Origin of the sequence: Micromonospora salmantinae (assembly GCF_022230905.1) — a bacterium.
Classification (GTDB): domain Bacteria; phylum Actinomycetota; class Actinomycetes; order Mycobacteriales; family Micromonosporaceae; genus Micromonospora; species Micromonospora salmantinae.
In genome coordinates, this window is sequence record NZ_JAKKFG010000045.1 from 114,461 (window position 1) to 172,131 (window position 57,671).

53 protein-coding genes, 2 tRNA genes and 4 pseudogenes (2 of these 59 running past the window's edge) are annotated in these 57,671 nt (G+C 62.9%); 38 read left to right on the top strand and 21 right to left on the bottom strand.

Features of this window, described 5'->3' with window-relative positions; genetic code table 11:
- From PSH03_RS29425 to PSH03_RS29450, 6 genes are all read left to right on the top strand, one after another.
- On the top strand, nt 1–657 hold the 3' portion of the coding sequence (locus tag PSH03_RS29425; protein WP_372494913.1) for a DUF4129 domain-containing protein. Its footprint begins 129 nt before the window's first position; 657 of the gene's 786 nt are visible here — the last part of the coding sequence; the start codon falls outside the window, past its left edge; the stop codon is at nt 655–657.
- Nucleotides 654–1,238 (top strand): hypothetical protein, encoded by a 585-nt coding sequence (locus PSH03_RS29430; protein ID WP_238691022.1) that lies wholly within the window; start codon nt 654–656, stop codon nt 1,236–1,238. The genes PSH03_RS29425 and PSH03_RS29430 overlap by 4 nt, the downstream gene beginning before the upstream one ends.
- Entirely contained in the window at nt 1,238–2,245 is a 1,008-nt protein-coding gene (locus PSH03_RS29435) for an AAA family ATPase (RefSeq protein WP_091394243.1), read from the top strand. Before PSH03_RS29430 ends, PSH03_RS29435 begins: the two co-directional genes overlap by 1 nt.
- Nucleotides 2,245–3,687: a DUF58 domain-containing protein gene (locus PSH03_RS29440; protein ID WP_210785644.1), complete on the top strand. Its 1,443-nt coding sequence runs from the start codon at nt 2,245–2,247 to the stop codon at nt 3,685–3,687. Before PSH03_RS29435 ends, PSH03_RS29440 begins: the two co-directional genes overlap by 1 nt.
- A 52-nt stretch (nt 3,688–3,739) precedes the next feature.
- Nucleotides 3,740–4,300 carry a hypothetical protein gene (locus PSH03_RS29445; protein ID WP_238691023.1) on the top strand — a complete coding sequence of 187 codons (561 nt, stop codon included), beginning with the start codon at nt 3,740–3,742 and terminating at the stop codon, nt 4,298–4,300.
- 102 nt (nt 4,301–4,402) lie between these two features.
- Complete coding sequence (locus tag PSH03_RS29450; protein WP_210785642.1) at nt 4,403–5,734, top strand: NAD(P)/FAD-dependent oxidoreductase; 1,332 nt, start codon at nt 4,403–4,405, stop codon at nt 5,732–5,734.
- Between the two features lie 110 nt (nt 5,735–5,844).
- Here the strand turns inward: PSH03_RS29450 and PSH03_RS29455 are convergent, their stop codons facing one another.
- Nucleotides 5,845–7,704 carry a hypothetical protein gene (locus PSH03_RS29455; protein ID WP_238691024.1) on the bottom strand — a complete coding sequence of 620 codons (1,860 nt, stop codon included), beginning with the start codon at nt 7,702–7,704 and terminating at the stop codon, nt 5,845–5,847.
- A gap of 101 nt (nt 7,705–7,805) precedes the next feature.
- On the opposite strand from PSH03_RS29455, the gene PSH03_RS29460 reads away from it, so the two are divergent.
- The 4 genes from PSH03_RS29460 (at nt 7,806) to PSH03_RS29475 (ending at nt 10,070) form a co-directional block, all read left to right on the top strand.
- Nucleotides 7,806–7,886: transfer RNA gene (locus PSH03_RS29460), tRNA-Leu, on the top strand.
- 106 nt (nt 7,887–7,992) lie between these two features.
- Entirely contained in the window at nt 7,993–8,808 is an 816-nt protein-coding gene (locus tag PSH03_RS29465) for a Bax inhibitor-1/YccA family protein (protein ID WP_238691025.1), read from the top strand.
- Between the two features lie 136 nt (nt 8,809–8,944).
- Nucleotides 8,945–9,703, top strand: coding sequence for a Bax inhibitor-1/YccA family protein (locus PSH03_RS29470; protein ID WP_210785639.1), 759 nt, complete (start codon nt 8,945–8,947; stop codon nt 9,701–9,703).
- Nucleotides 9,704–9,749: 46 nt separating this feature from the next.
- Nucleotides 9,750–10,070 (top strand): hypothetical protein, encoded by a 321-nt coding sequence (locus tag PSH03_RS29475; RefSeq protein WP_238691026.1) that lies wholly within the window; start codon nt 9,750–9,752, stop codon nt 10,068–10,070.
- Between the two features lie 11 nt (nt 10,071–10,081).
- On the opposite strand, the gene PSH03_RS29480 is transcribed toward PSH03_RS29475, so the two are convergent.
- The 3 genes and pseudogenes from PSH03_RS29480 to PSH03_RS29490 form a co-directional block, all read right to left on the bottom strand.
- On the bottom strand, nt 10,082–11,344 hold the full coding sequence (locus PSH03_RS29480; protein WP_238691027.1) for an acetyl-CoA C-acetyltransferase: 1,263 nt from the start codon (nt 11,342–11,344) through the stop codon (nt 10,082–10,084).
- Between the two features lie 78 nt (nt 11,345–11,422).
- Nucleotides 11,423–12,235 carry an SGNH/GDSL hydrolase family protein gene (locus PSH03_RS29485; RefSeq protein ID WP_238691028.1) on the bottom strand — a complete coding sequence of 271 codons (813 nt, stop codon included), beginning with the start codon at nt 12,233–12,235 and terminating at the stop codon, nt 11,423–11,425.
- Nucleotides 12,221–13,284, bottom strand: a pseudogene (locus PSH03_RS29490) (SGNH/GDSL hydrolase family protein); the annotation flags it as partial. The pseudogene PSH03_RS29490 and the gene PSH03_RS29485, both read right to left, overlap by 15 nt.
- Before the next feature lie 150 nt (nt 13,285–13,434).
- On the opposite strand from PSH03_RS29490, the gene PSH03_RS29495 reads away from it, so the two are divergent.
- Both PSH03_RS29495 and PSH03_RS29500 read left to right on the top strand, forming a co-directional pair.
- Complete coding sequence (locus PSH03_RS29495) at nt 13,435–13,791, top strand: YkvA family protein (RefSeq protein ID WP_112582466.1); 357 nt, start codon at nt 13,435–13,437, stop codon at nt 13,789–13,791.
- 72 nt (nt 13,792–13,863) lie between these two features.
- Nucleotides 13,864–15,234 carry a cystathionine beta-synthase gene (locus PSH03_RS29500; protein WP_210787667.1) on the top strand — a complete coding sequence of 457 codons (1,371 nt, stop codon included), beginning with the start codon at nt 13,864–13,866 and terminating at the stop codon, nt 15,232–15,234.
- A 131-nt stretch (nt 15,235–15,365) separates the two neighbouring features.
- Here PSH03_RS29500 and PSH03_RS29505 read toward each other — a convergent pair whose 3' ends face one another.
- From PSH03_RS29505 to PSH03_RS29515, 3 genes and pseudogenes are all read right to left on the bottom strand, one after another.
- Nucleotides 15,366–15,875 (bottom strand): GNAT family N-acetyltransferase, encoded by a 510-nt coding sequence (locus PSH03_RS29505; protein ID WP_238691030.1) that lies wholly within the window; start codon nt 15,873–15,875, stop codon nt 15,366–15,368.
- Nucleotides 15,872–16,801, bottom strand: coding sequence for a ribonuclease Z (locus tag PSH03_RS29510; RefSeq protein ID WP_238691031.1), 930 nt, complete (start codon nt 16,799–16,801; stop codon nt 15,872–15,874). The genes PSH03_RS29505 and PSH03_RS29510 overlap by 4 nt, the downstream gene beginning before the upstream one ends.
- Nucleotides 16,802–17,167: 366 nt before the next feature.
- Nucleotides 17,168–17,284: pseudogene (locus PSH03_RS29515) on the bottom strand (peptide-methionine (S)-S-oxide reductase MsrA); the annotation flags it as partial.
- Between the two features lie 49 nt (nt 17,285–17,333).
- Here PSH03_RS29515 and PSH03_RS29520 point away from each other — a divergent pair.
- The 26 genes and pseudogenes from PSH03_RS29520 (at nt 17,334) to PSH03_RS29630 (ending at nt 40,722) form a co-directional block, all read left to right on the top strand.
- A complete protein-coding gene (locus PSH03_RS29520; RefSeq protein ID WP_238691032.1) occupies nt 17,334–18,875 on the top strand; it encodes a recombinase family protein in 1,542 nt (513 codons plus the stop codon).
- 1,105 nt (nt 18,876–19,980) lie between these two features.
- Nucleotides 19,981–20,376, top strand: coding sequence for a WhiB family transcriptional regulator (locus PSH03_RS29525; protein ID WP_255751224.1), 396 nt, complete (start codon nt 19,981–19,983; stop codon nt 20,374–20,376).
- A gap of 549 nt (nt 20,377–20,925) precedes the next feature.
- A pseudogene (locus PSH03_RS29530) lies at nt 20,926–21,723 on the top strand (PD-(D/E)XK nuclease family protein); the annotation flags it as partial.
- Nucleotides 21,716–22,777 carry a hypothetical protein gene (locus tag PSH03_RS29535; protein ID WP_238691033.1) on the top strand — a complete coding sequence of 354 codons (1,062 nt, stop codon included), beginning with the start codon at nt 21,716–21,718 and terminating at the stop codon, nt 22,775–22,777. The pseudogene PSH03_RS29530 and the gene PSH03_RS29535, both read left to right, overlap by 8 nt.
- Before the next feature lie 29 nt (nt 22,778–22,806).
- On the top strand, nt 22,807–23,232 hold the full coding sequence (locus tag PSH03_RS29540; protein ID WP_238691034.1) for a D29-gp49 family protein: 426 nt from the start codon (nt 22,807–22,809) through the stop codon (nt 23,230–23,232).
- A 29-nt stretch (nt 23,233–23,261) separates the two neighbouring features.
- Nucleotides 23,262–23,354, top strand: a tRNA-Cys gene (locus tag PSH03_RS29545).
- A gap of 48 nt (nt 23,355–23,402) precedes the next feature.
- Nucleotides 23,403–24,224 carry an AAA family ATPase gene (locus PSH03_RS29550; RefSeq protein WP_238691325.1) on the top strand — a complete coding sequence of 274 codons (822 nt, stop codon included), beginning with the start codon at nt 23,403–23,405 and terminating at the stop codon, nt 24,222–24,224.
- Between the two features lie 57 nt (nt 24,225–24,281).
- Complete coding sequence (locus PSH03_RS33090; RefSeq protein ID WP_372494945.1) at nt 24,282–24,674, top strand: endonuclease domain-containing protein; 393 nt, start codon at nt 24,282–24,284, stop codon at nt 24,672–24,674.
- 100 nt (nt 24,675–24,774) lie between these two features.
- Nucleotides 24,775–24,870, top strand: a pseudogene (locus tag PSH03_RS33095) (CHC2 zinc finger domain-containing protein); the annotation flags it as partial.
- A 31-nt stretch (nt 24,871–24,901) separates the two neighbouring features.
- Complete coding sequence (locus PSH03_RS29555) at nt 24,902–25,705, top strand: toprim domain-containing protein (protein WP_238691035.1); 804 nt, start codon at nt 24,902–24,904, stop codon at nt 25,703–25,705.
- A gap of 20 nt (nt 25,706–25,725) precedes the next feature.
- Entirely contained in the window at nt 25,726–26,349 is a 624-nt protein-coding gene (locus PSH03_RS29560; protein WP_238691036.1) for a hypothetical protein, read from the top strand.
- A 105-nt stretch (nt 26,350–26,454) separates the two neighbouring features.
- The gene (locus PSH03_RS29565; protein WP_238691037.1) at nt 26,455–26,727 is read left to right on the top strand and encodes a hypothetical protein; all 273 of its coding nucleotides are present in this window, start codon (nt 26,455–26,457) and stop codon (nt 26,725–26,727) included.
- Nucleotides 26,728–27,423, top strand: coding sequence for an RNA ligase family protein (locus PSH03_RS29570; protein WP_238691038.1), 696 nt, complete (start codon nt 26,728–26,730; stop codon nt 27,421–27,423).
- Nucleotides 27,420–28,175, top strand: coding sequence for a hypothetical protein (locus tag PSH03_RS29575; RefSeq protein WP_238691039.1), 756 nt, complete (start codon nt 27,420–27,422; stop codon nt 28,173–28,175). Before PSH03_RS29570 ends, PSH03_RS29575 begins: the two co-directional genes overlap by 4 nt.
- Before the next feature lie 71 nt (nt 28,176–28,246).
- Nucleotides 28,247–28,837 (top strand): hypothetical protein, encoded by a 591-nt coding sequence (locus tag PSH03_RS29580; RefSeq protein ID WP_238691040.1) that lies wholly within the window; start codon nt 28,247–28,249, stop codon nt 28,835–28,837.
- Between the two features lie 21 nt (nt 28,838–28,858).
- Nucleotides 28,859–31,039: a ribonucleoside-triphosphate reductase, adenosylcobalamin-dependent gene (nrdJ, locus tag PSH03_RS29585; RefSeq protein ID WP_238691041.1), complete on the top strand. Its 2,181-nt coding sequence runs from the start codon at nt 28,859–28,861 to the stop codon at nt 31,037–31,039.
- 147 nt (nt 31,040–31,186) lie between these two features.
- A complete protein-coding gene (thyX, locus tag PSH03_RS29590; protein ID WP_238691042.1) occupies nt 31,187–31,882 on the top strand; it encodes an FAD-dependent thymidylate synthase in 696 nt (231 codons plus the stop codon).
- Between the two features lie 743 nt (nt 31,883–32,625).
- The gene (locus tag PSH03_RS33100) at nt 32,626–33,060 is read left to right on the top strand and encodes an SLOG family protein (protein ID WP_372494947.1); all 435 of its coding nucleotides are present in this window, start codon (nt 32,626–32,628) and stop codon (nt 33,058–33,060) included.
- A 196-nt stretch (nt 33,061–33,256) separates the two neighbouring features.
- Nucleotides 33,257–33,826, top strand: a complete 570-nt coding sequence (locus PSH03_RS29595) for a deoxycytidylate deaminase (RefSeq protein ID WP_372494916.1) — start codon at nt 33,257–33,259, stop codon at nt 33,824–33,826.
- An 842-nt stretch (nt 33,827–34,668) separates the two neighbouring features.
- Nucleotides 34,669–34,974 carry a recombinase family protein gene (locus tag PSH03_RS33105; RefSeq protein WP_372494917.1) on the top strand — a complete coding sequence of 102 codons (306 nt, stop codon included), beginning with the start codon at nt 34,669–34,671 and terminating at the stop codon, nt 34,972–34,974.
- A gap of 479 nt (nt 34,975–35,453) precedes the next feature.
- A complete protein-coding gene (locus tag PSH03_RS29600; RefSeq protein ID WP_238691044.1) occupies nt 35,454–35,696 on the top strand; it encodes a hypothetical protein in 243 nt (80 codons plus the stop codon).
- A 73-nt stretch (nt 35,697–35,769) separates the two neighbouring features.
- The gene (locus PSH03_RS29605; protein ID WP_238691045.1) at nt 35,770–36,099 is read left to right on the top strand and encodes a hypothetical protein; all 330 of its coding nucleotides are present in this window, start codon (nt 35,770–35,772) and stop codon (nt 36,097–36,099) included.
- Between the two features lie 917 nt (nt 36,100–37,016).
- Nucleotides 37,017–37,709 carry a DUF2637 domain-containing protein gene (locus PSH03_RS29610; protein WP_238691046.1) on the top strand — a complete coding sequence of 231 codons (693 nt, stop codon included), beginning with the start codon at nt 37,017–37,019 and terminating at the stop codon, nt 37,707–37,709.
- A gap of 42 nt (nt 37,710–37,751) precedes the next feature.
- Nucleotides 37,752–38,270: a histone-like nucleoid-structuring protein Lsr2 gene (locus PSH03_RS32965; protein WP_308194404.1), complete on the top strand. Its 519-nt coding sequence runs from the start codon at nt 37,752–37,754 to the stop codon at nt 38,268–38,270.
- 1,445 nt (nt 38,271–39,715) lie between these two features.
- Entirely contained in the window at nt 39,716–40,531 is an 816-nt protein-coding gene (locus tag PSH03_RS29625) for a helix-turn-helix domain-containing protein (RefSeq protein ID WP_308194414.1), read from the top strand.
- Nucleotides 40,528–40,722, top strand: coding sequence for a DUF397 domain-containing protein (locus tag PSH03_RS29630; protein ID WP_238691047.1), 195 nt, complete (start codon nt 40,528–40,530; stop codon nt 40,720–40,722). The genes PSH03_RS29625 and PSH03_RS29630 overlap by 4 nt, the downstream gene beginning before the upstream one ends.
- A 63-nt stretch (nt 40,723–40,785) precedes the next feature.
- On the opposite strand, the gene PSH03_RS33110 is transcribed toward PSH03_RS29630, so the two are convergent.
- From PSH03_RS33110 to PSH03_RS29695, 14 genes are all read right to left on the bottom strand, one after another.
- Complete coding sequence (locus PSH03_RS33110) at nt 40,786–41,037, bottom strand: thioredoxin family protein (RefSeq protein WP_372494920.1); 252 nt, start codon at nt 41,035–41,037, stop codon at nt 40,786–40,788.
- The gene (locus PSH03_RS29635; RefSeq protein ID WP_238691048.1) at nt 41,034–41,321 is read right to left on the bottom strand and encodes a hypothetical protein; all 288 of its coding nucleotides are present in this window, start codon (nt 41,319–41,321) and stop codon (nt 41,034–41,036) included. The genes PSH03_RS33110 and PSH03_RS29635 overlap by 4 nt, the downstream gene beginning before the upstream one ends.
- 9 nt (nt 41,322–41,330) lie before the next feature.
- Entirely contained in the window at nt 41,331–42,152 is an 822-nt protein-coding gene (locus PSH03_RS29640; protein WP_308194405.1) for a peptidoglycan recognition protein family protein, read from the bottom strand.
- A 315-nt stretch (nt 42,153–42,467) separates the two neighbouring features.
- Complete coding sequence (locus PSH03_RS29645; protein ID WP_238691049.1) at nt 42,468–42,986, bottom strand: hypothetical protein; 519 nt, start codon at nt 42,984–42,986, stop codon at nt 42,468–42,470.
- A gap of 66 nt (nt 42,987–43,052) precedes the next feature.
- Nucleotides 43,053–46,112: a hypothetical protein gene (locus PSH03_RS29650; RefSeq protein ID WP_238691050.1), complete on the bottom strand. Its 3,060-nt coding sequence runs from the start codon at nt 46,110–46,112 to the stop codon at nt 43,053–43,055.
- Nucleotides 46,109–48,253 carry an RNA-binding protein gene (locus PSH03_RS29655; RefSeq protein ID WP_238691051.1) on the bottom strand — a complete coding sequence of 715 codons (2,145 nt, stop codon included), beginning with the start codon at nt 48,251–48,253 and terminating at the stop codon, nt 46,109–46,111. Before PSH03_RS29655 ends, PSH03_RS29650 begins: the two co-directional genes overlap by 4 nt.
- 126 nt (nt 48,254–48,379) lie before the next feature.
- Nucleotides 48,380–48,700 carry a hypothetical protein gene (locus PSH03_RS29660; protein WP_238691052.1) on the bottom strand — a complete coding sequence of 107 codons (321 nt, stop codon included), beginning with the start codon at nt 48,698–48,700 and terminating at the stop codon, nt 48,380–48,382.
- 442 nt (nt 48,701–49,142) lie between these two features.
- Nucleotides 49,143–50,111: a phage tail tube protein gene (locus tag PSH03_RS29665; RefSeq protein ID WP_308194406.1), complete on the bottom strand. Its 969-nt coding sequence runs from the start codon at nt 50,109–50,111 to the stop codon at nt 49,143–49,145.
- A 142-nt stretch (nt 50,112–50,253) separates the two neighbouring features.
- Nucleotides 50,254–50,679 (bottom strand): hypothetical protein, encoded by a 426-nt coding sequence (locus PSH03_RS29670; RefSeq protein ID WP_238691054.1) that lies wholly within the window; start codon nt 50,677–50,679, stop codon nt 50,254–50,256.
- Nucleotides 50,676–51,476, bottom strand: a complete 801-nt coding sequence (locus PSH03_RS29675) for a hypothetical protein (protein ID WP_238691055.1) — start codon at nt 51,474–51,476, stop codon at nt 50,676–50,678. Before PSH03_RS29675 ends, PSH03_RS29670 begins: the two co-directional genes overlap by 4 nt.
- Before the next feature lie 319 nt (nt 51,477–51,795).
- Entirely contained in the window at nt 51,796–53,019 is a 1,224-nt protein-coding gene (locus PSH03_RS29680; protein ID WP_238691056.1) for a phage major capsid protein, read from the bottom strand.
- Between the two features lie 88 nt (nt 53,020–53,107).
- Nucleotides 53,108–53,791 (bottom strand): HK97 family phage prohead protease, encoded by a 684-nt coding sequence (locus tag PSH03_RS29685; RefSeq protein WP_238691057.1) that lies wholly within the window; start codon nt 53,789–53,791, stop codon nt 53,108–53,110.
- Between the two features lie 139 nt (nt 53,792–53,930).
- Nucleotides 53,931–55,859 carry a phage portal protein gene (locus PSH03_RS29690; protein WP_255751256.1) on the bottom strand — a complete coding sequence of 643 codons (1,929 nt, stop codon included), beginning with the start codon at nt 55,857–55,859 and terminating at the stop codon, nt 53,931–53,933.
- A 183-nt stretch (nt 55,860–56,042) separates the two neighbouring features.
- Nucleotides 56,043–57,671: the 3' portion of a terminase large subunit gene (locus PSH03_RS29695; protein ID WP_238691059.1), read on the bottom strand. 108 nt of this gene lie beyond the right edge of the window; the window shows 1,629 of its 1,737 coding nt (coding positions 109–1,737); its start codon lies off the right edge, out of view; the stop codon is at nt 56,043–56,045.

A 57,671-nucleotide genomic window follows, 5' to 3' on the forward strand; every position in this document is an offset into this window, starting at 1 on the left:
CTGGCGTCCGCTCACTCGTCGATCGGGGCCAGTCGCATCCCGCCGGCCGCGGACAACGTTCCCTGGGTTCCCGAGTACCCCACCTTCGAGCCGTCGCCGTCCATCCCGATCGAGCCCCGCGACGCCGGCGAGGCCACCCAGGCGCACATCCCGCAGTGGGTCGGCACCGTGGCGGTGGTCCTGCTCGGGCTGGCCATCCTCGCCGCGCTCGGCTACCTCAGCTGGGTCCTCATCCGGGGCGCGCTGCGCCGTACCACCCGGGCACTACCAGCGCAACGGGCCCGCCGTACCGCCGAGGGCACCGCCCGCGAGGTGGTCGCCGCCCTCGACGCCGGCCTGGTGGAACTCGACGACCGGGACACCGACCCCCGGGTGGCGGTGATCGCCTGCTGGGTGCGCCTGGAGGAGACCGCCGCAGCGGCCGGCGTGCCGAGGCTCGCCGGAGACACCCCCACCGACCTGGTCAGCCGACTGTTGCAGGGAGACCCGGCCACGGGCGTGCCGGCCATCGCCAGCACCGACGTGCTGGCCGAGTTCGCGCACGTCTACCGGGAGGCCCGGTACGCCACCCACCCGGTCGGCGAACGCACCCGGGACCAGGCCCGCGCCGCGCTCGGCCGGCTGCGCGGAGAGCTCACCGCGGCGGTGACCTCATGAGCAGCACCAGCATCGACGATCTGCTCGCGTTCGAGGAGGAGGCCGCGCCGGCCGGTCCGCAGGCGCGCCCGTCCCGATGGCGTCCGGTGCTGCGCTCGCTCGCGTGGGCCGCCGCGTTGGTAGCGGTCCTGCTGGTCGGCCTCCGCGCGGTGGGCCTCCAGGTCTCGCTGCCCGTACTGATCGCCGGGGTGCTCGCCGTGCTGGCGGTCCGCCGGGTCACCGCCCTGCTGGCGCCGCCACCCGCGCAGCCGCCGGCTCGCCAGGCCGGCGCGGGCGAAGAGGACGGCAGCTACAACTGGGGCGCCCGGGACGCGCTGCGTGGCGCGATCAACCAGTGGGAACGGCCCCTGGACTGGTCCTCGAACCGAACCGAACGTTTCACCGAGGTGGTCCTGCCCCGGATCGGTGAACTGGCCGACGAACGGATGCGGCTGAAACACGGCGTCACCCGTGAGTCGGATCCCGCCCGCGCTCGCGTCCTGCTGGGTGACCGCCTGTGGACGTTCCTGGAGACCCCGCCTCGCCGCACCCCGTCGCCACGCGACCTCGCGGTGATCGTCGCCGAACTGGAGAGTATTTGATGAACGACGTGGACCGGAGCATTGCCCCCGCCGAGGTCGGGCACCTGGCTCGGGCGGTCCTGGACGCGGTCGGCACCGTCGTGGTCGGCAAACGGGACGCGTTGGAGCTGGTCCTCGCCGGCATCCTCGCGGGCGGGCACGTGCTCCTGGAGGACCTGCCAGGGCTCGGTAAGACACTCACCGCCCGCTCGTTCGCCCAGGCCCTCGGGTTGGACTTCCGTCGGTTGCAGTTCACTCCCGACCTGCTCCCCGCCGACGTCACCGGCTCCTTCCTGTACGACCAGCGCAACGGTGACTTCACCTTCCGGGCCGGCCCGGTCTTCACCAACCTGCTCCTCGCCGACGAGATCAACCGGACGCCGCCGAAGACCCAGTCCGCGCTGCTGGAGGCCATGCAGGAGAAGCAGGTGTCGGTCGAGGGTGTGACCTACAAGCTCGACGAGCCGTTCCACGTGCTGGCCACCGCCAACCCCATCGAGTACGAGGGCACCTACCCGCTGCCGGAGGCGCAGCTGGACCGGTTCCTGCTGCGGGTCTCGTTCGGTTACCCGCAGCACGAAGAGGAGTGGGAGGTGCTGCGCCGTCGGATGAGCCGCCGCCGGGAGGAGGCGGACATCAAGGCGGTGGTCGACGCGGCGACGCTGCGGGCCATGCAGGCCGCCCTGGAGGACGTGGTGGTGGAGGACTCCATCGGCCGCTACATCGTGTCGCTCACCGCGGCCACCCGGGAGCACCCGTCGGTGCTGGTCGGCGCCTCACCTCGCGGTTCGCTGGCGCTGCTGCTGCTGGCCCGGGTCCGCGCGGTGTTCGGCGGACGGGACTACGTGGTGCCGGAGGACGTCAAGTCGGTGGCGGCGCCCGCCCTGGCCCACCGGATCACCCTGCGCCCGGAGATGTGGTTGCGCCGGGTCGACCCGGCGTTCGTGGTGGGCGAGGTGCTGGAGGCGACTCCCGCCCCGGCCAGTGGCGCGCTGCCGAGCTACGCCGCCGGCGGGCCCCGGCACTGATGACCGGACCGACAGTGCCGACGGCCACCGAAGCGGAACCGGCTGCCGGCTGGGCGCCCACCCCGGCGCTCGGCCGCGCGGTGCTGCTCGCCGGCCTGCTGCTGGTGGCCGGGGTGCTGCTGGGCCGGGTGGACCTCATCGTGCTCGCCGCCCCGTTCGCGTTGGGCACCGCGTACGCGCTGCGTCGACGCCCCACGGCGCTGCCACAGGTGTGGATCACCCAGGGTGACGGTGGGCCGCTGGTCGAGGGCGGTGACGTGGCGGCGGCGGTGAGCGTCGGCAACCCGGACACGATCGACTACGACCTGGTCGTGATGCGTACCCGCGTGTCGCCGTGGCTGCGGATCGTCCGGGCCGGCTTCGCCCGTGCCGAGGCCGTCGACGACGGGGAGCCGAGCGCCACCCCGGAAACCGGTGCGACGGCGCCGGGCAGCGGCGGGCGCCGTTCCGTCGCGGACCGGCCGTTCGTGACGTCGGTGCCGATCGGCGCCGCGGTGGATTTGGAGCTGGCCGGCAAGGCAGTGCGCTGGGGCCGGCACCCGGTCGGCCCCGCCGGTGCCCGGGTCGCCACGGCCGGGGGTCTGCTGGTCTCCCGGGCGGTGATCACCGAGCCGGTACGGGTGCGGGTGTACCCCCGTACCGAGCCGTTCGAGGCGGTCGAGGCGATGCCCCGCGCCGCCGGCCTGGTCGGGGCGCACCACTCTCGCCGACCCGGAGAGGGCGGCGAGCTTGCCGGCGTACGCGTCTTCGCCCCCGGGGACCGGCTGCGCCGGATCGACTGGCGGGTCTCGTTGCGGGCCCGGCAACTGCATGTGGCCGCCACCCTCTCCGACCGGGACGCGGAGGTGGTGGTGCTGCTCGACGTGCTCGCCGAGGCGGGCCGCTCCGGTGGGGTGGACGGCGCCGCCTCGGTGCTCGACACCACCGTCCGGGCCACCGCCGCGATCGCCGAGCACTACCTGCACCGCGGTGACCGGGTCTCGCTGCTGGAGTACGGACCGGCCGCCCGCCGGCTCCGGCCGGCCGCCGGACGGCGGCAGTACCTGACTGTCCTGGAGTGGCTGCTCGACGTCCGGGTCCACGCGTCCGCACACGAACCGTACGACCAGGTCTTCGGCCCGCAGTTGCTCTCCTCGGACGCGTTGGTGGTGGTGCTCACCCCACTGCTGGACGAACGGTCGGCGCAGATGCTCGCCCGGTTGGCCCGCGGTGGGCGGTTCGTGGTGGCGGTCGACACGTTGCCGACCGACCTGACATCGCCGAAGGACCGGGGGTGGGCCGAGGTGGCGTACCGGCTGTGGCGCCTGGATCGGGAGATCATGATCGGGCAACTCCGGGAGCACGGCGTACCGGTGGTGCGCTGGGCCGGCGCCGGCAGCCTGGACCAGGTGTTGCGGGACGTGGCCCGCTTGGCGACGGCACCAAGGGTGGGTGGCCGGTGAGCGCGAGGAGTGCGCTTGCGAGCCCCGCAGTCGCGAACGGAAGGCGAGTGCGGTGAACGTTCTGGTGGAGCGGGTTCGGGCGGCGCAGTACGCCGTCGCTCGCGTCAGCGTGGCCCCGCTGCTGGTCCGGGCCGGGATCTTCGTCATCGTGTTTGCCGGGTTCGCCCTGGCGTTTCCCGCGGAGGTGCTTTCCGGCCGGCCGATCTTCTTCCTTGCGGTGGCCGCCATGTTGCCCGCGTTCGGGCCGCGCAAGGTCTGGACGACCTTCACGGCGTTGGTCACTGTCGGCGGCTGGCTGCTCGCCACCGACGGGTACGGCCGTCCGGTCGCCCTCTGGCGGCTGCTCGCCGTCGCGGCGCTGCTCTACCTGGGGCACACCCTCTGCGCGCTGGCCGCGCTGTTGCCCTATGACGCGATGGTGGACCCCGAGTTGATCACCCGGTGGTTGGTGCGGTCGGCCGCCGTGCTGTTGGGTTCCGCCGTGCTCGGTGTGCTGTTGCTGCGGGCGACGGGGACGGGTGGGGGCGCCGGATACCAGTGGGTGACAGTGCTGGGGCTGCTGGTGGCGGTGGGGATGGCAGTGTTGCTGGGCTGGCTGCTGCGGCGTCGGTGACCACTGCGACCTGGGGGTTACGCAGGTCACATGGGTTGTGCTCCGTCACAGATGGGGGGCGCGAGCGGGATTACCTGAGCCGGCCGGGGAAAGATAGACAACGTGAATCCGAAGCGGATCCTTGTGGTTGGTGCCGGGCACGTCGGTCTGTACGCGGCCCTGCGCCTGTCGAAGAAGCTCAGCTCCCGTGAGGCTGAGGTCATGGTGGTTGACCCCCAACCCCACATGACCTATCAGCCGTTCCTGCCGGAGGCGGCGGCGGGCAACATCTCCCCGCGGCACTCCGTGGTGCCGCTGCGGCGGGAGTTGCGCCGGTGCAAGATGGTGGCCGGCACGGTCACGCGGATCGAGCACGACCGCAAGGTGGCCACCGTGCAGCCGATCAGCGGCCCGGCCCGCGAGATCACCTACGACCACGTGATCGTGGCTCCGGGTTCGGTCTCCCGCACCCTGCCGATCCCGGGTCTGCACGAGCAGGGCATCGGGTTCAAGACCATCGGTGAGGCGATCTACCTGCGCAACCACGTGCTGGATCGGCTCGACGTGGCGGCCGCCACGCCGGATCCGGACGTCCGCCGTTCGGCGCTGACCTTCACCTTCGTCGGCGGTGGGTACGCCGGCATCGAGGCGCTCGCCGAGATGGAGGACATGGCTCGCGACGCCCTGCGCTACTACCCGGAGCTCAAGCAGGACGAGGTCCGCTGGGTGCTGGTCGAGGCCACCCAGCGGGTGCTGCCCGAGGTCGATCGGGACATGGGCGCCTACACGGTGCAGCAGCTGATGAAGCGCAACATGGACATCCGACTGGACACCCGGCTCGAGTCCTGCGTCGACGGGGTGGTCAAGCTCTCCGACGGTGACAGCTTCCGCTCCGACACGATCGTCTGGACGGCCGGCGTGAAGCCGTCGCCGATGCTGGATTCGACCGACTTCCCGCGCGACGACCGTCGTCGGATCACCTGCCTGCCCACCCTCCAGGTGGTCGACGGTGACCAGGTGCTCGAGGGCGCCTGGAGCGCCGGGGACTGCGCCGCCGTGCCGGACCTGACCAAGGAGCCGGGCAACTTCTGTTCGCCGAGCGCTCAGCACGCGGTGCGCCAGGCCGCCCGGATGGCCGACAACATCACGGCCGTGATCCGGGGTCGCGAGCCGGTGAACTACAAGCACAAGCACGTCGGCAGTGTGGCGAGCCTCGGCCTGCACAAGGGTGTGGCCCAGGTGTACGGGATCAAGATGACCGGTTGGCCGGCGTGGGTGATGCACCGGACGTACCACATGAGCCGGATCCCGTCGTTCAACCGGAAGGTCCGCGTGGTGGTGGACTGGTCGTTGGCGTTCTTCCTCAAGCGTGAGGTGGTCGCCCTGGGTCAGCTGCACGACCCGCGCGAGGAGTTCGTCGAGGCATCCCAGCCGATCGGCGCGCCCCGCGTCTGATCAGAGAGCGACGCCGACCCCGTCGATCTTGCACTTCCGGATGCCGTAATGCGCCTTTTGGTGTATCTTGTCAGGGCAGAAAGTGCAAGATCGACGGGGTTCTTGGTGGTCTAGACCCGCCACGTCCAGGCGTCGGCGATGCGGGTGGGTGGGCCGTAGAGCTGCTCCAGGGTGGCGCGCAGGCTTTCCGCGTGAGGGGCGTCGTCGGTGAGCGCCACGCAGGAGGCGCCCCAGAAGTCGGCGTCGCGGACGGCCTGGCGGCGCTGCTCGTCGCCGATGGCCGGTTGGTCGCCGCGGCGGGCGACATCCGCCAGTAGCGCGGACGTGGGCTGCTTGAACGTGCCCATCGCCGCGGTGCCGCCCCTCCCGTACGGGCCGATGAAGAAGCCTTCCGGCAGCCCGAAGCCGGCGTCGGCGGCGGTCGCCCAGCGCATCGGCCAGGGTTCCTTCGGGGTGGGCAGCGGCACCGGGACCAGCACCCCGCCCGGCGGTACGCACTGCCGCCAGTGGCCGCCGGTGATGAATTCCGGCACGGCGGGTCGTCCGGCGGTCGGCAGGGGGGCCGGGAAGATCGGCAGCAGCGCCACGCCGACGGCCAGGGGCACCAGCCGCCGCGCCCGACCGGAGCTGCGCAGGGCCCGGTCGACCGCGAGCACCAGCAGCGTCGCGACGATCGGCAGCAACGCCAGCGCGAACCGCATCGGCAACGCCCCGTCCACCACCGGCAGCCCTCCGATCAGGGCGTACGGACCGGGCACCGCCGTCCTGGTGCCGCCGAGCACCACCTCCGGGCCGAGCGAGAGCGTCCCCATCACCAGGCCCGCCACGACGCAGGCGAAGACCAGCCGGCGTCGCCCGGCCCAGATCGCGCAGACCGCGGTGACCAGCAGCAGTGGCCAGCCGAGGAACGTGTTGTACTCGGCGGGGCCGGTGGTCAGCCGGGCGGATTCGTCGCTGCCGGCCACCGACAGCGGGGAGAGCGTCCACCAACTGCTCAGGTCGGCGGAGAAGTAGGCAGGGGTGAACATCCCGTCGGCGACTCCCTGCGGCCCGGCGAACTGGAACCACAGCGGATAGCCGAGCACCAGCAAGGCGAGCCCGGCGGCGATCGCCAACCCGCCGGCGAACCCGGGGAGCGCCCGACGGGCCAGGTCCCGGTCCGCCACGGCGTAGCTGATCGCCATCACCAGCAGCGTGATCGCGGCGAGGAAGAGCACCTCCTCGCCGATGAAGACCTGCGCGCTGATCGCGCCGGCCAGCCCCGCAGCGGAGGTGAACAGCCGACGACGGTCCGGTCCGGAGGCTCGGCTACGGCCGGTCTCGTCGGGGGTACCGGGCCCCGGGTCGGCCGCCCGCAGCAGCCGGACCACCAGCCAGACGATCACCGGCACCAGCCACTGGGCGGTCATGTGCAGGTGGCTGTTGGTCTGCGACACCATGCCGGGTCCGAATCCGCACAGCCCGCCGCCGAGTGCGGCGGCCACCCGGCGGACGCGCAACGTGCGGTGGAACAGCAGGTACCAGGCGAGTGCGGTGCCGGCGAGGTTGCCGGCGGCGAGCAGCGCGAAGGTGACCGGTGCGCCCAGCAGCAGGGTGACCGGCGCGAAGAGGACGCCGAGGGCGATCACCGTGGTGTTGGTCATCAGGTTCACGCCGTCGGGAGCGTTGAGCCGGTTGCTGAGCAGGTCGAAGTCGCCGAGCAACGCGCGGGCGTCCACCGCCAGGAACCACTCGTAGAGGGCCTGGTCCTCCGGGTTGAGCGCCAGGATGCGGCCGCCCGGGTCGGGCCACAGCCCGTGGGTGAGCCAGCCGGCCAGCACCGCGAAGATCAACGCGGCCAGCAGGTCCGCCTGGTGGCGGCGGACGGCGGCCAGCAGCCCGGTGGCCCGGGGTCGGCGGTTGACCTGATCGGCGAGGCGGAATGCCTGTTCAGGGGCGGCGTCGGGGGCCGTGGGGGCTGCGCTGCTCACGGCATCGACCCTAATGTGGCCGGGCCGGCGGGGTACGCCGGGTCGCCGCAGACCGGCTACGGTGACACTGCACCAGGCGTGTCGGCGCGCCGGTGCCACTCGCCCGGGTGGTGGAAAGGCAGACACGGCCGCCTTAAAAGCGGCTGCCGAAAGGCGTGCGGGTTCGACCCCCGCCCCGGGCACCGGTCGGCTCACCCATTCTCATTCGTGATCTCCAGGACTTGGCTCTGCCGTTTACTCTTGGAGGGCACGTTCACGTGCACACGACCCCCTGAGGGAGGCCAGACAGTGAAGACCTCGAACCCGGTGCTCGCCCGGCTCGGCCAAGCGGCCGAGCGGGAGCGGTCCGCCGGGTACGCCCCGGCCGGGCCGTACGGACAGCCCGGCATTCCCCAGCAGTACCCGTCCCAGGCCGATTACCCGGCCGCGCCGCCGACCGTGGCGCCCATGACGATCGACGACGTCGTCGTCAAGACCGTCACTCTGCTCGGCATCCTCGGCATCACCGCCGCGGCCGCCTGGGTGCTCGTGCCCGACGCGCTGGTCGGTACCGCGTGGATCGGCGCGGCGGTGGTCGGCCTGGTCCTCGGCTTGATCATTTCGTTCTCCCGGATGGCCAACCCGGCGCTCGTGATCGCGTACGCGGTCGTCGAGGGTGTCTTCGTCGGCATGGTCAGCAAGGCGTTCGAGACGCGCTTCGACGGCATCGTGCTCCAGGCCGCCGCAGCCAGCTTCGGCATCTTCTTCCTGATGGCGATGCTCTACCGGGCGAAGGTCATCCGGGCCACCCCGGCCTTCGTCAAGGGCATGATCGCGGTGATGGTCGGCCTCTTCGCCGTCATGATGATCAACCTGGTGCTGGCGCTGTTCGGCGTCAACACCGGCCTGCGCGACGGCAGCCCGCTCGCCATCGGGTTCAGCCTGGTCTGCATCGCGGTGGCCTCGCTGAGCTTCGTGCTCAGCTTCAAGGAGATCGAGGACGGCGTCCGGATGGGCCTGCCGCAGCGCTACTCCTGGGTGGCCGCGTTCGGCATCCTGGTCAGCCTGGTCTGGCTCTACATCGAGATCCTGCGCCTGCTGAGCTACTTCCAGGGCGACGACTGACCTCGTCCGCACTGCCGACCGGCGCCCGTCCCCACTCCGGTGGAGGCGGGCGCCGTCGTCCGCGCCGTTTGCCCGCCGCCGCCGGTCCGCCCGGGGCAGAGTGATTTCGGGGGGTACGCGGGCGAAGGAGGCGGCGGTGCGCAGCAACAACCCGGTGCTCAACCGGCTGGACGAAACCGGCCGGGTGGAGGCCCGGGTGCTCGGCGCCCGTGACGTCGAGCCGATGACCGTCGACGACGTGGTGGTCCGTACCGTCGGGTTGCTGCTGGTGACCGGCGCGGCCGCGGCGGTGTCCTGGGCGGTGATCCCCGACGCGGTGTGGCTGGGCGCCGCGCTGGCGGGCAGCGCGCTCGCCTCGATCGCGCTGGTCCTGGTCATCTCGTTGCGAGCGATCACCAACCCGGTGCCGATCGTCGGCTACGCCATCCTCCAGGGGCTGCTGCTGGGAGTGGCGAGCCGCACCTTCGAGCAGGTCTATCCGGGCATCGTGGTGCAGGCGGTGGCCGGCACCTTCGGCGTCTTCCTCGGCATGGCCGCGCTCTACCGGGCCCGGGTGATCCGGGCGACGCCCCGCCTCGCCCGCCTGGTGATCGGCACCCTGCTCGGCATCGCCGTGCTAAGCGTGGTCAACCTGGTGTCGTACCTGATCAGCGGGCGGCCGGGCCTGGCGGTCTACAGCGTCAGCGGTGAGGTCGGCTGGCTGCCGTACGCCTTCTCGGTGGTGGCCATCATCGCCGGTGCGTTCAGCTTCATCCTCGACTTCGATCTCGTCGAACGCTCGGTGCGGGACGGTCGAGCCCGTCGGTACGCGTGGCTGAGCGCGTTCGGCCTGCTCACCGGGTTGGTCTTCCTCTACTGGCAGTTGCTGCGGCTGCTCAGTTACCTGCGCCGCTGACCGGCCCGACCCGGCGCGGTCGGTGTCGGTCGTAGACTCGGCGGCGATGAGCGCAGCGGAGTTGGACAAGGCCGTGCAGTTGCTGGTCCGTCAGATCGCGCACTGGCAGCAGCCCAGGTGGGCGGCGGTCGCGACGGCCGGCAACGTGTCCCGCGCCGACCTGGTGCACCGCCTGGCGCAGGAGGTCGCCAACCTGGCGGCCGACGCCGAGGGGGAGCCCCGCCGGGTGGTGCCCCGGCTCGACAACGACCTGGCCCTACCCGATCAGTTGCGGGTGGTCACGGCGGACCTGCTGGCCGCCGACCCGGGGGCCGAGGCACTGGCCCGGGCCGCCGCCGAGGTGACGGCGACCCGCAGCGCGCTCTGAGGCCGCTCAGCTCAGCTGAGCCGTTCCAGCACCATGGCCATGCCCTGGCCACCACCCACGCACATGGTCTCCAGACCGATGGTCTTGTCGTGCCACTCCAGCGCGTTGAGCAGGGTGCCGGTGATCCGGGCGCCGGTCATGCCGAACGGGTGGCCGACCGCGATGGCGCCGCCCATCACGTTCAGCTTCTCCTCCGGGATGCCCAGCTCGCGGTAGGAGGGGATGACCTGCGCGGCGAACGCCTCGTTGATCTCGACGAGGTCGACGTCGTCGATGGTCATGCCGGCTCGGCGCAGCGCCTGCCGGGACGCCTCGACCGGCCCGAGACCCATGATCTCCGGCGACAGGGCGGTCACACCGGTCGAGACGATCCGGGCCAGCGGGGTGAGCCCCAGTTCCTCGGCCCGCTGGGCGCTCATCACCACCACGGCGGCGGCGCCGTCGTTGAGCGGGCAGCAGTTGCCGGCGGTGATTCGACCGTCCGGGCGGAACACCGGCTTCAGGCCGGAGACCGCGTCGAGGGTGACGCCGGCCCGGGGCCCGTCGTCGGTGCTCACCACGGTGCCGTCCGGCGTGGTGACCGGGGTGATCTCCCGGGCCCAGAAACCGTCGGTGATGGCCTTCTCGGCGAGGTTCTGACTGCGTACGCCGAACTCGTCCATGTCGGCGCGGGTGACGTCGTACACCTGGGCCAGGTTCTCCGCGGTCTGCCCCATGATCAGGTAGATGTCGGGCAGCTCGCCGGCCTCACGCGGGTCGGTCCACACCTCGGCGTCGCCCTGCGCGCGGCGCTTCGAGCGCTCACCGGCCGGCCCGAAGCGGGGGTTCTCCCAGCCGCCGCCGACCAGGGCCTGCGCCTCGGGCGGCAGCCCGTCGGAGCTGCCCCGGGCGTAGCGGGAGACCATCTCCACCCCGGCGGAGACGAACACGTCGCCCTCGCCGGCCCGGATCGCGTGCATCGCCATCCGGGTGGTCTGCAACGAGGAGGCGCAGTAGCGGGTCAGCGTGGCGCCGGGGACAGTGTCCAGACCGAGGAGGGTGGACACCACCCGGGCCATGTTGAAGCCCTGCTCGCCGCCGGGCAGGCCGCACCCGAGGTAGAGGTCGTCGATAGTGGTCGGATCGAGCGCGGGGACCTTGTCCAGCGCGGCCTGGACGATGGTCGCGGCGAGGTCGTCGGAGCGGACGTCGCGCAGGGACCCCTTGTGCGCCCGGCCGATGGGGGAGCGGGCGGTGGCGACGATGACGGCGTCGCGGGACGACTCAATCGGCATGGACCAACGTTAACCCGCCGGTAACATGGCGCGGAAGAAGCCGGTGCGGCGGGAAATGTCACCCTGGCCGGGGACGATCTAGCGCCGGGTCGTGGCCGCCGCCGCGGCGACGATGGCGGGCAGCAGCGCGTGCGCCCACAGCCGGTAGCCGTCGGCGGAGGGGTGGAAGCCGTCCTGGCAGAGCGTCCCGGCGTCGGCCCGGAACACCGGCCCGGTCTCGGTGGCCAGGTCGACCACCGAGCCGCCCGCCTCCAGCACGGCAGTGGTCTGCGCGCGGGCCACCCGACGCCCGGACCAGCCGACCACCTGGCGCAGCGGAGGCGCGATGGCGCGCACCGCCCCCAGGTCGGGGCAGGTGCCCACCACCACCTCGACACGCGCCTCGCGCAGGCGGTGCACCGCGGCGCCGAGATAGGCCGCCGCGTCGGAGGGCCGGCGCAGCCCGGTGGCGTCGTTCGCGCCGATCAGGATCAACGCCACGTCGGGCCGCTCACCGAGCAGGGCCCGGGCCACCTGGGTGGCGAGGTCCGTCGAGCGGGACCCGGAGACGCCGACGCTGGACAGGTGCACCCGGCGGCCGGTCGGGCCCTCGGCGAGCAGGTTGGCCAACTGCCCGCCGATGGTGTCCTCCAGACGGTCGACACCGACGCCCAGTGCCGACGAGTCGCCCAGCAACACCAGTCGCAGCGGCGAAGCGCCCGCCCGGCCGATCGTGGCGCGCAGGGCAAGGCCGAGCTCCGGTTCGGCGTAGCGTCGGTGCCGGGCGATGAACGCCTCACCTGCGAGGACGGCGGCGCCCCCGACGGTGCCGGCGAACAGCGAGATCGCCGCCGCCCGACCCAGTCGGCCGGCGAGCCCGGAGGTCGCGCTCCGCGCGCTGCGCTCGTTCATGCCAGTCCCTCCACTGTCGAGGTGTCCGAGGCGGGCCCGTGCTGCGGCACCGCGCCGACACCGAAGAACGCCCGTCGGCGCAGCTGCGCCCACCGGCCGGCCGGCCCTCGGTCGCGGCCCCGGACCTGGACGCCGCTGACCTCCGTGCCGGCGTGTCGAGCCGCCTCCTGCGCGGCCTTCGGCAGCGACCGTACGCCGTCGCCGCGCGTCGGTGTGGCCCGTCGTTCCGGGGTCGCGCCGAGGGCGGAGAGCATCGTCGGCAGGAGCGCGGCGGCGGCCATCGCGTACCCCTCGGCGGAGGGATGGAACCGGTCCCAGGCGAACATCCGGGTCGGCTCGGCCGCGAACCGGGGGCCGAGCAGGTCACCGAGGGAGACCGTCCACCCGCCCGCCTCGACCACGGCCACCGTCTGGGCGGTCGCGAGCTGGCGGCTCCAGCGGTGCGCCAGCCAGCGCAGAGGCGGCTGGATCGGGCGGATCGCGCCCAGGTCGGGGCAGGTGCCGACGACCACCTCGCACCCCGCGTCGCGCAGGGTGTGCACCGCCTCGACCAGGTAGCGCACCGCCAGGCCGCGCGGGGTGCGGTTGGTGATGTCGTTGCCGCCGATGAGGATCACCGCGATGTCGGGTCGGCACTCCAGCGCCGCCTCCACCTGGTGGCGCAGCGCCGCCGAGATGGCGCCGACCACCGCGAAGCGGTGCAGCTGCACCGGCCGGTGCAGTCGACGGGACAGGCCGGTGGCGAGCAGCGCCCCGGGTGTCTCCCGACGGCGGTGCACCCCGTAGCCGGCCGCCGACGAGTCACCGAGCACGACCATGGTGAGCGCCGGACCGGGGAATTTCGCGCCGTACATCCCATCGCAACGGGGCGGCGGCGCCTCGGCCATCGGGATGGTCCGTCGAGCCTGGCGGGCCTGGCCGACCAGCACCCCGCCGGTCGCCACCGCGGCCGCCGCGGTGGCGCCTGTGCCGATGGCGGCCAGCCGGACGAACCGCCGGGCCTGCCGCCAGCGCTCACCACCGGGTACGACGGAATGTGCCACCCCCATACCGCGACATTATCGCGCTGGCCCGACACACCGCTGTCGTCGTGACGGCACCCGGGTGCCTGGAAACCGACGCGACGGGGTACCTGGGTTCCAGAGGCCGGCCGACTTGCGCCGACCCGCCACGCTGATCCGGCGGAGAGGAGCGCGACGATGGGTAAGACACTGAAGCGCAGCGCGGCGTTCACGGCCCTGGCGCGGGCACTGGCGGCCGGGGCGCGCAACGGGCCGTCGATCGGCACGCGGTTGGCCGCGTTGCCCCGGATGATCCGAGCCACCACCAAGGGCGAGTACGACGGCGGCCTCCGGCTGGCCCTGATGACCGCGGCGACGGCGTACATCGTCTCGCCGATCGACCTGCTCCCGGAGATCCCACTGGCGATCTTCGGGCTGGCCGACGACGCGGTCATGGTCACCTGGTTGGCCGGCAGCGTGCTCGCCGAGACCGACCGGTTCCTGGAGTGGGAGGCCCGCCGCAGCTCGGTCATCCCCGGGGGGTTGGTGCCCTGACGACACGTACGCTGGCGGTGAGCAAACGTCTTCCCGGCCGCCCACCGCCGGCGCCGCAACGAAGGGCACACCGTGCAGTACTACGACAACGTCGTCGACATGATCGGAAACACCCCGCTGGTGCGTCTGCGTAACGTCACCGAGGGCATCCAGGCCACAGTGCTCGCCAAGGTGGAGTACGTCAATCCGGGCGGCTCGGTGAAGGACCGGATCGCGCTGCGGATGGTGGAGGACGCCGAGGCCGCCGGTCTGCTCAAGCCCGGCGGCACCATCGTCGAGCCGACCAGCGGCAACACCGGCGTCGGGCTGGCCCTGGTGGCCCAGCTCAAGGGCTACAAGTGCGTGTTCGTCTGCCCCGACAAGGTCAGCCAGGACAAGCAGGACGTGCTCCGGGCGTACGGCGCCGAGGTGGTGGTCTGCCCGACCGCCGTCGCGCCGGAGGACCCGCGCTCGTACTACAACGTCTCGGACCGGCTGACCCGGGAGATCCCCGGTGCCTGGAAGCCCAACCAGTACAGCAACCCGGCCAACCCGCGCTCGCACTACGAGACGACCGGCCCGGAGCTGTGGAAGCAGACCGACGGCGAGCTCACCCACTTCGTGACCGGCGTCGGCACCGGCGGCACCATCTCCGGCATCGGCCGGTACCTCAAGGAGGCGTCGGAGGGTCGGGTGCGGATCGTCGGGGCCGACCCGGAGGGCTCGGTCTACTCCGGCGGTACCGGCCGCCCGTACCTGGTGGAGGGCGTCGGCGAGGACTTCTGGCCGGAGACGTACGACAGGGGTGTCGCCGACGAGATCGTGGAGGTCTCCGACAAGGCGTCCTTCGAGATGACCCGGCGACTGGCCCGCGAGGAGGGGCTGCTGGTCGGCGGTTCCTGCGGAATGGCGGTGGTCGCCGCCCTGGAGGTCGCCCGCCGGGCCGGCCCGGACGACGTGGTGGTGGTGCTGCTGCCCGACGGCGGTCGGGGCTACCTCTCCAAGATCTTCAACGACTCGTGGATGGCCCGGTACGGCTTCCTCGACAACTCCGGCGCGGAGCCGACGGTGGCAGACGCGTTGGCCAGCAAGCCGGGTGGGCTGCCCGAGCTGGTGCACGTGCACCCCACCGAGACCGTCCGCGACGCGATCGACTACATGCGCGAGTACGGCGTCTCGCAGCTACCGGTGCTCAAGGCCGAGCCGCCAGTGGTGACCGGTGAGGTTGCCGGCTCGATCGCCGAGCGGGACCTGCTCGACGCGCTGTTCACCGGCCAGGCCCACCTGCACGACACGATCGAGCGGCACATGGGCGACCCGCTGCCGATGATCGGTGGTGGTCAGCCGGTGAGCGAGGCGGTGGGCATGCTGGAGAAGTCCGACGCCGCCCTGGTGCTGGTCGACGGCAAGCCCAAGGGCGTCCTAACCCGCCAGGACCTCCTGTCCCACCTAGGCGCCCACTAGTCCCCGCCCCGCCCCCGCCCCCGCCGATCTTGCACTTGCTGTCGCCTGAACGTCGTTATTGCGGCGTTATGTCCCGACAAAAAGTGCAAGATCGGCGAGGTGGGAGGCGCGGGGGCGGGGGGTGGGGGCGCTCAGAGGGGGCGGGTGTAGCGGAGCTGTCGGGCCGGGGACGACCCGACTGTCTCGTCCCGTTCGTCGCCGGTGGGGGTCCAGCCGCCGCGCTCGTAGAACGAGCGGGCGTGGGCGTTGTCCCGCAGCACCCAGAGCACGGCACGCCGCCAACCCTGCGCCCGCATGGCGTCCAGGGCGTCCACCATCAGGGTGCGGCCGACGCCCCGGCCCTGCTCGGCAGGGTCGAGGTGGATCGCGTTGAGCAGCCCGGTGGCGGGGTCGTCCTCGTCGTCCGGGCCCAGGTGGCTGAACCCGACCATCGCCCCGGCCCGCTCGGCCACTGTCATCCGGTGGGTGTCCCGCTCCCAGATCCACCGCTCGACCCAGTATCGCCCCATCGCCTCCGGTGTCGGGTCGGCCAGCGCCACGGCCGGCAGGAAGGCGGAGTACGCGGCGACCCGGGAGCGCTGGTGCAGGGCACCCACCGCCATCAGGTCGCCTTCGGTCGCGGGGCGGAGCGTGACGGTCACCCGGCCGAGGCTACCCGGCGCGGCGGAAGCTGCACCGTGGTCAGATCCTCGGCGATGACCAGTTCGCCGTCGAAGTGCGCGCGCGCCTCGTCGTGGAACCGGCGCGGGTCGGGGTAGCGCTGGGAGAAGTGGGTGAGCACGAGTCGGCGTACCCCGGACTCGGTCGCCACCCGGGCGGCCTGCGCCGCGGTCAGGTGGCCGACCTCGGCGGCGAGCGCGGCCTCCGACTCCAGGAACGTCGACTCGATGACCAGCAGGTTGGCGTGCTCGGCGAGGGCGTACACCCCGTCGCAGAGGCCGGTGTCCATCACGAACGCGAACCGCTGCCCCGGCCGGGGAACGCTCACCTCGGCCCGGCTGACGCGGCGTCCGTCGAGGTCGAGGTGCCCGACTCGGATCAGCTCGCCGACGGCCGGCCCGACGATGCCGTACGCGGCCAGCTTCTCCGGCAGCATCCGGTGCCCGTCCGGCTCGACCAGCCGGTAGCCGTACGTCTCGATGGGGTGCCGGAGCCGGCGTGCCTCCAGCGTGCCGCAGCGCAGGGCGATCCGCTGCCCGTCCGCCTCGATGGGCTCGACCCGCAGCTCGGCGGTCTCGTAGAAGGAGGTGGCGTACCGCAGCCGGGCGAAGTATTCGGCGCCGCCGGCGGGAAAGTGCACGGCGACCGGGTGGGCCACCCGGTCCAGGGAGAGCCGCTGGATGGTGCCGGGCAGGCCCAGGCAGTGGTCGCCGTGGAAGTGGGTGACGCAGATCCGGGTCAGGTCGGTGGCGGTGACAGTGGTGTGCAGGAGCTGACGCTGGCTGCCCTCACCCGGGTCGAAGAGGATCACCTCGTCGTCCCAGCGCAACACGTACCCGTTGTGGTTGCGCTGACGGGTCGGCGCCTGGCTGGCCGTCCCCAGCACCACCAGCTCGCGCATGGACATCGCCACTCCCGCGGATATGGAGCGACCCCCGGGGCGCTCCGCGCATGTGCGCGGGCCGGCTGGACTTGGCCGGCACCCCGGGGGTCGGGTGGCTGTCGTGGATTCGCCGCACCGCTGCCACACGGTCTCGACGATGTTGCTGCTGCCCGCCTTACGGCGAGCCGTTCACTGTCGAGGACAGCGGCTAGCTGACAGCCACCTCACGAGTCCGATTGCTATACAAGTCTGGACCACCTCCTTTCACGTGTACGGCCACGTTATCGAGTTCTCGTCGGGCTCGGCAACGGATTTCGATCACAGGGCCGAACGGGAATGCCCGGCCACCTCCTGGGCGGCCGGGCATCAGACGTGTGCGGGTGGCGGTGGTCAGCCGCCGACACGGGCCACGCCGACCGGGCAGCTCAGGCCGTTCGGGCCGTGGTTGCAGTACCCGTTCGGGTTCTTGGTCGGCGCCAGGTACTGCTGGTGGTAGAAGTCTGCCCAAGGTGGTACTATCCCTGAACGGTTGTCCGCCCAGGTCGGGAGTAGTCTAGTGCCAAGGTACGATGTTCAAAGGGAGTGCGGACCAGGGTGTCTGGTTGGGTGTGGTCTGATCAGCTATGCCCGAATCAGCTCGGACACCGACAAGGACGAACACGGCGTTGAGGGGCAGCACCAGCAAAACCTAGAGACTGCGGAGAGTCACGGGGAGCGCATCGTTTGCACCCTCACGGACAACGACAAGTCCGTTAGCGCCGGGAAGGATGACGTATACAGGGAAGGCTTTGAGGCGCTAATTAAGGCTCTCGCTACTGGCAAATGCCCCTGTCACGGCTTCGTCATTCACGGTGTTGTGGTGACGTTCCAAGACCGGATTGCACGCACCTTCACCAATTGGGAACGCTTCACTGACGCTCTCACCTACGACGACGGGCGGACCTATATTCAGGAAGGCTCCCGGAAGGATCCCTACTCTGAGGGGTTCGTTTGGGAAGGCGCTGCCGGCATGGTCGGAGCGAAACAAGAGCCTAAGCGAATCGCTAAGCGGCTTCGCAACTCACACCGGGTGAGGGCTTCAAAGGGGATCCCGGTGGGCGGCAACCGCCCCTTCGGGTGGCTCCCGGACCGGAAGACCCTGGACCCCATTGAGAGCCAATTCGCCAAGGGCGCAATCTTCGGGTTTGAGGCTGGTACAACTCTTTACACCCTGGTTGCACGGCTACAGGAAGCCGGGATGAAGACCACGAAGGGGAACCAGTGGACCACTGACACCCTCCGGAAGTTCCTTCAAAACCCTCGGATCTGTGGGTGGAGGGAGCTAAATGGGGAAATCGTCAGGGACAAAGACGGTGACCCCGTGGTTGGTGAGTGGGAAACGTTGTGTGACCCCGAGGTGTTCATTTCTATTCAGGCCCGATTCACCAGCCGACGGAATGCACACGTTCAGCGGGGCGGCACCGTTGGGATTCCGTTGGCCGCTGATCACTCGGCACGGAAGTATTTGCTTACCGGGTTCCTCCGGTGCGGCAAAATCGTCGATGAAGCCCAGTGTTTCACTAAGCACAAAGCGAATCCGTATAGCAGCGCAACCGGGCTCAAGGGTCATCAGTACACCTGTTTCCCTAAAGCTCAGGGTGGTTGTGGCGGTAACTCCCGGAACGGGGAGCGCCTTGACTTGTACGTCGTCGAGGCTGTGCTAACGAAGTTGGAGCAGCACGCCGCGAAGGAAGCGGAGCCCGAGGCTTGGGGTCGCGAAGCCGAGTGGGAAAAGGCGCTAGCGAACCGGGCGGCACTGTTGAGCGCCTACGACAACGGGCAGGGATCGATCGCACCTGAGACGTTCTTTGACACGTTGCTTCCGGACGCTGAGAAGATCATCCGGGAGCTTCGGGCCGACCGGGATAGGCACACAGCGGCACAGCGTCAGCGGGAAACCCTCCCCAGCAACATCCGGGCTGAGTGGGAAGCGAACACAGACCTTGGGTGGCGTCGCGCTGTGATCGGCCGGGCGGTATCAACGATCATCGTTAACCCCCTGGGGCACCGTTGGGCACCCTGGGACGGGTCCGTCAAGATTGTGTGGCGTAACCAATAGTTCACCTAGGGGAAAACCCCCGGTCACCCTTCGGGGTGCCGGGGGTTTCGTTTCGGACATCCTTGGAACAACCGTGCAAAGTCTCTAATAGTCTCTTCGCCCCACGGAGGGGCTGAGGCTGCCGCTTTGCGCGCTAGCTCCCTCAAGTGTGCAACTTCCTCAGGTTTCAACGGTGCGCCCTCCAACGGTAGATGTCCGAAGACACTACGATGAAGGTTCTTCGCGATGATGCACCGAGCGGTTATGCACCAAAGTCCCGCTGGTGAGACGGCTGACCCATAGGCGCTCTTAAGCTTCACCTAAGGCTCAACGTTCGATGTGCATGGTATGGTAGATGCGCCTCAGAGGGTGTATGCCGTGGAGTGTCGGGGGACTCCGGTCGCACTCTCGGGGTGACGACACTATGTCGCCGATTAGAGTGGGGAGACTCTAATAATGCCTGCGGTGCGGAAGTTGCCCGATAACGAAGTCTTACAGAGGCTGGTAAACCAGGGGTTTAAGTACGGCCAAATTGGGGCTATGTATAGCGTCGGTGAGCAGGCTGTTTACCGACAAATGCAACGCGCGAACAAGACTCGCCCCAGGGCTGACCGTAAGTCGTTCATCCCGTGGAAGGTCGCGACCCAGCACAACCGGTGCAAAGTCATCAACAACCTTCGGGCTCTCGCGGCAAAGGAAGCCGGAGAAACCCTAGAGGTTGGTGAGGCGCGACGCTTGGAGTTGTGGCTACAGCAACTGAGGGAAGCGGACGTTGTCGTTTGCTACGACCGGAACCAGCCTCCGACCCCAGGGAACCCCAAGGGGGGGTTTTACTACTCAAAGCGTCGCCCATCGGATGATCCGGGCTCCATCGTCCGCCCCCCGGTGGCTGAGGGTGCGGAGAACCCTCGGGCTACGGTCTAGGCAGCACCACGGAGGGGGTCACCCGGGGAGCTACTTCCCAGGTGACCCCCTTTTTGATCAGCCGAACGGTTGATGTGCAACGGGAGAACCCCCGTAGTACGTTTGTGCTAACAGCGGAGGCACCGTAACCGCCGGAAGGTTTGGGGACACCGGACGTCGGGACGCTCAACGGTGCCTCCACTCTTTTACCCGTCAATGGTAGATGTCCCATGGGGGGAATGTGTTTCCCTGTTCCACGAATCCGGAATTGTTCTTCTCCGACGAACCAGCCGAAATGGTTGAGGCGAAGCGCCTCTGTGGCGACTGTCCGCTCAGCCGTTTTACGGAATGCCAAGCCGAAGGTTCCGCCCACGAACACGGGGTTTTCGGAGGGCTCTCGGCCGAAGACCGGGAGCGCCTTGACCCTCTCGGGGCTCAGCGGTTGACTCGGACTCGGGTCCGCGAATCCGCCCAGTATGACCGCAAAATTGTTGTTTCTAAAGTGCTCAGCATGAACGCTGAGGGGACGACACATCAGGACGTAGCAGACGCAACCGGGCTAACCCGTAAGGCAGTGGTCGAAATAGTGGCGAAGCGGCGAAGGGCTACCGCTGCGTAACTTAGTTGCCTGGTGGATCTTTCCCCTGAACGGTTGATGCACCGTGACAGATGCACCGACTACAGTTACCGCAGTGTTACACCTCCCAACGGGGCTGAGAGGGAACAACCGTGCCACCTAGCCTTTTGCAAATGTCCGCCGTAACTCAGGGGTGGGCGGCATTCGACCGGCTTGATTTGGATGACGAATCCCAGGTGACGGGGTTCAGAATCCTTATCCACGTACCGAACAAAGTATGTTTGGCCCGATGGGATTTCATCAGTGGTATCGGCTACGAATTGACGTACACGACACTACAGAACCCCAATGAGACGATGGGGCTTTACGGGGTGTTGCCGCTCGGGACGCGGCTTCTCACCACCGAGGATTTCGGGTGGTCTGAGGGTGGTTACGCTCAGACCCGGATCCGGGCATGGTCAACACCGAACTAAGAAACCGGAGGCCACCACCAGGGACCGGTGACGGTCCCTGTTTTTTACACCGGAAAGGTAGATGCACAAAAGGAGGTGAACAGTAACCGACGGACCAGCGCACCGCAGCGTTTCCCAGTGGGAGACGTTCGTTAAGTGCGGCGAACAGTACCGGCTAGAGCGCATAGCCAAGGCACCACAAACCCCGGCAGCCTGGTTCGCCCAGGGCTCAGCGTTCCACGACGCGGCTGAGATGTGGGAGCGATCGTTACGCGACGCCTCAGAGCGTGAAACCGTGACGCTCTACGAAGCAACCTACGACCGGCTTATTGCTGAGGGGTTGAAGCGTGAACCCGACCCGAACCGGTGGCTCACCGGAGGCAGAGTCAAGGGCTCAGACGACATCACCCGACGGAAGGCTAAGGGAGCCGACCAAATCCGGGCCTTCCTGAGGTACGCGCACTCAGCGCCCGAACGCCCTCTAAGTCTCGGTGGTGACGAAGTCGCCGTTGAGGTGGAGTTTCGGTTGAACCTCGATGGTATTGAAGTGCTCGGGTACATCGATGCTGTGGAGGAATTCCCCGGAGGGGCGCTGTTACCTCGGGACTACAAAACGGGGACCAAAACCCCCGTTTGGCCGTTTCAGTTAGGCGTCTACGGCTTAGCAATCGAAGAACTGTTCGGGGTGCGCCCTGTGTGGGGCGATTACTACTTAGCGAAGAACGGGAAACCCGATCCGCCCATCAACTTGGAGCGGTTCAACCGCGACCGAGTGACCCGGTGGTTTCACGACATGGACGAAGCCGTTACGGCTGGGCTTTTCCTTCCTGCCCCCGGAGACGGTTGCCGCACATGCGGCGTTCAAACTTTTTGCTCCGCTCGGGGAGTACGCACCAACGACTATCCGCCCAAGGCTAGGAGGAACACGAATGACTGAGACGTTCAACGTAGGCGACCGGGTTGTTTACACCGGGAACCACCCGGAGTATTCCGAGGCTTCCCGGGTCGGCAACTTCGGCACCGTCACCGAGATTCGGCACCGTAACGACTCCATCGGGGTTTCCTGGGACAACGATCCGGACCTTCACCCGGGGCACTTCGCCCAGAATCTTGGGAAGGCTCCGCACAACTTCAAGATTGGCGACCGGGTGAAGCACGTTCTCACTGGTGACCCCGGCATCGTCACTAACCTCGATAGCGGCTTCGGTTTCTCGGGCCGATACATCAACGTCGACTTTCAGCGGCGTTCCTCTGGCAACTATTACCCGTGGAGCGTCGAGGCTGCCCCGGAGCCCGTTAAGCCCCTGGTGTTGGGTGTCGGTGCCAAGGTCCGAATTCGTGATAGCGCTTGGAAGATGAGTGGTCACCGCTCGGGACAGACCGCAACCGTCATGGAGCGGCAGGGGAGTGGATGCATGATTGACGTTGACGGCATCACCGGGTACTACTTCGCGTCCGAACTTGAGGTGATTGAGAACGCCCCGACAGTGAACCCGGTGACCACCACCGAGGGGCACGCTATCGGGGACGTCGTCGAGTACGTTCGGGCCGACCTTGGCGCTATTGCGTGGCGTATCGGTGACACCGGAGTAATCACTGACATTCGCGACGACTACAGCATTACCGTCGACTGGGATGGTGGTGGTGTCTCGAAGCACCCGAAGCGTTACCTTCTCCGTCGCACCGACCGTAACGGCGCTACGGCCACCGGTCCGGCTGCTAAGCGCCCGGAGTTCGCCGCTGGTGACAACATCACCCCGGGAAGCATCCTCACCCCGGAGGCTTTCGCTACGGCGCTGGGTCTTCCGGCTGGTCCACTCACCGTGGATCCGGAGTACGCAACCACTGATGTCACGGACACCCCTGACGCGGCCTCTGAGCTTCGTAACGCCGCTGAGGCTATGCGGACTAAGGCTGACCAGATGTCCGACGCTGCGGATGGCATGGACAGTCTTGCCGATCTTCTAGACGCGATTCTCGACGCGGCCTAAGCAACCCCTAACCATTGGAGGATAAGAGTTTGACTGACGACACCACCCGAGACGACATCGTCGTTTCGTTTAAGCCCCACACCGGGTATGACGCTCCGCTAGTCGCTGTGAAGGGCAAAGACGCGGCAACCGTCATGGATAAGCTCGGTGAAATCGAGGCTACGGGGCTGTTCGCGAAGCTCGCGAACATGGATACCGCATTCAAGGCGGCGTTCAACATCGGTGCCACCCTCGGGGGCACCCCGACGGAGCACCCCCAGACCGCACAGTCGAACTACCGGCAGCAGCCACAGCAGCAGCGCCGACAGCCGGCTACCCCTCCACCTGGGCTTACCGCCCCGACGTGCCCTCACGGCACGAAGAACTACGTAGAGGGACAGTACGGACCGTTCTGGGGTTGCCCAGCCGATCGGAATGACCCGGGTAAGTGCCGCCCGGAGAAGATCCCGAAGTAACACCTTCGGAGCCCTTCGGGGCTCCGTCGGTCCCCGTAGCTCAGTGGACAGAGCAACCCCAACAACCGGGCTTAATCACCGGGTCGAGGGGTGAGTCGTGGGTTCGAATCCCACCGGGGGCGCAACCCAGGAAGGGAGGTACCCGAATTCTCACTTTGACTAGAGCGAAGTTGTCTAAGGGTTCGGCTGGTGATCCGCTGCCAACAGTCTTCAAGACGTTAGCAGCCGAGTCCGTCCACATCAGACGCGGCCAATTCACTTTGATTGCCGCCGCCCCAGGTGTCGGAAAATCAGTGTTCGCGTTGTCAATAGCCCTGAGGGCTGGGAGCCCCGCGTTTTACGCCTCAGCGGACACAGACGCATTCACAATGTATTTGAGAGCAGGCGCAATGGTCACCGGGTGGCAAACCGGAGACATCGAAAACGCCGTGGAACACCGCAACACCTCAGCGGTTGACGCACACCTAGAGAAGCTGAACCATATCCGGCTTGACTTCTCAGGGCGCATCGAGGTTGACGCCTTGGAGGAAGAACTACAGGCGTACGCCGCGACGTACGGGGAGTGGCCGCACTCGATTTGGATTGACAACCTATCCAATTTGGATTTGCCCGACGCTGGTGAGGGCTACTTGGCACTTGAGGCCGCGTGCGACTACCTACACGAATTAGCGCGGGAAACCGGTGCCGCTGTCGTGGCGCTCCACCACGTAACAGGCACCTTTGATGACGGAATCACCCCGGTCCCGATGTCTGGGCTCCGAGGGAAAGTGTCAAAGGTTCCGGAGACGATTTTGACCCTGTACCGGGACGCGACCACCGGCACCGACGAAATCGGACGCCTTTACGTGTGCCCAGTGAAGAACCGCACCGGGAAAGCTGACCCCTCCGGGGCTTGGCATTTGCCACTGCTCTACGAACCGCCCCGAATGAAGTTGGCAGACATCCCAGCGACGAACACCGATGGAGGGAGAGAACCCCATGTTTACGCTTAGCACCACGAAGGGGGGAAACCCCTGACCGTGGAGAAGGTGTGTTCGGTGTGCGCCTCGGTGCTCACCGGTCAACAGCGGAAGTATTGCGCCGACCCCGAGTGCAAACGCCTAGGGCAACGCGCCGAATGGGTCTTCAAAACCTACGGGATAACGCTAAGGCAATTTGATGAAATCCTTGAGTTCCAAGACGGTAAGTGCGGCGTATGCCGAAAGAAGTTCCGGGACGAAGAAACACCGCACATCGACCACGAACACGGGGCGCACGTCAGAGGTTTGGTACACGCGTATTGCAACCGGCGGCTTATCGGCAGGCTCAAGTCCGCTGAGCTAGCCCAAGGGCTAGCCGATTACCTCCGTGACCCCCCAGCCGTTGCCGCACTCGGGGTCAAAGTGATTGCCCCCGGTCGGCCCTCCGAAAAGAAACGACGGGTTTACCGACGTCGGAAGTAGCCGAAGGGGGATCTAGGTGGATGGCGAAAGACCACCCATTGCGCCGATCCTAGAGCACTACGGCGCTCAATGGGTGCCCGAGGCTCCCCGGTGGCGTTCGATGAAATGCCCATTTCACGAAGACAGGAACGCGTCAGCGTCCGTGTCCACGGGGCTCCAACGCTTCCGATGCTTCGCCTGTTCTATCAACTCCGAAGACGCCTTCGGGCTAGTCATATGGAAGGGGGATGCACCTGACTTCCCTAGTGCCATCGATTTCGTTACGGGCATTCTTGGAGAACGCTACGACGGAGTACGCAACCAGCCTTCAACTGTCGGACGCGGCCACAAACGCCGCCGAGTATTTGATGACTCGGAGCCTATCAAGGGACAACGTTCAATCCTTTCGGCTGGGGTACGTAGAAAACCCTTTGCCGGGACATGAACTATACGCCGGGAAAATCTCCATCCCGTACGTAACCCGTAGCGGCATAACCAGCATCCGTTTCCGGGTGGTGCCAAGCCCCGAGGTTCCCGAACCACCCGACCCGGAATGGTCGGTACCAACCGACCACATCCCGGAATTGGCGTCCGAGATCAAAACCCAATTCCCAGAGTTGCCGGACACCCCAGACCCTGAGGCGAACGCCGCATTGAAGAAACACCCCGGAGGCCCGAAATACCTCTCTGTCCCCGGGGATATGCCACGCATCTTCAACCCCCGCGACCTAGAGCGCCGTGAGCCCTTCGTATGTATCGCCGAAGGGGAATTCGACGCTATGTCGGCGCACAGCGCCGGGCTTCCTGCCGTAGGCATCGCTGGTGTCAACGGGTGGCGACCGTACTTCGCTCGGTGTTTTCAGGGCTATGAATCGGTGTTTGTCCTCTGCGACAACGACGACAAAGGACAAGGGGCAGCCTTCGGGGAAAAGGTCGCTTCACAGATCCCGAATGCCCGGGTGGTTCTGATGCCCCCAGGTCACGACGTAAATTCGCTTCTTTGTTCCGAGGGTGCGGAAGCGCTCCGGGCACGTTTGGAGGTTGAAGCATAGTGCTTAAGGTTGGCGACATCGTGAAGATTATCGACGGACCGGATTACCCCCAGAGCATTGGGGACACCGGGGTAATCGTCGAGGCCCGAGTTAGCTCGGTTTACCCGTGGCGTGTCGAGGTTGGCAGCAACAGCGGCGTTTACTCCACCGAGGAATTGCAAAAGGTCACCCCTGTTGCCACTGAGAAGCCGTGGGAAGTTGGCGACCGGGTGAAGCTCACCAGGATTTACAACACCCTCCCCGTTGGGACCGTCGGTGTTGTTTCCCGGGTCGATATCGACGATAACCGGCAGCCTGTGTACGTGGATTTCCAAGGGGAGCGTTACGGGATGTGGCCGTATGCCGACAACATCGAGAGGGTCACTACCCCCGACTTCCCCCAGGTGCCCTCGGTGAACGTGTCCCCGGATCAGTTGGCCGAATACGTCGGAGCGTTCATCTCAGCGGCACAGTCCCGGGTTCGTGGTGTTGGTGCTGAGCAATACAGCACCTCCGAGGGGCAGCGCTTTGAGGGGATGACGATTCCCGAACTTATCGTGATGGCTCGGGAGGAAGCTCAAGACTTAGCGGTTTACGCCGCAATGGTGGATATCCGGTTGGCTCGGATGGGTGAGGCGTTCGAAGCGGTTAAGGGGGCGCTGTAAATGTTCGGTTGGCTTAAGCCTAAGACCCGCGTTGAGCGGACTTACGAAGTTGTTTCGGAGGCCACCCCGGTAGACGATGAGTCTGCGGACAATTGGAGCCTTGAAATGGCTCTGACTACCCGAGAGTTGGCCGGTATTTACACCTCTAAGGGTTGGCGGATCGCTGGCACCCACGGAGAGAACCCCAGCCGTTCAGAGTTGCTAATGGTGATGGGCAGGCTAGCCGCCCACCTCACCGAACACGGTGACGCGTCGTATTCAAACACCGCACGGTTGATGGCTGTCAAGGATGAAGACTTTCCCGACAACGTCGACTTCTATCTGTTCATCGGTACAGCGTCACCAAAGATTGTCGACCACGAAACCCAGGGGGTGTGAATGGGGGAATTCCCCGCTTTCAAGAAGATCCCACGGCTGAGTAAGCCGGTGGTGATTACGGAGAAGATTGACGGCACCAACGGTGTTATTCAGGTGGAGCGGCAGCACTGGGGGTATTCCCGAGAACACGAAGACCCGACCGTCATTGACATCATCACCGATGAGACGGTGATCGGTGAGGAAGACGGGTTGCCCGAATATCAGTTTGTCATCCGGGCCGGTAGCCGTAACCGGTGGTTGGCACCAGGGGCGGACAACTTCGGGTTTGCTTCCTGGGTTCAGCGGAACGCTAAGACGCTTACCCGTCTCGGTCCGGGCCTCCATTACGGGGAGTGGTTCGGTAAGGGCATCCAACGGGGCTATGGGCTCGATGATCGGCGGTTTGCGCTGTTCAACGTCGCCAAGTGGTATGACCCTCGCGACGAACACGGAGACGCGTACCGGGCGGATTTCGCGAACGCTGCCGAGTGCCCCGAGGTGTGCACCGTCGTTCCCGTGATGGCTGTCGTCGACGGTCACCGGATGAACGACGCGGTTGCGGTAACCCTTGATGTGTTGACGGCGGTTGGTTCCTGGGCTGTTCCCGGGTTTCGCAACCCGGAAGGTGTCGTTGCGTACCACACCGCAGCGAATCAGCTTTTCAAGGCGTTCCCCGGTAACGACAACACCCCGAAGAGTCTCCGGGTTGCCGCTTGAAGCGCATCGTAGTTTTGTCTGATACCCAGATCCCTTATCACGACCGGAAGGCACTTGACGCTGTTTACCGGTTCATTGGGAAGTATCAGCCGGACGAAATTGCGTCCGTCGGAGATGATGTCGACTTCCCCCAGGTGTCCCGGTGGCACCGGGGTTCCGAGATGGAATACCGGGGGAACCTACAAAACCACATCAACCAAGGTGTAACGCACTTTGAGGCACTGAGGGCTGTGCATTCCGGCCCGATCCATGTGTCTCGGTCGAATCACATGGACCGACCGTTGAATTACATCCGGAAGTACGCCCCAGCGTTGATGGGGGTCAAGGGGCTCACCGTCCCGGAGCTACTTGAGTTCGAACGCCTCGGGGTGAGCTACCACGAACAGCCGTACCTGATTGCCCCTGGGTGGCTGTTGGCGCACGGAGACGAGTCTAGGGGGACGTCTCCGACCCCTGGTGGTGTCGCGATGCGGCTAGCCCGTAAGTGGGGGATGTCGGTGATTTGCGGCCACACCCATAAGTTCGGGATGCAACACGACCATTCCACGGTGAACGGTCGCTATACCCGACGTCTTTACGGTGTCGAGGTTGGAAACTTGATGGATTTCAAATCCGCGTCGTACCTCGGTGCCGGTTCCGCGAATTGGCAACAGGGCATAGCGGTGTTGTACGTAGACGGTAAAGCGGTAACCCCGTCGTTGATTCCCATCACTAATGGGCGGTTCACAGTCGAGGGGGAAACTTACAGTTGAACACCATCACTGACCTTCTCCCCATCGTTGACAGAGTCGCGACCCGAGTCCACTACCTTTACGGGCTTGAGGTGGACGAAGCTAAGGGGATCCTTTCCCTAGAGGTAGTCGAGGGGCAGCGGGATTATCTGGTGTTGCTGACCAACGGCAACATTGGGCTTATCGAAACCCGGTTGCGTCAGGTAGCGGCGAAGAACGCGCGCACCGAGCGAATCCGGAAGATGAGTGAAACCGGCCAAACCCACTATGACCCGGAGTACGTTCGCCTGTTCCTCCCGTTTTTTTTCGCTACCGAGGATTGGCCGAACGGACCAGCCGACGAACTATCCGACCGGTGGACAACCGGTGATGCCATTGATACCGCGCTGGACATCAAAGCGGCTTGGGGGAACCTCCGGGAGTGGCAACAGCGAATCATCTACGGGCGGCATATGTTGTGCCCCCCATCGGATCAGGGTCAAACCGATTGGCTGTCGATTGCCGAATACGTCGGAGCGTCTTCCCCGGAGTCGGCGCAAAGCATGTACCGGAAGGCAACCCGAGAGTTGTCGACGGAGATGAACGCGGCAAAGACCGTGAGGGGCACCAACCATCAAGGGGTTGGTTCCCGGCGGATCATTTCGAACACTCGCGCTAACGCCGTAATCAGTAACAACGCATAACATCAACAGAAAGGGGTCTGTGTGCCCAACTGGGGACCGAGCGGTGAAACCGTCTTTGAGCGGACTTACCAGCGAACGAACCCGGACGGCACCCGAGAAACCTGGGAAGAGACGGTTACCCGAGTCATTTCGGGTAACCTCTCTTTGGTCTACGGGGACCGTTCCGAATGGTCCGCTGAGGTTGAAGCGGAGTTTGACGCCCTCTACCGGATGATGGGTGATTTCCGAATCATCCCAGCGGGGCGGCACCTGTGGGCTTCCGGGGTTCCGGGACGACAGTATCTGTTTAACTGTCATGTCGCCGGATGGGGTCCGAAGTTTTCTGACCATTACCATTTCGAATTTATGCGCCTAATGGAGGGTGGTGGGGTCGGAGGCAACTACTCATCCCACCACCTAGAGAAGTACGGTGCCCCCAGGGGGCACTACCGGGTGCACATCGTGTGCGACCCGGACCACCCGGACTACGCCAAGATGCGTGACGCTGGGGTGTTGTCATCGGAGTTCGCTCACGACTGGGCTGGGGCTTACCCGGTTGAGGACAGTCGGGAGGGCTGGGCAACCGCTCTAGTAGACCTTCTAGACGTCTATATGACCGATGACCCGGTGAAGCACCCTGACCGGGTGTACGACGTCTCTCGGGTTCGGCCCGAAGGGGCTCCCCTCCGAACGTTCGGGGGCACAGCCTCAGGTCCGTTGCCTTTTGGGCGGATGCTGGTGAACGTCTCAGCGATCCTGAACGGTTCCCCTGAGTGGCAACAGGGCAGCGAACTTCGGGACGCTGTTACACCACTTGAGGCTATGGGGATTGCCCACGAAGTCGGAGCGTGTGTCGTAGCCGGTGGTGTCCGCCGTTCGGCCCGAATGTCAATGGTCCGCTGGGATGACCCCAGCATCATGGACTTCATCGGATGCAAATCCGACCCGTCGGAGCATTGGACGACAAACATCAGCATCGAGATTGATGCTGAGTTCACCGCTGCCGTTTCGGAAATCGGCTTCACCGGGACCGGTGTCGAGAACGCCGACCCCGTGACCCCGGAGGGTAGAGCGGAATGGGCACGACGTGTCTTCCGCGCTGCTGTCGAGGGGATGCTAACCAACGGGGAACCGGGCTTTTGGAACAGCACCCTTAATAACGTCGGTGAGCCCGTCGAGGTGATTTGTTGTAATCCCTGTGGAGAGGTAAGCCTTACTCCCTGGGAAAACTGCAACCTCGGTCACGTCAACCTAGATTCGTTCGCACCCCAGGTGCCCGGAGGTTCCGTCGACTGGGATGGGCTGTTTACGGCACACCGGTTGATGACGCGGTTCCTGATTCGGGCAACCTTCGGTGATGTCACCGACCCGAAACAGGCTGAGGTGTTGAAGCGGCAACGCCGGATCGGTGTGGGGCACTTCGGTTTTCAGGGCTTCCTAGTGAAGAACGGTGTTCGGTTCAGTGACGCACCGGACGCCAAAATCGAGGGTGTTTCCGTGAAGTGGATCCTTCGGACCCTCCGGGATTCCGTACGTGACGAAGCCCGAAAGTACGCGTTTCAACTGAGGATTCCGGAGCCCGTAAAAACCACCACCGAGGCACCCACCGGCAGTATCGCGAAGCTTGCTGGGCGCACAGAGGGCATCCACCCGTTGCTGTTTCGGCGGTTCATCCGCCGTATCCGTTTCTCAACGGTGGATCCGCTCCAATTGGATCGGCTTACGGAGTTCGCGGCTGAGGGCTATCACATGGAACCCGACCGGTCAGCGGCTAACACCATGGTTGTTGAGTTTCCAACGACTGAGCTGCTGGTTGCTGAGGTGGAAGCCCTCGGGCTGGATCCGTTGGAGTTGGTTGAGGCTGCCGACGAAATCAGCCTCAACGATATGTTGCGGGTACAGGCGTTGATTCAAACGGAGTACGCCGATAACGCGGTGTCGTTCACCGCGAATGTCGCGGCTGAGCCCCACCAGGAAGCGGCATTGCTTGAAGGGGCGTTGCGTCCCCCAGGCCCGTCCCCGGAACGCGTCACCGAGGTTTCAGAGGTGCTAGCCCGGTGGTTGCCCCGGTTGAAGGGGACAACTCTGATGCTTGATGGGTCGCGGCCTCAGGCACCGTACCAACGGCTAACCGAAGCGGAGTGGGCTTCCATCACTGGTCCGACGTCGGTGGCCGATTCGGTGGACGAAGAGTGCGCCAACGGGTCATGCCCTGTGAGGTGACCCCCAGGGCTTAGAGAACCCTGAACGTACGATGTTCAACGGGAGGGGATGACCGGCCGGCATTGATAGCCCCTGTCATCCCTTCCCCTCCAAATCCTCAACCCCTAGGAGGGGCTTTTGCTGCTGGTTACCCCTATCGCTTTCACAATGATTGACTGGGAAGCACTACGCCGAGTCGTTCCGGGAACGCGATTCTTCAACGAAGCGTTCATTGAGTTTGATGTCACCGACACTGACCACCTGGGGGAGTTCGCCGGTAGAAGTTGCTATAAGGCGTTCGGTCGGGAACGGGCCGAGACTGCCACAACCGCCGGGTACCTCAACAACATTTTGACCCAGGGTCATTATTCGGTGTTGGAACATGCCTCGGTGTCGTTCCACGTCTCCGAGGGTTCCCGTTCGATGCTGCTAGAGCTAGAGCGCCACCGGCACATTTCGCTGTCAGTGGAGTCTCAGCGCTACGTCGACCAAACGAAGTCGCACCCGTTGCCGGTTGTCCCGGCGGATTTCGGCGCTGCCCTTTGGGCTGAGTTGGATAGGCACTACGCGGACTCGATGGACCGTTACGAAGCGGCTGTTGAGCGGCTGCTAGCCCAGGGGAAGACGTTGAAGGAAGCCCGAGGGGCGGCTAGAGCATTTTTGCCCGAGTCAACCCCAGTGGACTTCGTTGTTACCGCGAACCTTCGCGCGTGGCGTGACGTCTTGGGGAAGCGGCACCACGTAGCCGCTGAGAACGAAATCAGGGAGTTTGCCGCCCAGGTGCTCAGTCACCTTCGGGTTATCGCTCCGCTGTCGGTACAGGACATCTCAGAGGTTCCCTACGGTTCGGAGGTTACCCAGTGAAGACCCGTCTCAGTGTTGCCGTTGCTGCGGCTGCCGTTGTTTGCTTCGGTGCGTCTGTGGCGCTGGTGGGTTGCGGTGACCCTGCCCCGGCATGTGCCGCTGGTCCGGTAGCGCCGCGTCCGGCACCAGCCCCAGCCGTAAGGGCTCCGGCACCTAGTGCCCCTCGGGCGGTTCCCCAGCCGCGTCCGGCACCTCAGCCCCGGAAGCCTACGACCGGCGGAACGAACGTCGTTCCGGTCCCCATCATCATCGACGGTGACGGAGACGATTACGACGACTACCCGTCGGGTGGCTGCTAATGGCGCGTTACCTCAGGGAAGATCAGACGGAACAGTTTTCGGCTGTGGTGATGTACCACCGAGCCCCGGACTCCGAGGCACCCTATTTGCAATCGGGCGCTATCTGGGTTACCCGGTTCGGTCCGTACGACTCAGCGTCAACCGCGAAGGGTCAGATCAGTCGGGAGCAATCTACGTACCACGGTGACCGGTGGACGGTTACCGGTCACGTAGAGCGGACTCCGCTCACCTGGGAACGTGTCTGATGTTCACCGCTTTGTGGGTTGGGTGGCTGGTCTATTTCCTGGTTGTCGAGGGCATAGCCCTTTTCAACTCGAAGCCGGGGGACACCCTCAGTGAACATGTGTGGCTTTATTTCGGTACGGAGTGGAAGAAGGGCGCTTCCCCTCGGGAGCGCTCTGGGTGGACGCAACTACGTCGGTTTGTGTTGGTCGCTTTCATGGTGTGGCTCACTGCCCACTTCATTACCGGCGGTTGGGTCTGAGAATCATAGTTACGGGCTCCCGTGACTGGGCTACCCCCGAAAAGGTTTGGACCAACCTAGACGCTATATGCGTCGCCGCTCCGGTAGACACCACGTACACCATCGTTCACGGGGATTGCCCCACCGGGGCTGATCGGTTTGCTCGCGAATGGTGTGAGCACTACGCGGATTTTCCGCCGGAACTGTTCGGCGTAATCATCACCGAGGAACGGCACCCAGCCGAATGGGAACGGTACGGCAAAAGGGCCGGGTTCCTCAGGAACGCCGCAATGATCGAACTAGGCGCAGACGTCGTTTTAGCGTTTATACGCAACGACTCTAAAGGCGCTTCAATGACTGCCAAGTTGGCGGAACGAACCGGGATACCGGTTCTTTACTGGAGGGAGACTACTTAGTGCGTCTTAACGCAATCATCCGGGGTAGCAGCTACGCCGATCTCATGGCGAAGGCTACCGCGTGTTGTGATCAGTTTTACCAGGGTACGCCCTATGACATCATCCTGAACGTGTGGGATCCGGCTGGGGCCGAGTACGACTCGGCTGGGGCTGTCACCGGTTTCCAGTTTTCCATGGTCGCGGAGCCCAAGACTCAGTGACCGAACCGACGTCGACCCCTGGTGCCCTTCGGGGTGCTGGGGGTCGACCCCGTGATGACGGCAAACAGGAGTGCCCAGGGTGCGGCAAAACTACGTGGCTGGTTATCCACTCCTGTAGGGGTCGACTCACTAAACGGGGTCGCCCCGGTTGGGATGAATACTTCTTAGGGATCGCTGTGGCGGTGTCAACACGGGCCGACTGTTCGCGTCGACGAGTAGGGGCACTGGTGGTCCGGTGGGATGTTCAGCCGGACGGCAGGAAGCTCCCTCGCATCGTGTCTACCGGTTACAACGGTTCCCCCCCAGGTGGCCCGTCATGTCTACAGGGGGAGTGCCCTCGGGCTACGTCGGGTGTTGCTCCGGGCAGTAGCTATGACACCGGGGTCGGGGCATGCGTCGCTGTGCACGCTGAGGGGAACGCCATCATTTACGCCGGTCGAGACAACTGTCTAGGTTCAACCCTTTATGTCACGGAAGTTCCGTGTGATGGGTGTTCGCGGCTTATTGCCGCTGCCGGGGTTGCGAGGGTAGTTACGCCGTGGGGTAGTACGCCTGATGTAGGGTGATACCCGTTCGGTGGCGCACCCTCCGGGGTGTTGGTTCCCTTTGTGGTTCTGGCCTGCTGACAACCGTGTTACCACCGAACGACGAACCCCCCAGGTTGATCACCTGGGGGGTTCTGTCGTCGATGACGTTAGTACGTGGGTGGCGCTGGTGGCTCCGGGTCTGATTGGAGGTACGCCGCCTCAGCTTCCTTGAAGGCGTCCGAGGCCCGATACTCCCGGATCTTGGCGTATGAAGCGTTCGCCCCGAGAGCCCGAATCCTGTGGCTCACAAACCAATCGGCCCGACGTTGCCGCCACGCCCTGTGGGTTTCTAGGATCCGTCGTGCCCGTAGCCGGTCGGCGTATTCGGCTTCGCCTCGGATTTCTTGCACCGGACGTCCGGAGACGTACGACGCACATACAACCCCTGCCAACACTTCCCCTATTTCCTTACCGTCGGGGGCAACCACTGCCAAACGAACGGTTCCGATGGGGCTGGGCTTGGGGCACATTTCGCATACGTGACTGTCGTTGAGGAACCCTTTAGCGACGTATCGGAGCGCCGTCGGTTGAGCCATAGTCGGTCACCTCTGGGGTGGTCTGAGGGGTGCTGCTGACCCGTCAACGGTAGATGACCTAAGGGTGATACGCAATCGTACGAAGGATTCGCCGGCGTAGGTTGCACTGAGTATCGACTCAGGAACTTTGGGTGACACAGAGGATCGTAATACGTCTGTAACCGCAGCTCAGAGCCCTTCAAAAGCGTTGCTGTGACGTGGGTCACATCACAAACCGGTGGTTGCAACGGTAGATGTGTATGGGTAGCGTCCGGGGGGTCAGCGGGCTTCTACGTAGGGGGTCGGATGCCGCAAGCTGTAATTTATCTACGATCGGCGTACGATCGCGCGGAAACAATCTTCACTCATGGCGAACGAATGTGCCGCGAAAAGGCAGCGCAATTACAGGTTCCGGTCCGAGGCGTCTTCACGGAGTTCGCGTCAGGCCACACCTACGACCGGACGGAGCTTATGAACGCTCTAGGGGTTCTTGAGCCCGGAGACGTGTTCGTCTCCGTCGACTGGGAAATGATCTCCCGTAACAACGTTGTGGGTGCCCAGATCAGAGGGCACATTGACGGGCGCAAAGCCCGGTTAGTAACGGTGTACTAATGGGATCCGGAACCGGTGGGGCTGAACGCGGAACCCCCCTCCGGGGTCTATACAATCCGGCAACGCAACGTTGGGAGTTGTGTGCCGGGGACTTGGCTTTTTACATCACCTCGGACCGGACACCGGTCCCGGTGCAAATCGAACTAGTGACCGACACCAGGATTTACTACCGGGTGACCTTGAAGAACATCCCCGAGGGGTTCGGGGAGTACGGGTATGAAGCCCGGTTCAATCGGAAGATTGCACCTCGGAACGCGGTGTACGTGTCACCAGCCGGTAAGGCGTCTGTCGACTGGGCATCCGTCGCTGTAGCAGACGCGGCGTAACTAGCGACACCAGCAACACCCCTGATCCGAACAGCCCTGTCCGATCTCCCCACCGGGCGGGGCTGTTCGCTGTCCCGGGTAGCCAAAGGTAGATGTTCAATGGTAGATTCATCGGGTCAGCAAGTCACACCCGTACTACCCAAGGGGACGAGTATGCGTATCAATCTGAGCAGGATCCCTCGGACGTTCGCCGGTCAGGTTGAAGCGGCGGTGTTGTCCGGTGTCGTGAACTTCGGGATGACTCCGGAGGAAGCCGTTACTACCGCCGCTGAGGGTGTTCGCGCTATGGCGATTTCTCAGGGCTGGGCTCCGGTGTTCGCGGCGCTGTTGGGTGAAGCCGCTCAGGGTGTCGGGGAAGCCTTTTACGTCAAGGCTGCCGAGAGCCTTAAGAAGTAGTTGACGGTGGGGCACCCTTCCGGGGGTGCCCCATTCGGGTATCATCCTGTTACACCACCCAAAGGGGAGAATCGTGAAGATCCGCAAAGTTTCGGAACTGTCCATTATTCAGCGGACGTGGGAAATCACCGACGGAAGCGAAGTTGTCGTTCAGTGGGCAATGAAGTTGGTTCAGGGGCAGCGGGTTCCCCTGTTGAAGATCACCCCGAAGATTGTCGAGGCGACTTTCACCAACGGCGTTATCACTCGGATCGGTGTCCGAGGTGATGTCATCAACTACGAAAACGGCGAAGTTCGGTCCCGAGAGACGGATATCGGACTCCAATGGGGTGACATCGATTCCGCCCCGGTGTGGTTCCACGGGTTTTCCTTCATCGAGGGGCACCCGAGGGAGGGGCAGTAAATGGAAATCTTCGGAGTGTGGTCCGAGGAAGCCGGTGGATTTATCGCCGGACCGTTTTACACCCGGGGTGCCGCCGACTCGGAACTAGAGGATTTGTCGTTGGGTGGCTCGGGGGTCGGGCCGATTGGGGTTTTGGAGATGTGCCCCGAACACCTTGACGAAGAACAGCCGAAGATCGGGTGTGAATCCTGTGACGTCTGACAATTGGGTAACTGTCACCGAGGCTGACGAAGTCACTGACGAAATCCTTGAGGCTGCCCAGGAAGTTTATAACGGGTGGTTCGCCAAGGGATCCCGGATTAATTGGGTGGACTTTTTGGACCGGCTTGACGGCATCCCCCTTGAGGGTGGCGGAAAGCTGAACCTAGCGGGTTCTTTGGTGTCCCCAGCGATTAAGCGGATTCAGGCGCACATCCGGGAGTACGCGAAGCTCTAAGGATTGGATGGGATAGAGGAAGGGCACCCCCGCCGGGGGTGCCCTTCTTTGTGCCCTCAGAGCCCCAGAGAACCCCGAACCTACGATCAGAGGGGTACGGCACCCCTCCGAGGTGCCACCGTCTCAGAGGGGCTATCAGTGGGAAAGACTATTCGGGGCACCGACCGGCAAACCGTCCGGGCTGCCCGGAAAGCCGAAAAGGCATACCGGCGGACCCGTCGTGAAATCAGCAGAGCCCAGGGAAGGTGACCGTGGGGCGGACCCTCGGGGCAGCGACCCGGAAGCACCGTCAAGGCGGCTGGTGGTGGTGGTGCTGTGAAGGGCATGACGGCACCTGGGGTCACTACATTCGGCGCAACCGCTCAGCTCAACGCCGTCGGGAAGAAAAACAATGGCGCTCAGAGTTGCGACATGAAAGGTAGATGCCCTACGGTAGACCAGTCAGCAAGCCTCTACCGGACCACACGAAGGGTTGCCCAACGTGGAACGTAAGATCATGGGCGGCATCATCGCTCTAACCCTCGGTAGCTTCGCTATCAGCTATGAGCAGCTTTACCATGTTGCGGTTGCCGCCGGGATCCCGTGGTTCATGGCAATCATCTATGGCTTCCTCACCGAAGGCTTCATCACCATTGCGACCATGGCAGCGGTGACGCTGTCGGGCTGGGCTCGGGCTTACGCGTGGCTGGTGATGGCTGCCGCCTTCGGCTACTCCCTTTGGGCGAACGCCGACCCGGGGTCGCTGCCCTCCCCGGTGGTCCGGGGTGTCCCGGTGGTTGCGGTTCCATTGGCTGTCCACCTCGGGCTGTTGATGCACGAAGCGCACGCGGCCCGGAAGGTTGCTGCCGCCGCGAAGAAGGAAGCCGACCGGGTTAACGCGGTTGAGGCCCGTGAAGCTCAGGTTGCCCAGCGCATCCGGGAAGTGGAGGCGTACGCCCTAGAAGTTGAGGCCCGTGCCGCCCAGGTGGAACGTAACGCTTCCGAGGTTGCTAACGCTGCGGTTGCCCCCGTTGATTTCTCCACGGTGAGTGTCGACGACATCCCCGAAGAGTCACGGGAAGTGCTGGCCGCTCGGATCATGGCGCGGGTTGCATCGACCCCACAGGCTCGGTCCTACTGGGCTAAGAAGCTCCGTGAGCTTGGGAAGCCAAGCCTTACGGTTGCAATTGCATAATTCACCGGTACCATCAACGCACTCCCCAGGAAAGGAACGGCAATGGCGAAGCAAATTATCACGAAGCTTGTCGATGACACCGACGGTACCGAGGCTGCGGAAACTGTGACGTTCAGCCTCGATGGGTCGGCGTATGAGATTGATCTGTCCGCCCCGAACGCCTCAGCGTTCCGTGACGCCCTGGGGAAGTACGTTGCCAACGCTCAGCGCATCGGACGGGTCGGAGGTACCAACCGGGTGGTTCCGACCCCTGGGGTTCGTCGAGGCTCGGGCATCGACACCAAAGCTGTCCGGGACTGGGCTGTGAAGTCGGGGATCACCCTGAACGACCGTGGCCGCATCCCTACCGCCATCGTGGAGCAATACAACGCGTCGGGGGGTGTCCCGGTGAAGGCTGCCGCGACCCCTGAGACGGTCACTGAGGCTCCGAAGGCAACCCCGGAGGGGGACACCACCCCGGAGGAACCCAAAGGGGCTAAGAAGCCCGTAGCGAAGAAAGCCCCGGCGGCTAAGAAGACCAACGCCGCCCCTAAGGCAACCTTCTCTGGGGCGAACGCCTAACCCCGGACACACAGGAACCCCCCACCGGTTGCCGCCGGTGGGGGGTTCCCCTTTTCCCCCCTAACCCCCCTCGGGTTGAGTGGATGCCTTCACCTTGGGTCGGTCCACAGCCCTAGGCTGTTGGAGCGCCGACACCCGAGCTAACACGGCGCGGTTTCTGCCCTCAGCGCCGTTCCACTCTAGCTCTTTGCCATAGAGGTAGACCCATGGCTCTTGTTCAATCGGTCCGTTAGCTGCGACAGCCGTCACCTTGAGGTGTAACCGTCCCACCCCTTCAAGGTAGTCCCCTTGGGAAAGGGTGATGGTGTCGCCTACGTCAACGATCGGGTTGAGGGGTTCAGGGGCTCCCATGGTTGGCCTCACATTCTCACAGGACGTTTAGGGATGGGTGTCCGTGACGTCTTCCGGTTGGTTCTTCTCTCGGCTGGGACCAGCCGTGATGGCCGAACGCCCCAGATTTGGACGTACACCGTTCGCCGCTCAATGGCATCACCCGAGGCGTTCAACTGATACCCGTCAAGCCAAACCCAACCGTCGTAGGTGACCCAGTCGAGTACCCGGATAACACGGAAGTGCATAGCGCGAACACCGCTGAACTGAACGGATGCGTCACTGCACAGAAACACCATTTGGCCGCATTCAAACAGGGGCATCACGGTCCCCTGGTGACCTAAACTGTGGTGTTGCTTCCCCCCTCGGTGACTCGATGGGGGGGAACGTTCCGACGTACTCACGGATTGCCACAACACGGCACAGCACCGATACGTCTTTGCCGTTGCTGACCTTGACACCCCGAACCCATACCCATTCGAGCGCCAACAGGTCAGCGTTTTTGGGGACGACGGTGACGATGATGTCAAGGTCACCGGATCCGCAACAATGATCGGCTTGTTTGAGGATTAGCCGGTCAAGCACGTTGATAAGCGGCCACCGTGCGGGAAGCGTTCTTTGCTTCACTGGTCCCCCCAGCCTCGATGAAGTTGACCAAAGGTGAAGGCGCTGAACACCCGGGTTGGTCCGTTCCACGAATCCGCGAAGTCATCGATGGTGAACGGCACCTCAGGTGCATCGACCACCACCACGGGTGGCACCTGGGGGAGGAACCGGCACGGCCACGGTTGACCGCAGCAACACCGGGAGCGTCGAAACAGGGTGGTCTGTCGTCTGTGGAGCGCGTGTCGTGGAGCGCTCTGGGTGGCGGCAAACTCCCCCCCGACGTTGCGTCGACGAAGGCGCATCGAACCCCCCTCCTAGGTCGTTGGGGGGCGTAGCGGCCTACGCCACGGGGGGTGCATAAACCGCTACGCCTAGCCCCATGGTGCATTATGCACAGTGACTAGGCAACCCCTCCGAGGTGCACACTTCGCTGTGGTGTCGCTCGGTAGGATCCGCGCGTGACCACCAGACGACGCACCCCCGGCAACGTCGCGGCCCGACGGGTTGGGATGATGTTGCGAGACCTGAGGGAGACTGCCGGGCTCAGCACCACACAGGTAGCCGAACACCTCGGTAGCTCTCAACCGAAGGTCAGCAGGATCGAAAACGCTGTATCCCCGGTGTCCCGAGGGGACCTGTTGTTGATGCTGAACTTGTACGGCATCACAGATCCCGTGGAACAGGACAAAGTATGGCAACTGGCGCGGGCTGGTCGGGAACGCGGCTGGTGGAACGATTTTCGGGACGCAATTACACCATCGCTGTCCGCTTACATTGGTTTCGAATCGTCGGCTACGGCGCTACAGGTGTGGGCTTGGGGCATCATCCCCGGACTACTCCAAACCGAGGCGTATGCACGGGCGTTGTTCGCTGGTGACCCAGCCCGAACAGAGCCCGAGGAAGTTGACCGGTTGGTGTCTGCGCGGATGGCGCGTCAAACTCGGGTCACGAAGGGTGAACTTCCTCTATGGGTTGTTCTCGATGAAAGCCTGTTGCGCCGACGGATCGGAGGGGCTGAGGTGTTAGCCGAACAACTTGAGCGGTTGGCTGAACCCTTACCGGGGGTTACCGTTCAGGTACTCCCCTCCCAAGTTTCGTGGCACCCGGGGCTCAACGGCGCGTTTACGATCATGGAATTTGGAGAGTTCCCTACCGTAGCGTTCCGCGAAGCCTTGACAGGGGACACCCCGGTTGAAGCTACGGTTGATGTCCAACGTTATACCCTAGCCTTTGACCACCTCCGAGCCATGGCGCTAAGCCCAGCCGAGTCACGAGACGTCACCGCGTCAGCAGCGCGGGAACTATGGAAGGAACAGGACAAATGATCCTCAATGGTGCACGGTGGCGTAAGTCCACCAAAAGCAACGGCAGCGGTAACGGTGACTGCGTCGAGGTAGCCGACAACATCCCCGGTGTTGTCGGCGTTCGCGACAGCAAAGACCCCGAAGGGCCGGCGCTCACCTTCAACCCCCAGGGCTGGGCAACGTTCGTCGCTGGTTTGAAGCGGCACAACTGACACCCCCCTGAAACGACAAAAAGCCCCGACCCCCAATGAAAGGGGGTCGGGGTTGTCGTCTATCTAGACGCCTTTTAGTGCCGTAGAAAGGGCCGGGATGCACTGGGCTCCGCTGCCCTGAAACACAATCCGGTCACCGTCGAGTAACACGAACGTCGGGACCGACCGGACGTCGTACACCTCAGCGACGCTAGGTGATTCATCGACGTCAACGGGTTCCACGGGAACAGACGCCTTAGCCGCAATGGCATCCACCAGCGGCCCGACCCGTTTACAGGGGTCGCACCAATCGGCGTAAAACTTCAACAGCCTCAAGCGCCGATCTCCCGAAGGTAAGCGGACTCCCCAGACTCATCCTGAGTCGGGACCGGAGTCGCCAAAGCGTCCTCAACCTCTCGGGTGTGCTTCCCAACCTCCACCACCCGGGACCGGGTGATGATGGTGAGAACCGCCAATACCGCACCAGCGACAGCGACATCAACACCAGGGGGGATCGGGAGCCCGAACAGCACAGCGACGACAGCGGCGTACTTCATCAGGTCTAGCAACACCACCGGGTTCCCCCGGAGGTATTCGGCGTACTTACGGAAACCAGTCATCGACACCCCTTACTTAGTAATTAGCGCGGTGTAAGTCTTCTGACCGACTTCACCGTCAACGACAAGCTTTCGTGACTTCTGAAAACTCCGCACCGCAGAATCAGTGGCCGGACCGAAGTCCCCATCAATCTTGAGCGAATAACCATGAGCGTTCAAAAGGCCCTGAACGTTCTTTACAATTTGACCCTTGGAGTTTCGTTCAACCATCGGGAGCGCCATAATCAGCTTCACCGTCCAATCAGTGACCGGGGGAGTGGGCGGCTTCGGAGGATTCACAACCGGTGCCGTCGGAATGTCCATGTGACGTTTAACCGCAGCAACGGCGTACGCCTTCGGGAAATTTGGTCCGGGGTCGGTGTGGGAGGTGCCGCCCCAAGCCCGGCGCATATCGTCATGAGTGACAAAACCGGTGAGCTTCCCAGCCTTCGCCTCAGCGACGCTAAGGAACCGTGGGGTGATGCCATGAATGCGGCACACCTCAGCCACTACCGGCGCAACCCGATCGATGACGGAACGCCAATACGCCTCAGACCACGAATTGCCGCCGGTCAACTCAAGCGCCACAGCCTTACGGTTGCCGGTGGAGGAACCCGCGTGCCACGCGTCGTGTGCGGTATCTAGCGACTGAATAACCGTCTTCGGGTCACAGTAAAAGTGGCTGGACACCTTATCGGTTCGCCGCTTCGCGTAACTCGCCTCAGCAGCCGGTGAAGCATCGTTAGAAGTGTTGTGCCAAGCTACGTACATCTTCTTAGCGCCCGAGGTGCTGTAGCCCTTCGGGGGACCGTCGTAAGTTGCTCCCTTAATCCGAGCCATTCCCGTTCCTCTCATTTAGAAGGTTCGCTAGCGTCGTGAACCCGTCCGTCATGACATGCCGAAGCGCTGCCATTTCTTCGCGGGAATCGTGGAGAGCCCTGAGGGTTCGGTTCTCATGCTCAAGGGACTCAACGCGTCTGCTCAGGTCCATTAGCTGAGCTTCAAGCCGGTCACCGCGCGCCTTTTGCGCCTCAGCTTCGCCGCGCCAAATGACGGCGGTTGCTTCGTCGGCGGTAGAGCGGAACCGAGCCCACACCAGCCCTATAGCCGCTGCCACGGTGAGAACAGCAACCAGCAACCCGACGATTGCGCCGACCCATTCAAATGCCGTCACAGGGAAATCCACTCAGCGGCCAACCAACACGGGGAACCGGTTGTAGCCGTTGAAAGGCTGCCGCCCGACGTCTGGGCAATGGAACAGGTGATTTCATGCCCCACGGAAGCCCGCGCGTACGCGGTGACTTGCCCTCGGGTTTCAAACGAAAGGGTGCCCGAGGTTGCGTATTCAGCCCGAGAGGTTCCGCCGTTGACGTATAGTCGAATAACCCTGTGGCCGGTAGCATTCACAGGCCAATTCATCTGGGCGGTAACCCGGTACAACCCGGCAGTCTTAACCACAATCCGGTTGTTAGCCAAATCGGCCATACTGTCGGTGTCATCAACAACCGCTTGGAACGTGACCCGTACAACGGTCGTTCCTGTAGTCACCGACTGGGGGGTTGTTTGGTTCAGTTGACAGAACGGCTTGTAATAAACCGATTCCTCAATAGCGGTTTTGGTGTGCTTAGTGATTTTGGATGCCGCGACCTTTTCACCGGCCGCAAACCCCTCAAGAGACGGGATAGCCAAAAGGGAACCTCCTTTCGGGCAACAAAAAAGGGGCTCCCCGAAGGGAACCCCTTTCCGTGTGCCTAATCAGTAGATGACAACGCAACTTTCGGTGTCGAGGTAGCCGGACGTTTCGTCTTCCAAAACCCAAGCTTCCGACCGTTGTGCGTCAGAGACGGAAAGGTCCGTGACCCAGCGCCAAACGTCCCCGTCGCGTTCGATGCTTATGGATAGACCCTCCACAAAGAAATCCATCTGATCCGCTGGTGCCTCCGGAGGGAGCCCAGAAAGCATCAACCGGTCAGACAACGCGGCACCGTAAGCCAACCCGATAAGGGCGCTATCACCGTCCCCGTTCAGGGTGTGCGCCTCCACCCTCAACGTGTCGCACCTGGGCGCGGGTTCCCCGTACCGGTGCAACAGCCAAGTCGCGGCGTTCGCCACCTCAGCAGGATCATTGACGTCACGCCGAACAGTTAGGCCCTTCGGCCCGTACTCGGCAATGGAAGCTTCGTCGCGTGCTTCCCGGAACAACCCCGAGACACGCTCAGCGCGAATGACGTTGTAGATCCGGGCTTCATCAACTTCAAACCGAACACCGTCGGTCCACTCGGCAACAGGCCACCTGACAGGGGCTCCCATACGTCGAGTGCGGTTGTGGTACGCAATCTCCCCAGCAGCGGCTATGTAGACGTAACCACCGGCTGATTCGGCAGCATCTTGGATGACTCCGAAGGCGTCCGCCCCGGCATCCCATCTAGCGGGCAACAGAACCGACCGGGCAGCGTCGAGGATCCTTCCACCCTGCCATCCGGCAGCGTCCAACACCCGGGTAAGTCGTGCCGTATCAAGTTCCGGAATGTCATCCCCGAAGGGATGAACAGCAGCATGAAACCCAGCCGGAATATCAAACCCGACAACAATATGGTTCATCGTTCCCCGTGCCGGTTGGTAATAGCCCTTCCCGACACCAGCCAATTCGGGGGCGTATTCGGCCATGAATTCGGCGTTGATCGGCGGAATAAGCTTCGTCTCATCCGTTACAACCATGGTGTCCGATCCGACTAGCGCACCATCGATGTAAGCGTAAATAGTGACGTTGCTGCCGTTCTTCGCCACACGCATCCCAACGTGGTAAATCTGGTTCCTCGCCAACGCTGGACCGACTAGGCCCGTCTCAACGCTTTCACCGTCCATCGACCGGGCGACGAACAAAAGCCGTTGAGCACCCCCGAAGTCAATGACTCGGATGGAAGCCCACGTTATCCGACCACTCATAGCCCACGAATCAGAACATTTGCTATTGAACAAACTTTGACCGTAGGGGTTGACCGGTAGCCCCTGGGGTCGGTACCAAAAGTCGACGGTGTAAGAGTTGCTTGACGGAAGACTAGGACGCGACCCGAATACGAACTTGAGCGCTCCACCCTGATCGGAAGGTGCTGGGTCGGTACCGGTGGCAGTGAAGCCACCCGAATTCTCTCCGTCCGAGTACACCATGGTTTTGTCGGTGGTGAACCCGTAGGTTGACCCCGACGGTTCAATGGTCGATGAGATTGTCAGCGGATACGAAAGCCCGGCAATCTCGGGCGACGCCTCAACGTTTTCGGACGCCTCCACACACGGCCAATACCAAAACGCGTTCTCTGACGTCGTTCCCTGAACGTTAGCCTTCCACCAGTTATGAACGGCAGCCCGATACGTTGTCTTGAGCGGTTGGCTCAGCAACTTTGACGCGTCGACACACTGAGCTGTGACCGTCGACAAAACACCGTCAAACTCTTGAGTCCACTTCTCAATAAACCCAGAGAACGCCGGGTATTTACCCGACACAGCGCCAACCGTCGGAGTCCCGACCCCGTCAAGTCTCAGCTTGAAATTGAACCCATAAGCCCCAATGTTGGCGTCCGGTGCGTCACAGATGACACCGGCCCGAATGTAACCAGCACCAGTGGCAACCCAGGAAACAGAGGCGCTATGAATGGCCGTGTCGGTGTACGGGGTGCTGTAAGAGACACCACCGAAAGCCCCGGTGGCGTCCGATCGGAAACTCACCACAAGCCGAATGGTTGGCGAAGCGCTGAAACCAGCCGCGTTCCCGATGTCCCCGGTGAACGTCACTAGTTGCCCAGGGGTGACCCGTACCCAGTCGGAGGCATCGTTGATGCCGCAAAACCAACCCCATTGAACGCCCCCGTTGGTACGCGCAAACCTCCAGATGTCCCGGCCTTGGCTCGGTGACGCATGAATAGAGACACCGTCAACCGTCCCGTTCCACGCGTTAATCCGTGCCCGGTCTAGGTCCGCCCGGACCGGGTTGACAGATTCGTAATGCAACCAGTTATCGTCATGGACGGTGTAAATCCTGGCAGGCTTCCGAGGCTTAATGCCGTGAGCGTGCGGCCCAGCAATCTCTAACTGGACATACGCAACCTCAAGGCTCAACGGCTTTTCGTTGTCAGCGGGTGCGCTGTTCCGGCCCGTGATACCAATGAACGTCTTGGCGTACGTCGGCTGTTCCGCAAGTGTCGGCATCGTGAATTCAGCCGTCAACGTCCTCCACTCACCACCACTAAAGTTGGCAGTCGTTCCAATCGTCGGAAGAACGGGAGCCTCAGCCGCGTCCCGGTGGTACACATTGAAATAGACATCGGTTGCGCCGTCGGCTGGGGCTGTGACAAAAGCCCGAGCCCGAGCGGTAACCCTAACCGTGACCCCAGGTCCCGGAGTGATATACCGAGCTACCTTGATGTTCTGGCTAGTGATCGTTGCGGTAGTCACAACCCGAACGCCTCCACCGGGGATGGGCTCCACAGTCGCACCAGTGGCACGGGTGTTCACCCCAGTCCACACCCCGGAGTCCACCGTGAAATCAACCAGGGAGCCCGTAGGGGCACTAACCGGAGAGGCTAGTGCCCCGAAGGTTTCGTTGAATTGCCGAACGCCGTAGCGGCCCGGAGTGAACCGGCCATCCGCGTTGTCTAGCTCAAAGGAAGCGGTTCCCGCTTCAATCCTGTCAAGTTCGTACGTACGCCCCAGCCGAATATCGCTAGCCTTGACGTACTCCGAGACGTCTTCCCACTTCGGGGCTGGGTCGCTGATGTTGCTTCGGAAAGCGACTTCAAACCGCGCTAACGGCTTACTCATAGACCCGTCTTCCCCCCGTTCCTGTAGCCGTTCCGAGCGATTTCGTCTCGGACCGTCAAAGCGATTGCCTTAGCAAGATTCCGTTCGGTAGTGACGTGCCCCCCGACATGAACGGTCACCTGAACCGCGACACCACCGGAGCCCTCAGAGCCACCACCAGTGGTCGCCAAGTCCGCACCAGCAGCCGACATCCGGGCAACAGTCGCCGCAGCGAACCCAGTCGTAACGCTCCCCGGACGGTCCGCGTAGTTGAGGGTGTTGAGGAAGCCGACCCCGAGCTTTCGCACCGCAGCAGCCCTCAGGACGTATTCACCGTTAGACAGTCGACTAATGACGCTGTCAGACGTCCCGGTGCCCGGTCCGCGAATCAAACCACCGTCGGCGTTCTTCAACAGCGTTCCACCCGGAACCTTAAGGTCACCGTTCGTTTTGTAGTAAACGCCAATGGTGATGTTCTTAGACTTGATCTTAGCCAAGTTTTGCTGAACAGCCCGGATGTTAGCGAGAGCCTTAGCCTGTGCAACAGTGACGTTCCTGTTGACATTCGGGATACCAAACAGCCGGTCGGCTAGTTGCTTAGCCTTACCAGCCGACAACCCCATTTTGTCGGCGAGCGCAATGAACTTCGCGCGTCCCGAATCCAAAACGACATTCGCCTGTTGCTGACTTCCCGTTTGCTTCAACGTCGCCTCAGACGCGGCACGGTACGACCGTGCGATTTCGTCTAGCGCCGCTTCGTTGGCTCTACCCTTAGCGGTGTTGGTGTCCAGAGTGGCACCGTTCCGCTTCAACGCCGCTGACGCGTTGTCGACCGCTTCCTTAGCGGCCCGGACGCTACTGCGCGCGTTCAGGTTCTCATCCGCCAACCGGTTCATTTGCTGAGCCAACGTCTCAACGGGCTTAGCGGCCTCGGTGGCTCCCGAGGTGAAAGCGCCAAGGGTTGACACAACATCCTGTAGGGAGGTGCCGAGCCCATCCGTCTTTTGCTCCGATTGCACCTCAGCGGCTGAGAGCGCCGCTAGCTTACTCACGTTGCCCGTAGCAACAGCCCCGAGCTTTTCAAACCAACCGTAGGTAGTCGCTAAGGTGTCGATGCTTCCGGCGAGAATCCGGATACCCCACTCAAAGATTGTCCACAGCATCGCTAGGGCTCTAGCGCCGTTGTGGGCATTTTCAGCGAACATCGTTAAGACGTCGCTGAGCAGCGTCCCCAACCTCGGACCCCAGGAAGCTAGTTCGTCGATGACGGGACCAGCCTTCCCGATGATGCTCTCAACCCCGGGGAGAAGGTTCCTGACGAACCCAATAACGCCGTCCGTTAGCGGTTCGACGTACCGGGCAGCCTGAGCGAAGATTCGTTGAAAGTCACCGTCGAGGCTACGAACTTCGTTTGTGATCTTACGAAGCGCCTTCATCGTCTCAGGGACGAATGCGGAACCCGCGCGTTCCATCGTCTGAGCGAACGCCGTAGCTAAATAGGTCGCTTCCTGTTTCACCGCTGGGTGTCGGGCAGCGATAGCGACACCACCAATGACACCACCGATACCGACACCACCGACGATGGCACCAGCGATCACACCACCCAGCAGCGGAGCTACAGCACCACCGAGGGCTATAACACCAGCGACAATCCCAGCCTGAGCCTGAGGGGGGAGAGTGTTGAACGAAGCCCCGAGCCCCTTAGTGGCCGCTTCACCAGCGGCAACACCGAGCGCCATACCGAACTTACCGCCGGACTTTGACAACCCCTCTAGGGTGCCGTCGGTCTTGGCTAGCTCTAGCCGGACGTTCCGCAACTGAGTCAACAGCCGCTTGTCGTCCCGGAGCTTCTTGAAGACGTCGCGCTCACCAGTCTCGGCAAACTTCTTATTCAGCTCAACAACACGGTCGTAGACGGTCACTAGTTGTTCGTCTAGCCGCGTCGTGTCCGCTGCCTTAATGGAAGCCTCAGCGGCTTCCCCAGTCTTCTTAAAGACTGTGCCGAGTGACTTAACCCGGTAGTTGAACTGATCCCACGTTTTGTCGGCTACCTTCGTGTTCTTGTCTAGTTCCTCAATAGAGTCACCGACGCGACGAACGGCAGTCTCAGCGCCCTTACCATCACCAGCGACCACAACCCGAAGGGTTCTAGTGTCACCCATTAGACCCCCTCCGGGATTCGGTCATGTATGTTGCGAAAGCTTCAAACTCAAGAATCGTCATACGGTTAACCTCAGTGAGCGTCATACCGTAGAAGTGACAAAACGCGGCCCGATCCTTTAGCCGCTTTAGTCGTTTCCCCGGTCGGCAGTATCCGACTCCGTGAGCACCAGCGAATTAACCCGCACATCCCGAGCGTCAGCGATAGTGAACCCGGCGGTTTCCCGACGCTTCACCAGCCACACCAGCGCCACCAGGGCCTTAGTGGGGATCCGGGTCTGAGACACCGGTCGGCCCTTCTCATCAAAAACGCGGTTGCCGTCATCGTCGAATACCGGCTTCGGCTTCACCGCTTCGTCAAGACCAGCACCGACGTACGTCTCAAAGTCTTCAAGGTCACCCAACGTCAAATCATCGGGGTTCAGCTCAATATCAACAGTCTCGGACACAAATCCTCCTATGCTTAACTAAAGGCTTCGTCGGCCAACGCGTCGAGGCGCTTCATATAAGCGGCCACTAGTTCGCGGGCATCACTTCGGATTACTGGGTGAAGGAAATATCCGGGACCACCGTCCCAGCCTTCCCACTGGTTACCTCGCCAAGTTTCGAATTGGCGGTATTGCTTAGCGCCAAACTCAGCGCCGAAGAAGTACGGATATCCCGGACCGCCGCCGGTAACGACGGACGAATTAGCGGAGCGTGCCGCCCGGAGAGACTTAGAAGCCTTCCGGGCAACACCCCCTTCCGTTAGACCGCGCGCCTTTGAGCGCTTAACCACCTCGGACGCCAAATCAAAGTTGGCATCCCTCAGGGCCTTCGGAAACTTCTTATCTAGCTCCCGAAGCGCTCGGTGAAAATCCCGCAACCCTTCAATGGTTACGGTGCCACCCATTAGGGAGTTGCATCCTTCGTTTTGTAAACAATCGTCACGGGAGAAGTGGTGCCATCCCAGAGCGCTACGCCCTTAAGCGACTGTTCCATCACCTTGGCACCATCAAAGTTGGTGCCATCACCATCGAACCGAACGGCACCCATAGAAACCCTGAGTTCGCCACCCTGGGGCGAAGCCCACAAAAACTCAAGGGTCGCAATGGTCCCGGAAGCGATAGCCGACGCAACCCGGTTAGAGTGCGTCAACCCCTCAAACTCTCCCTTAAGATCAACAGTGTATTCGCGGTTACCTTCCTCCAAAGGCTCACGCTTACCCACCGTCGACCAACGATCGGTCTTAAGGTTGTTAGCAGCCTTGACAGAAAGGTCCGACACCGGGAACGCGGTTCCGCCAAGGGTCACCGAGCCACCGACGAAGGTGAACAACTGACCCGTGGTCGAATACGTCGGGGTAGCAACGGCGTACGCACCAGCACCAGCGCCGATCTTTTCCGACTTGAAGTCGAGATCAAACGAAGCTTCTAGGACACCATCAACCGCGTTGCTGAGTTCCCAATCGGTGACCTTTCCACCTTCATAGGTGAAGGGGTGGAGGGTGCCGCTGTTGTCGACCCGACCAACCTGAACGGTAAGTGACTTGCCCTTAAGGTCCCCGACGGTGAACGTGTGAGGCGTAAAACCACCAGACACAGCACCAGACGCAACCGCGCCCATCGAGTGCTTCAACAGCAACCCGAGGCCGCTGTCTAGACCCTCAAGCTTTACGGAGCCCTCAGCGCCCTTCGGGTTGGGCTGAAACCGGTCACGGTGCATAACCCGCTGACCAGCCCTGAACGCCTCCGACTCGATACGCTCATAGGAACCAGCAAACGATTCGTTGACCAATTCAACGAACCGGGCTGGTGCAACCCCGGTGCCATAGGTGACTTCCTCAGCCATGCCTAGGTAAGAATCGTGAACAGACGACACTACGCGTCATCCCCCTTAGTCTTCGTGATTTTGAAAGCGGACCCGAGGGATGCCGCAACTTCGTCCGGCACCGTGACCGGCTTTCCACGGGGAAACAAAAAGCCTCCACCACTAACGGCGGAGGCATGACCGGTGTAAACAACTACGGACGACAAACCGCCGTCACCTCCGTTTCAAACTGGGCTTCGTAAGCCTCAGTAATCGGCCACGAACGAAGCGACCTGGGGGAAAAAGTTGATGTGACGCAAACACCACCGATGGAAGGATCAGCAGATACCGCCGTTTCGAAATCGGAAGCCATAAGAAGTGCGTACGCTTCCGCTTCCTGGGAGGTGCCTCCGGGCACCTGAACGGAGAAGACGACAGCAACCCGAAATCTCTCTTCGCGGCTACGGTTCGTCTTCCACTCAACGGAGTCCCAAGACACAGCGCCGACACCGACCCAGCGGCGTTCGATGTCACGGACCGGGAAGCCGTACGTCACCTGAACGCGGTCAGCGTCGACCAGGGGCATCCCGTCGGCAATCGTCTTGAGCGCCGACTTAACCTCAAGGGTCCGGGTGGTCACAGTGCCGCCCCTAGGACGTCGTCGACCACCGACAGCCGGTACCGGGTGAGAACCGCATCGACATCGGGGATGCCGGTGAGGCTGCCCCGGATGCCTGCCGTAGCTAGCGTGTAGGTGCCACCCTCTGCGGGTTGCCATGACGTCGCGCGGTCAGGAATCCCAGAGCGTTCCCCGAACAGCAGCACCCGGAGGCGCAACAGTGCCGCACCCCGGATGTCATCGGGGACACTCAGGAAGCCGTACCGAACCTCAGCGGTATACACCCCATCCGAGAGCCCTGAAATGGCCGTGAAAGGCCCTACGGGCTCAGAGGTGAAGTCGAGTACCGGCGTTCCCTCAGAGTCGCTTAGGGTGGCGCTCAGGACGTCCATAAATGGCAACCATGCGGAACCCTCCGACACGGTTACCTGAACGGTCCGGGTACGGGGCACAAACGATCGGCCGGTGATCCGGTGAAACTCCGCATCTACCCGACTCCGACCACGCACCACGGAGGCGGCATCCCAACGGTTCGCTGTTAGCTCCGCATCGGAAGCCCGAACCTCAGCGACCGTGAACAGCAACCCCCCGGTTACCTCAAACCATTCGGTGTCGCGCGCCTCAGCTCCACCGTCCCAAACAGCCGAGTACACCCCCTCAGGGAGCGCACCAGCGGCGAACGACCAAACGTCATTGTCCGGGATGGCTGAGCCCTCAACGTCCGGGGTGACGGAACCCTCACGGGTCACCGTCACTGTTACCGACTCAGGCGTCAAAGGCTGTTCGTCATCTGAGGCGAACGTGTGCCTCAGCTCCACCTTTCTGCCTACCCGGTACATGACTTAGCCCCGAGGCTTACGGCCGGTGGTCCGCTTTTCCGGTGCCTCAACGATTCGCGTCTCAGCCGCGTCGACCGTCTCAGCCTCAACGACAACGGCGTAACCGCGCTCAACCAGGATCGCAGCGTCACCGTCCGGAAGAACCACAGTTTCACCGATACGGGGGAGAAGGATCCCGTTCATACGGGAACCCTGAAACAGGTTCCCAGTCATTCGAATCTCAGTCACTCAAACTCCAAAGGGTGATAGGTGCAAAGAGAAGGGGCACCCCCGAAGGGGTGCCCCTAAACGTTTTGGCTTACGCCGCCGGGGTCACCATCTTGACCAACGCGGCAGCGTCAGTCAGGCCCGAGTCAACCCGAACGTTCGCCTTCCACGCGACCACATCCGCATCCCAGCCGTACTCATCCGACCGGGAAATGTTCACCGAACCGACGAACCGAACCAGGAACTTAGAGAAGTCACCGAAAATAACCGGGTTCTTGGAAATGGCGTAGCTATCCATGAACGTATCGAGGATGACCGGCTTACCGAAGAACAGCGACGGAGCACCAGCGGTAACCGCATCCTGCCACATATACCGGCCCTCAAGGTCCTTAACCAACCGGGCCTTAAGCGCAAAGTCATCCGAGGCGTACCACTTAGCACGCGTCCGGTACTTCGGCTTAATAGCGTGCTCCATCTTGATAAGGTCATCGTAGTTAACCACGGTCGCCGAAGTGGCAGCCTGAGTCAGAACGGTCGCCGGAACGATTCCGTGAGGGCCGGCGGTGCCAGCGCCCTTAAGAAAGTCAAGGTTAGTAGCGTCGGCAATAGCCTCACCCAGGTCACCAGCGACAATCGACTCAAGCGGAAGCGCCGAATCCTTAAGCATCTCCGCAGTAGCCTCAGCGATAACACCGTACTTGTAGCTATCGATGCTCCACCGGGTGAAGCTACCCTTCGACCGGGGGTAAACAACACCCTCAGCCACCTGAGCAGCAATCAGCTTGCCGTTCTTAACCGGCCACTCCATCTTTTCACCGGAGGTGGTCGAAACAATCCGAACACCAGCCTGAAGGATCGGAGACGACTCAGTCAGAGACTCAAGGATCTCGGCCACAAACTTATTCTGAACCGTAGTACCGGCCCAAGCGGTATTAGTCAGAACAGCGGTGTTCGCACCAGCAGCGGCCCGAGTGTCAAAGTCACCCGACGTCACCAGATCAAAACCGCGAGACTCGCCCAGGGCTACAGCGCGAAGCTCAGCACCAACACCACCGTCGGAACGCTCCGACCGGTCCCGAGGGGTGACAAGCTTCCCGGCACGCTCCGCAAGCTCAGAGGCCCGAGCCTCACGCTCACCGCGCTCAATAGCCGTAGACGCCTCAGTCTCAAGCTGCCGAATGTCACCGTCAATCTTCTCGATGCGCTCCGACTTCTCAGAGGCACCAAGGGTCGCGTCAGCGTCGACCGCGCGCATCTCAGTAACGAGAGTGGCACGCCGCTCAAGCGCCTTCTTTGCAATCTCAGCAAAATCCATTAGGTAAACAACCCTCTTTTCTAGGGAATAAAAAAACGCCGCCCCAGTCGGGTACGGCGTTGCGCTCCGCTGTTAGCGGTGAAGTGGGTTACCGGCTTCGTAGCGCCATAAGTGCGACCACCGGATCAACCGGCAAGTCGTAAATGGGAAGCGCGTAAGTGGTGCCCTCAACAGAGCCCGGCTCACTTCGTTCCCCTAGAACGATGTTGCGGAAATCAGCTTCCACAACATCAATCGGAAGATTGCGCCTCTCAGCCACAATCTCAAGGGTTCGTTGCCGAACCCCGGAGGTGCTGTCTTCGTACGCCGGATACGTCACCGGCGACACGTCAAAGAGTTGGATCTCTCGGAGGGTCCGCAGCAAAAACCCGTCTTCGTCTTCGTCCCACGAATCACCTTCGGGACCGACAGTGCGGAACGCAAAAGACGATTGGTTGACGTCTCCACGCTCAAGCGCAATCGACAGATCCCGAACGTATGACTGACGAAGGTCACCAGTGACTTCGTACTCAAGCCCAGTCGAATCCTCGGTGAGCCTCAGCGTCCCCGAGCGGTTCCGACCCAGAATCAGATTTGGATCATGGTTGAACAGGGCTCGGATGTCCGACTCTTGAATGGTCTTCTTAGTCGCACTCTCAGAGACGCGTTCCTTGAAACCACCCAGGTTCTTACTCCGGGTATCCCACTTGAGGGCATACCCGGTGATGTAAAGGCTGTCACCTTCGGACCGGTATTCAAACTCGGTGGTGACTGTGCGCCGTTCCGGCTTCACTGCCCTCCCTTCTCCTTTAAGATCCGGGCACGCAGCTCAGCGCGTGCCGCGTCACTCCGGAATGCCAACGCGCCCAAGGTTGCGTTATCCATGTCCTCTAGCTTCCCCTCGGTTGGGGAATCTTCGAACGTCTCAACAATCAAGGCTTCTTCCACCCGAACCCCTTAGCGTAATTTTGTGCCGCTTCGTTGTCGGTGGTGCCGCCCGACAAATACCACTCGGCGAACGCCTCCGCGTACGCTTCCTTGTGATCGCTGAGCCCGTACTCAGAAAGGCTGTCTCCGTTGTCACGGGCATATTCCTTAACCGTTGAACGGGGGGGATCAGTGGAATGCATCAAGGCATGTCCGTATTCGTGCGCCATGACGTAACGAATCTTCGAACCGTCGGCAGCGCTTGGCATCAAATATGCTTGACCAAACTCCCCGTACGGATCAGTGTTGTCCAGAGCGCTCGAAAGTACGATGTTCCCGTTTCCGTCGGTGATTGCATCAGCGTTCGTCAACTTCGTTTCGCTAAACGACACGACGACACCCCTTGGGAGTGGCTGGGTCTTCGCTAGCTTCTCTAGCTCGGTCATGGCTTCCTTAACCGCTTCGTCGGAAGCCTTCCCAGCGCGGTTCACCACCCGGACATCTCCGTTGACGTGAACAACGGTCCCGTCCGGGAGTTCGTTCTTAACGATGCTTCGCGCAACTTCCTCCGCGTAATCCTCGGTGTACGGGAACAGCGCCGACGATTGGCTGAGGATTGTGCGCTTTTCTTGCTCAATTCGCTCGGACCGCAATTCGTCTACCGAGACGTTCCGCCACCGGCCACGCTGCCGCCCGTGGGTCTTTTGGTTGTGCCCTCCGGGTAGGTGCCGCTGGTCTGTAGCGTCTGTGTCCGTCTCAGGCTCCGGGGGAGGTGCCACAGCCTTAGGCTCCGGAGGGGGTTCCCCTAGAACTTCGTGGTTCGTTGGCCGGAAGTGCTTTCCCCCGAGCCCCTTCGGAATCGGAGCCAAATCCTCAAGCTTCCGAACTTCATCAAGCGTCATCCACCCGTTATTCACCGCGACGGCGTAAGCGGTATAGCGCTCAGCAGTCTTCGGGCGCATCCGTGCATCAAAGTTGAACTTGATGAACTGAGAACCCGGCAGCAAAAACGTTGAGATTGCCTGTTCAATCCGAATAGCCCACGGAAGGAACGTGTCAGAGACAAGCGCCGAACGCTGTTCCTCGATACCGCTGCCCCACGTCGAGGTGACCGAGGGGTCAACGATGTACGCCGGAACCCGGTACAACAGCGCAATCTCAGTCTTTTGAAACTTTCGCGTCTCTAGAAACTGAGCCTGTTCCGGAGTGATGGTGATGGGCTTGAAGGATGCTCCACCAGTGAGCACCCCGACGGCGTGACTGTTGCGCGTACCCGCGTGTGTCTTCCGGAACATCTCCCGGAGTAACCGCGCTTCGTCGCGCTCGGGCTTCCCGGGGTGTTCGATGACACCGGCCATCGTGGTGCCCTGGGAGAAGAACCGTGCCCCGAATTCCTCAGCGGTCAAACCCAGCCCAATAGCTTCCCGGGCTACGTCGATGGGGCTGAGCCCTCGGGGTTCGTCGTCGTGAGTGAACGCCGGTATGTGGAGGATTTCCGACCGGTCGTACTCGGTGCCCTCAAAGTTGTACTTGTTGTTCCCTAGCGGACCCTCGATGATCTCGACGTCTTTCGGGTGGAGGCAATACAGCGCCTCCACTAGCCCCGTGTCTTCGTTCCGGAGGGTCACAAGGAACGCGTTACCGTCTGACAGCAGCGACACCAACACCCGATGCCAAAACTCAACCGACGTTTGGAACGGGTTGGGTTGGCGGATCCACCTGGGGGACTGGGCTGAGGGAACTTCGTCCCGTCCGGTCTTCGTCCGGCGGAAGTGATCCACCGGCAACGTAGCGATGTTGTCGGCAATATATGACTGGCACGCATACACAGCGATCATGCGTCGGGCTTGATGCTGGGACACCCGACGTCCTGAGAAGGTTCTGAACGCGCCTGTGAGGCTGGGGAATTCCTTTTCCCAGCGGTCAGAGGGCATCGTCAGGTCTACCGCCCGACGTTCAAATAGGTTTCTCAGCCCCACTACGGCTTACCGTCCATAGCCCAGCCGACACCGAAGAGTGCCGCACCAGCAACCATGAACCCCAGGAACGGGGCTACTAGAAAGAAGCCGGTAGAGATAAGAGCCAAACCGCCAAGCTCAAAGAGCAACGGCGGACCCTTATGGGCCACGACGGAAGCGATTTGCGTAAAACGCTTCCGCATCCCTGAACCTCCTAAATTCTTCATCGTCTTCATCGGTCCACTTGACACCGTCGGATTGCCACTCTTCTAGGAATGCATCCAACGAATCGGCCGGATGACCGTCTCTATCGACTTCGTCGACGTCGTCGAACGGAATGAAGGTGACTTCGGGGACCGATTCGATCGGGACCTGAGCACAGAACAGCGCTGTAATCAGCGCTGCAATACCGTCAATCTTCTCCCCGGATTTGCGCTTTGACGGTTTCATCAAACCGTCTCCGGTTATCTCAAGTTCGACGTTGTCCGCCATCCAACGCAACACGGGATTCCCCGAGTGCCACAGTCGACGCTCAGATAAAGCCGACTCAAGCGCTTTACAGGGGTCATTCAATCGTGGTGCCGTTTGCGGAACCTTGACGGTTTGCTGTCCCCGGTCTTCAAGCTGACTGATTAGGTGAGTCGCGTTCCACGGGTCATAACCGAGCAACCGGATACGGAATTCTTCCGCGTCCCTGGTGACCCAGTCGGCAATTGCGTCATAGTCCGTAACGCGCCCCTCAGTGACCGTGAGAAACCCGGAGCGTTCCCATTCTTCCATCCGGTCACGGATGTTCGTCCGGGCCTCGATAGCGTGCCTAGGAACGAAGAAATGGGGGACGACGGTGAAGCCGTCCGACTCTGGATCATGGGGGCTACCAGGGAAAACGAGGCACCACGCGGTAAAGTCCTGGGTAGAAGCTAGGTCTAGACCAGCCACACACTCACGCCCGTGCAAATCGGCACGGCTGAATGTGTCGGTGCCGTTGGCATCCCACACAGCCATATCTAGCCAACGCTCAGCCTGACTGACCCACTGGTTTAGCCGGAACACCCTGAAACTGTTCTGAGCGCTGGGCTTCTCAGCAGCTTCCTTCGCCTCAGCCCTAAGGTTGTTGATGTTAAGGAAGTCCCCCAAGGCAGGATTGGCGTAATACCATCCTGTCCCCTTCGGGTTTTTATCCGACGGTGGCTCCCCTTCATCGGTCCAATCCCAGTCACGCGCAACGTTCCGCATAAACACAAACCGGGCCGGATCTTTTGATGGGGTTTTCATCAGCATCTCACCGTACTCATGTTCCGCTAGCGCGAATTGAGCAGTGGTGTACGCGGCTGTAGTGGCAGCGATAAGCAACGGTTCCTTACGCGTACCGAAACCCTGTCGTAGCGAATCCCAAAGGTGACGATCTCGCTGGGTTAGGACTTCATCGAAAAGAACGGCGCTCGGGTTGGTACCCAGAGCACCGGCGGCATCACCGGGAAGCACCTGATAAAAGGAATTCGTCTTGGCGTAAACCAGCCGCTTTTTGCTGTCGATGATCTCGATGCGCTTCGCCAATTGAGGCGACAACTCAACCATGCGCTTAGCGGTGTTGTAGACCAACGAAGCCTGATCCCGGTCAGCAGCGACCGAGTAAACCTCAGCGGATTCTTCGTGGTCGGCTATCAGGTGATACAACGCCAACGCTGACAAAATCTCTGACTTACCGTTTTTGCGTGCCATCTCTAGCCACGCGATACGGTATTGTCGAACCCATTCGTCATACTGGTCATCGTGGGCGACTGTCCC

Excerpts from the sequence above, each read along its gene's own strand:
- PSH03_RS29430 (WP_238691022.1), top strand. The coding sequence starts at position 654 with ATGAGCAGCACCAGCATCGACGATCTGCTCGCGTTCGAGGAGGAGGCC.
- PSH03_RS29435 (WP_091394243.1), top strand. The coding sequence starts at position 1,238 with ATGAACGACGTGGACCGGAGCATTGCCCCCGCCGAGGTCGGGCACCTG.
- PSH03_RS29440 (WP_210785644.1), top strand. The coding sequence starts at position 2,245 with ATGACCGGACCGACAGTGCCGACGGCCACCGAAGCGGAACCGGCTGCC.
- PSH03_RS29475 (WP_238691026.1), top strand. The coding sequence starts at position 9,750 with ATGAGCGCAGCGGAGTTGGACAAGGCCGTGCAGTTGCTGGTCCGTCAG.
- PSH03_RS29480 (WP_238691027.1), bottom strand. The coding sequence starts at position 11,344 with ATGCCGATTGAGTCGTCCCGCGACGCCGTCATCGTCGCCACCGCCCGC.
- PSH03_RS29485 (WP_238691028.1), bottom strand. The coding sequence starts at position 12,235 with ATGAACGAGCGCAGCGCGCGGAGCGCGACCTCCGGGCTCGCCGGCCGA.
- PSH03_RS29495 (WP_112582466.1), top strand. The coding sequence starts at position 13,435 with ATGGGTAAGACACTGAAGCGCAGCGCGGCGTTCACGGCCCTGGCGCGG.
- PSH03_RS29510 (WP_238691031.1), bottom strand. The coding sequence starts at position 16,801 with ATGTCCATGCGCGAGCTGGTGGTGCTGGGGACGGCCAGCCAGGCGCCG.
- PSH03_RS29525 (WP_255751224.1), top strand. The coding sequence starts at position 19,981 with ATGTCCCATGGGGGGAATGTGTTTCCCTGTTCCACGAATCCGGAATTG.
- PSH03_RS29535 (WP_238691033.1), top strand. The coding sequence starts at position 21,716 with ATGACTGAGACGTTCAACGTAGGCGACCGGGTTGTTTACACCGGGAAC.
- PSH03_RS29555 (WP_238691035.1), top strand. The coding sequence starts at position 24,902 with ATGCACCTGACTTCCCTAGTGCCATCGATTTCGTTACGGGCATTCTTG.
- PSH03_RS29565 (WP_238691037.1), top strand. The coding sequence starts at position 26,455 with ATGGCTCTGACTACCCGAGAGTTGGCCGGTATTTACACCTCTAAGGGT.
- PSH03_RS29570 (WP_238691038.1), top strand. The coding sequence starts at position 26,728 with ATGGGGGAATTCCCCGCTTTCAAGAAGATCCCACGGCTGAGTAAGCCG.
- thyX (WP_238691042.1), top strand. The coding sequence starts at position 31,187 with ATGATTGACTGGGAAGCACTACGCCGAGTCGTTCCGGGAACGCGATTC.
- PSH03_RS33105 (WP_372494917.1), top strand. The coding sequence starts at position 34,669 with ATGCCGCAAGCTGTAATTTATCTACGATCGGCGTACGATCGCGCGGAA.
- PSH03_RS29600 (WP_238691044.1), top strand. The coding sequence starts at position 35,454 with ATGCGTATCAATCTGAGCAGGATCCCTCGGACGTTCGCCGGTCAGGTT.
- PSH03_RS32965 (WP_308194404.1), top strand. The coding sequence starts at position 37,752 with ATGGCGAAGCAAATTATCACGAAGCTTGTCGATGACACCGACGGTACC.
- PSH03_RS29625 (WP_308194414.1), top strand. The coding sequence starts at position 39,716 with ATGATGTTGCGAGACCTGAGGGAGACTGCCGGGCTCAGCACCACACAG.
- PSH03_RS29630 (WP_238691047.1), top strand. The coding sequence starts at position 40,528 with ATGATCCTCAATGGTGCACGGTGGCGTAAGTCCACCAAAAGCAACGGC.
- PSH03_RS29635 (WP_238691048.1), bottom strand. The coding sequence starts at position 41,321 with ATGACTGGTTTCCGTAAGTACGCCGAATACCTCCGGGGGAACCCGGTG.
- PSH03_RS29640 (WP_308194405.1), bottom strand. The coding sequence starts at position 42,152 with ATGAGAGGAACGGGAATGGCTCGGATTAAGGGAGCAACTTACGACGGT.
- PSH03_RS29650 (WP_238691050.1), bottom strand. The coding sequence starts at position 46,112 with ATGAGTAAGCCGTTAGCGCGGTTTGAAGTCGCTTTCCGAAGCAACATC.
- PSH03_RS29655 (WP_238691051.1), bottom strand. The coding sequence starts at position 48,253 with ATGGGTGACACTAGAACCCTTCGGGTTGTGGTCGCTGGTGATGGTAAG.
- PSH03_RS29680 (WP_238691056.1), bottom strand. The coding sequence starts at position 53,019 with ATGGATTTTGCTGAGATTGCAAAGAAGGCGCTTGAGCGGCGTGCCACT.
- PSH03_RS29690 (WP_255751256.1), bottom strand. The coding sequence starts at position 55,859 with ATGCCCTCTGACCGCTGGGAAAAGGAATTCCCCAGCCTCACAGGCGCG.